A 55157-nucleotide genomic window follows, 5' to 3' on the forward strand; every position below is an offset into this window, starting at 1 on the left:
CACATGGCGTCCAGGCCCAACCACGCGAGCAGCACCACGGACAGCGCCGCCGCAGCCGCCTTCGTGCTCGGCTCGGGTAGCAGCCAGAGCGCCAGGTACAGCCCCGCGGCCCACACCAGCGACGAGAGGATGGCCTTCGGGCTCAACTCTCGCCCGAGGGCCGCCTGCGTCTCGTAGAGCACCGTGCCAAAGGCCAGCGCCAGAGCCAGGGTACGCCTGTCGTCCGTGCGCAGGTAGGGCCCATCCGTGAAGAGGCCCAGGCAGTCGCCACCACCCCGGTGCTCGCACCAGCGCAGGTACTTCTCCTTGAGCGCCGCCTCCGCCTCGGGCACGAGCGGGCCCTTGTCGTTGAGGGGCACCAGGGAGAGCACTCTGTCGCGGTAGACCTCGGCGAGCAGCTCTTCCTCCGGCATGACCTGGAGGAGCCCCTGGGCCGTCTCCTGGGCCGTGCCCTTCACCTGAAAGCGCTGGCCGAGCAGCTGCACCGCGCGCTGGTACTCGGCCGCCGTGAGGGCCACCACCTGGGTGTTGCCGTGCGCCGTGGGGCTGTCGGCAAAGACGACAACCACGGGCTCGAGCTTTCGCGGCGCTGAGCGGGCCTCCTTCGTCGGCGCCGGCCGCCAGCGACTTCCCCCGGCGAGCTGCCCACCCATGGGCGCCTGCGTCGCGCACGCCGAGAAGAGGAAGAGCACGATGAGCCCGAAGGCTCCAGCGGGTGCCCAGCGCGGCGGGCCCCCCGTCCTCCCTCTCCGAGTCTCGAGCTGCGTACCCCCGCCATCCCCCGCCCCAGGACTTCGGTACTCATTCGCCATGGCGCTGCCCTTTCCCCCAGGAGAAACAATCCTGAAGGAGAGAATACAGGCTGCGCTCGGCTCCACGGCCACCTGCGTGGCGGCCAGGGTCGGCGCGATTCCCAGGTGTGTCGTGGAACAGCCGCGGTGTCGACATCGCCGGCCCGGGCGGACAGAGTGACCTCATGAGTCAGCCGGATTTTACAGACGTGGATGTTGCCGCCCTGCGGCGCGCGGGGGAGGTGGTGGACTCGAAGGCCTGCCAGGATGCGCTCAGGAGGCTGCTGCTCCGCATGCCGGCCCCGCGTGCATGGGAGTTGGCCCGGCAGCAGGTCGCTTCCCGATGGACATTGTTCGAGCGCCATCAGCCAGGGGTGGAGTGGCCGCTCAGGTTCATCGAGGCCGCGAAGAACCCCGGCGTGCGGGAGCAACTGGAGTGGCCCGATGATGATGACTTCGCGGGCCCCGGTGCGAACAACTTCATCCGTGCCGTGGAATACCTCTGGGGCGCCAGTCGTATCCTGAATGACGACGAGAAGCGGGTCACGGCACTGGTGGACGCCATTGCGAATGCCATCATGTCGGAGCGGTTGGAGGATTGGGGCGCCCGGCACCCTTCGCAGTGGCGCCGTTGGTACCAGGACATGATGGAGGGGGGGTGGAGGGTGGAGAACCAGAGGATGCAGAGGGAGATGGTGCTCGGACCAGAGGGGATGAAGGTGGGACGCGCGGCGTGGCTGGCGCTGGCCGACGACATGGAGAGGGCCGTGCGCCACCGGGAGGGCACGGCTTCTTGAGGGAAGTCGAGTCCGAGCCCATGCCGATTTCAGCGGAGTCCCTGCTTGCTGTCGCCCGGAACTACTGGCGTTCGGACCATGCCTTCGATGGCAGACTGGAAAGGAGCCCGGAAACGGAGAGGTTCCAGGCCTTGTGGGAGGAGGCGCTCGAGAGGATGGGGGAATGGCACATGCTCATGGATGAGCTCCAGGCGGCGTTGCCTCGGTTCCTCATTGGGAATGCCACGGCCACCTGTGATGCGTGTTTCCGCTGCTCCGTGTACATGGAGCGGGAGCCCCTCCGTTCGAATCAGGGGAATGAACAGTTGACGCGCCGCCAGGTGGTGGTCGGCTGCGTCAGCATTCTGGCTCCTGTCTATACGGTCCACGGCGCGCAGTACGATTACAGAGGCGAAGAGCGCATCGCCGACAGGGCATTATTCGAGCCGCTTCCTCCTGAGATGCGCGCTCCCGCGGAGATCGTGGCCAGGAAGATCGAGGCGAGGTTCGGGGTCGAGGCCGTTCCTCGCGAGATCGCCGAGACCCGGATCCCGCTCATCGTGGGTCCACGTGAGCCGCCCGATACCACGCTCTTTCATGCGCTCTTCACGGGTTGGCCCGAGCGCGTACCTTGATGCGCTGGACGTACAAGGTGGAGCAGCCACTGCCGGACGGCGGACGTGCCGTGACCCGGGTAGTGGGGGCCGTCTCCATCCTCGCGCCGCTGTACCTCGTCTACGTGACCGCGCAGAGGATAGGTCCCGACGACACGGCGACACGGCCGCAGCTCGACTTCACGCCCGGCGGCGAGGCGAAGTCCGCCGCGGACGCGCTGGCCAGGATCATCGAGCAGGTGTTCGGCTAACGCCCCTTTCCAATGGAACTGGCGGACGTTCCCTGCCGGAGCTCCGTGTCGAGTCGCTGCACGAGTCCGCCACGCTCCTCGGCGCCTTCTTCGCGGACCGGGGCCCACGGCCAACCTGCCCTGAACACGGTTGGGGGCCGAGCGCGGGCGGGGCTTCGTCCCGGTCAGGCGCTGCTCTGGCCGAGCCGTCCCATCCGCTTCTTGATCCAGAAGATCGGAACCTGGCAGTACTCGCCGAGCCTGCCGGAGGCGTCCGGCCGCGTCAGCTCCTCGAGCTCGCGCGTCATGGCGGCTTCCGTCCAGGTGGTGCCGGGGTACTTCCGCTTCATCGCCTCCAGGAAGCCATCCAGGGTAGCTCGCCGGTTGTGCTTCAAGCGGGCATGGTTCAGGTTCAGCGTCTGGTTGAGGTCGCCGTCGATGGTGGAGTCCTGGGACGCGATGGTGCCATCCGCGAGGAAGCGCACGAGCCGCTCGCAACCCTCGTCGGTGGGGTTCACCTGGATGGGGGTGTCCCCCTTCCGGGTGTCACAGTGCTGCTGCCGCTGCGGGCTTCCCTCTCCTCCCTTGCACGCGCCGAGGAGGTTCTTCCAGTCGAGCTGGCGATGGCGGGTGGCGGGCGCGCTCTGCGAAGCCCAGTGCTCGATCTTCATCCCCTCCGGTTCGGGCTTGATGCGTTGCATGCAGTAGCAGCACAGGAAGCCCTGCTCCCGGGCGAGGCGTTCGCGCAGCGCGTCCTTCACTTCCTGCGGAAGGCCCTCGTAGGTGGCATGGGGCGTGAGCCGGTACCCCAGCAGGCTCTCGGGCTCCTGTCCCTTGCGGATGTAGCGCATCTCAGGCGTCCAGGAATCCGATGAGGGCGCGGAGACGGACCACCTCCGAGTCGTGCTCTCCGAGTTGCCGCGCCAGCTCGTCCAGGGCCCGGCGGGCCTCGGGCAGCTCCTCCCGGTCGATCATCCTGGCGATCTCCTGGATGCGCTCGGCCGTGGCTTCCGGCCGCTCGGGCACTCCCATGACCTCGGTGAGAATCGAGTTGCTGTCCCTGCCGAGCGTCCCGGTCGATGGCTCCGCACGCTGGAACCGGTCGAGCAGGATGACGGCTTCGGCGGGAACCTGGCTCAGCACCTGGGGGGAGTGCGTCGTCAGGATGAACTGGCAGTTGGGGAAGGTCTCCTGGAGGCGCTTCACGACCATTCGCTGCCAGCCGGGGTGGAGGTGCAGTTCGATCTCATCGATCATCACCACGGCCTCTCCCTGGAGAGGGTTCTCGAGTGAAGGATTGGCCATGGCCAGCCGGCGCCCGAGGTCCCCCGCCATGGCCAGCAGGGTCTTCTCTCCATCCGAGAGTTGGTTGACCTCGAGCCGGGCATTGGGGGCGTCGTCCTTGAGGATCACCATGCGTTGAGGGGCTCGCTCCACCTGGATGCCCCACATGCCTGGCACGAGTCCGGCGATGGCGCCGCGCACCGCTTCGAGCTGTCCATCCCGGTACCCGTAGTCCTGCAGTCTGCGACTCTGTTGGTTCTCCAGGTCCTCTCGTTCCCGGAACCATTCGAAGAAGAGACGGAAGTTCCTGCCCCCCCCCTCCAGTGCCTGATCGAACGCGGAGAGAGGCCCGAACTCATGCTGTTCCCGGATTCGTGAGGGAACATCCGGTGCGCGGTTGACCGGGTAGTAGATCGCCAGCGGGAGTTGATACTGCCCGCGGGCATTCTCCTCCTGCACCAGGGTGATGAGCTCCTTCAAGCCGGAGAGGTTGCTCGATACGATCCGAGGCATTCCCTTGCGCACGAGCGCGAGGGACCACTTGACGAGTTTCTCCCCGAACGCCGCCTCGACCGAGTTGAGGGTGTGGGGTTGCCCATACTGGATGTCCGATTCGTAGAACCGGCGGCCATGCCCCGTGCCGGACAGGATTCCCGAGGAGACCTGCGAGAGCAGCACCGCGAGGCAATCGAGGATCGATGTCTTGCCAGCCCCGTTGGTTCCGACGAGCACGGTCATCGGCCCGTTGAACTCCAGGGTGAGCTCGCGGAAGCCGCGGAAGGAGGTCATGTCGAGACGGCGGACCTTCATTCGGAGAATCGACTCCCAGTCAGGAGCGCACGACGCTACAGCCGTGTCGCCCCGAGTGCGAGAAAAGCATCGCCTGCCCCATCCGGACACGCGCTCCCCGATGGCGTAGCCTGCGCCCCATGCCTCCGCTCGCTCTCCGCAAGGGGCCCGGTGCCTTGCGCAAATGGCTCTTCGTGGGCCTCGGTGCCGCCACCTTCGGCCTCTATGGCATGGCCTTCGTCGTGGACCGCTTCGGCCAGCACGAGCGCGCCGTCCCCTCCGATGTCCTCGTGGTGCTCGGCGCTCGCGTCCTTCCCGGCGGCCAGCCCTCTCCCGCCCTCCGCGCCCGCATCGAGAAGGCCGTCGAGCTCTACCACCAGGGCCTCGCCCCCCGGCTCCTCTTCTCCGGCGGCGTGGGCGTCCACCCTCCCGCCGAGGCCCGCGTCATGCGCGACCTCGCCGTGAGCCTCGGCGTCCCCCCCGATGCCTGTCTCCTCGAGGACCAGAGCCACTCCACCGAGCAGAACGCGCGCTTCTCCTCGGACATGCTGCGCTCGCTCGGCGCCCGGCGCGTCCTCGTCGTCTCCGACCCCTACCACCTCCTGCGCGCCCGCCAGTACTTCCGCCTCCACGGCTTCGAGGTGGCCACCAGCCCCGCCTTCCTCACCGAGCGCAACCTGCGCTTCGTCGATCGCGTCTACTGGACCGTCCGCGAGGCCGCCGCCCTCCTCCTGCATCCCCACGTGCTCCTCGCTCGCAAGCCCTCCTGAAGCCCACTTCCGGACTGTCTTCCCCCCTCCGGGTCTACCGGGGGGGTGGGTTGTGTCCGCCCGGGCCGAACGGCTATACCGCGCCGCCATCTCCCCGCTGTCTCCGTGAAGAGAGGCCGAGCGATGCGAATCGCCTGGAGTTGGACTGTCGCCGCCGTGCTGGTCCCCCTGCTGGTGTGGGCCGCTCCTCCTCCCTCGCAGGACTCCGAGCCCCAGGAGGAGTCCGGGCCCGCGTTCCACTGGCTGCCCGGTCCCCGCACGGTGGAGCTCGGCCACGAGCTGACGTTGGACCTGCCCGAGGCGCACCTCTTCCTCGAGAAGGCCGAGGCCTCGACGCTGCTGGAGATGAACGGTTCGTTCCACAACGACAACCTGCTCGGCGTGGTCACCTCCAAGGACGAGGCCTCGTCCTGGGTCGTCATCGTCCGCTACGAGGACGAGGGCTACATCCAAGACGACGAGGAGATCGACGCGAAGGAGCTCCTCACCGCCATCCAGGAGGGCACCGAGGAGGCCAACAAGGAGCGCGTGGAGCGCGGCTTCAAGCCCCTGCACGTCAATGACTGGTCCGAGGCCCCCCACTACGACAAGGCCCGCCACCACCTCATCTGGGCGCTGGAGGCGCTCTCGGACAACGGCACCTCGGTGAACTACAGCACGCGCGTGCTCGGCCGCCGCGGCTATGTGTCCATGAACCTGGTGGTGGATCCGGTGGGGCTCGCCGGCAGCAAGCCGCACATGGCGAAGCTGCTCGAGAGCACCCGCTTCAACCCGGGCGCCCGCTACGAGGACTTCCAGGAGGGCACCGACAAGGTGGCCGAGTTCGGCCTCGCGGGCCTGGTGCTCGGGGGCGCGGGCGTGGGCGCCGCCAAGCTGGCCAAGGTGGGCTTCCTGGCCAAGTCCGGCAAGTTCTTCGTGGCCCTCCTGCTCGCCGGCAAGAAGGCCCTCCTCCCCCTGCTGGTGGTCATCGGGGCCCTGTTCTCCAGGCTGTTCGGTGGGAAGAAGACGGAAGCGGCCCCTCCCCCCGCCAATCCGGGCGAGTAGTCGCGTGGGCCGCTGGTAGACTCCGGCGGCCATGTCCCGGAAGCCTCCACATCCCCTCGTCAGGCTCGCCTTCCACGTCGAGCACAACGTCGAAGCCTGGGGCTGGCGCGTCCGGCGCAAGCTGGGGCTGGCGCGTCCGCCGCGCATCCTGCCGTACCGCGGCTACGGCTCCTCCCGTCAGTGCGTCATCAAGGCCCGCGTGCTGGAGAACCGGCACGTGCGCCCGCCCTGGAGGCGCCACACGCTGCTGGGCAGCGCGATTGCCTCGTGGAAGCGCTACAACACCGTGGAGATTCCCCGCGCCCGCGTGCTCGCGCGCTGGGGCGAGCACCGCTGGGAGGGCACCACCGACGAGGAGGGCTTCCTCGAGCTGTGGGTGGAGCCTCCCCCCGAGGCCAAGGCCGGGTGGAACGACGTGGAGCTGGAGCTGCTCTCGCCCTCGCCCGGCGGGGTGGAGCGGGTGCGCGCCCCCGTGCTGCTGGCCGGCCCCGAGGCCCGCTTCGGCGTCATCAGCGACATCGACGACACCGTCATCGTCACCAACGTCACCAACTTCCTCAAGCGCGCCTGGACGCTCTTCCTCACCGAGCACCGCACCCGGCTGCCCTTCGAGGGCGTGGATGCCTTCTACGAGGCCCTGCACCTGGGCAGCAGCGGCGCGGCCGTCAATCCCATCTTCTATGTCTCCTCCAGCCCGTGGAACCTCTACGAGCACCTGGACGAGTTCCTCCAGTTGCACCGGATTCCCGCCGGGCCGCTGCTGTTGCGCGACTGGGGCCTGAGCCGTACCGGTTTCGCGCCCGGCGGCGGGCACGGGCACAAGCTGGAGAAGATTCGCGGGCTGATGGGCACGCTCGAGTCGCTGCCCTTCATCCTCATTGGCGACAGCGGGCAGGAGGACGCCGAGCACTACCGCACCATCGTGCGCGAGTTCCCCGGCCGCATCCGCTGCGTCTACATCCGCAACGTGTGGCACCGCGCGGGGCGCGAGAAGGAGCTGGCCTTCATCGCCGCGGACATCCGCGCCGCCGGCAGCGAGATGCTCACCGTGGATGACACCGTGACGGCCGCCCGCCACGCCGCGAGCCAGGGATGGATTCGCTGGCAGGAGGTGGCCGAGGTCCAGGCCCACCAGGCCGAGGACGCCCAGGCGCGCACCCTGCTCGACAAGCTGGACCGCGAGCACGGGTGAGCCGCGCTCCCTCTCCCTCTGGGAAAGGGGACGACGCGTCAGCGGCTGGTTTCTCGGGACACGGACTCGGTGATGTGCAGCGTGTAGCGGATGGGCGAGGCCGTCTCCGTCCCGCTCATCCCATCCACCACCACCAGCACCCGCTGTCCCTTCTCCAGCGTCAGCTTCACCACCGGCGCGCCCGTCTTCCCCGCCGTCCGGCTCGCCGAGCACCCCAGCTCCAGGCCCCGGCACCCCGTCAGCACGTACAGCGCGTTGCCATACCCACCGCCCACCGTGTCGAAGACGAAGGTGCCCGCCTTCGGCGCCGTCCACAGGTGCGCCCGGTCCTGCTGCAGCAGCGCGCCGCACGTGCCCTGGTAGCCGTCTCCCGCCCGCGCCGTGTCCCCGGAGAACGTCACCGGCAGCGCGCTGCCCAGGTCCGTGTCCGCGCACCCGCGCCCGTCGCAGAAGGGCTCGCCCTGGCAGTCCGTGTCCGCGCAGTCCACCCACCGGTCCCCGTCGTTGTCCGCTCCGTCGAAGCAGTGCCCCGCCTCCGTGGCCGCCAGCTCCTGGATGTGCAGCTCGAAGTCCCCCTTGCCGAAGCTCCCCCCCGTGGCGCCGTCCACCACCACCAGCACCCGCTGGCCCGCCTCCAGCGCCGCCGACACCCGCGCCCCTCCGCCGTAGCTGATGCCGCCCGTGGCGCACGCGAGCTCCTCGCCCCCGCAGCCCTCCCGCTTCAGGCACAGGAGCGTGTCCATCGCCGAGCGCGCCGTGTCGAAGGTGAAGGTGCCGCTCCTCGGCGCCGTCCACAGCAGGCCCCGGTCCGGCGTGCCTCCGCCCCCGCACGAGGCCATGTGGTCATCGTTCGCCCACAGCGTGCTGCCCTTCAGCCGCACCGGCAGCGCGTTGCCCAGGTCCCGGTCCACGCACACCGGCGGGGCGCGGTAGCACACGTTGGCCACGCCTCCGCCGCCACACGTCTCCCCCGCCGCGCACGTGCCGCACTCCAGCACCCCGCCGCACCCGTCCGGCACCGGGCCGCAGTCCCTTCCCAGGAAGGCGCACGTGGCGGGCCGGCAGCCGGGCTCGGCGCAGACGTTGGGCACGCCCCCGCCGCCGCACACCTCGCCCGCCGCGCACATGCCGCAGTCCAGCACCCCGCCGCACCCGTCCGGCACTCCGCCGCACTTCGTGCCCAGCTCGGCGCACGTGGCCGGCAGACAGCGCGCGCTCCCGCACACGTTGGCCACCCCGCCTCCGCCACACGTCTGTCCCGAGAAGCACTCGCCGCAGTCGAGCAGCCCTCCACAGCCGTTGGAGAGGGTGCCGCAGTTCTTCCCCTGCGCCGCGCACGGGGTGGGAATGCACGAGGCCGGGCCGCACACGTTGGGGCCGCCGCCTCCGCCACACGTCTCGCCCTCGGGGCAGGTGCCACACTCCAGCACGCCGCCGCACCCGTCCGGAATGGGGCCGCAGTTCTTCCCCAGTCCCGAGCACGTCAGGGGCGTGCACGCGGGAATGCCGCAGACGTTGGACACGCCGTCGCCGCCGCACGACGTCCCGTCCGGGCAGGTGCCGCAGTCCAGCACGCCGCCGCACCCGTCCGACAGCGTGCCGCAGTTCTTCCCCAGCTCCGCGCACGTGGAGGGCCGGCAGGTGGCGCGGCCACACGCGTTGGGGGAGCCGCCCCCGCCACACGTCTCGCCCTCGGGGCAGGTGCCGCAGTCGAGCGTCCCTCCGCACCCGTCCTGCACGCCCCCGCAGTTCTTCCCCAGGCCCGCGCAGGTGGCCGGGGTGCACGAGGCCTGGCCGCACACGTTGGGCACGCCGCCGCCGCCACACGTCTCGCCGCCCGCGCAGGTGCCGCACGAGAGCGTGCCCCCGCACCCGTCCGGCATGGCGCCACAGTTCTTCCGCGCGGACGCGCAGGTGGCCGGGGTGCAGGGCGCCGGGCCGCAGACGTTGGGCACGCCACCGCCGCCGCACACCTCGCCCCCGGGGCAGGTGCCACAGCGCAGCACGCCGCCACAGCCGTCGATGGCCGTGCCGCACTCCAGGCCCTGTTGCTCACAGGTCCGGGGCTGGCACCCGTTGCGCGCGAGGGTGCCGGGTACCGGGTCCGCCGTCTCCGTCCCACCGCATGCCAGCCACCCGCACACCAGCCACCCGTACGCCAGCCACGAGGCCAGGGTCACCCACCCCGGCCCGCTCCCTCGCCCGCCCATGTTCCGTCCTCCACTCGGCCTCCGAGTGGCCCTGGGGGCACAACCTGGGGTGGCGCCCCTCGGGACGGAAGGGGCCCCGGCACGCGAGCCGCCCGGTGGTGAACGCAGGGGCCTGCCCCCGGGGACAGGGGAGGTGCCCGGTTTCCGGCGTCCCCCTGCCCGCGCGCCCCGATTCCTGCCCCCGCGCGCGTGCGCCACTTTGTAGGGCTGGCCACGCGCAGGTGGGTGGGGGGAGGAGCTTGAGGCGTCCCTGGACTTTCGCGAGGCGCATCGCCGTGGGGCTCGCCGCCTCGCTGGGGGTGGCCCTGGCCATCGCCGCCATCACCGCGCTCGCGTTGAGCTCGGTGCTCACCGGCAACGAGCACGTCTCCGCGGAGGGCCTCCAGCACCGGCTGGCGGTGGAGCAGCTGCGCCGGGCCTTCAGTGACAAGCTCGCCAGCCAGCATGCCCATGCGCTCACGGACGAGCCGTCCCTCCTGGAGGAGGCGCGGCAGGCCCGGCTCCAGTTCCAGGCGCTGCTGCGGCTGTTGCGCTCGCACGAGGAGGGCCAGGAGGCGCGGGGCCTGTTGGACGGGCTGGAGCTGGCCGAGCAGGCGCACGAGGACGCCACCCGGGCCCTGGAGGCGGCCCGGGGCCGGGGCGTCTCGCGGGAGGAGCTGGAGGTGCTGCGCGGCGGGGTGGAGTCGGCCCGCTACGGCACGTACGAGGCCCTGGACTGGCTGGCCTGGTACACCGAGGCCGCGTTCAGCGAGCTGGCGATGCGGGCGGACCAGGCGGAGCGGCGGGCCTTCTGGCTCATCATCCTGGTGGCCACGCTGGGGCTGCTGGTGGCCATGGGGTTGGCGTGGGTGCTCACCCGGGCGTTGTGGCCGCTGCACCACGAGGCCCGGGCGAGCGAGACGCGCTTGCGGCTGCTGGTGGAGGGGGTGAAGGACTATGCCCTCTACATGTTGGACCCGGAGGGCCGGGTGGTGAGCTGGAATCCCGGCGCCGAGCGCATCCAGGGCTGGCGGGCCGAGGAGATCATCGGCGGCAGGGCGGACGTCTTCTACACGCCGGAGGCGCGCGCGGAGGGGCAGCCGGGGAGGGACCTGGAGCGGGCGGCGCGCGAGGGGCGGCTGGAGTGGGAGGGCCCGGGGGTGCGCAAGGACGGCTCGCGCTTCTGGGCCGAGTCGCTCGTCACCGCGCTGCGGGGCGCGGACGGACGGCTCGAGGGCTTCGCGGTGCTCACGCGCGACAACTCCGAGCGCAAGCGGCTGGAGCGGGCCCGGCACCTCTTCGTCGAGGCCGAGCGGCTCTTCCTCACGGAGAAGGATCCGGATCGGGCGGTGGAGGCGCTGGCGCGGCTGCTGGTGCCGGAGCTGGCGGAGGGCTGCCTGCTCTTCCTGCTCTCGCCCGAGGGCGCGCTGGTGCCCCGCGCCGTCACCCACGTGTCGCCGGAGAAGGAGCGGCTCTTCTGGGAGCTCATCCGTCACAGCAACGGGCCGAGACGGGGCCGGCCGCACGGCGCGTGGCAGACGCTGCTCACGGGGAGGACGGAGCGCATCCCGGAGGTGACGCGGGAGTTCCTGGATGAAACGGCGGACGACGCGGTGTTCCTGGAGCGGCTGAGGGCGCTGGCGGCGGCCTCGCTGATGTTGGTGCCGCTGCGCGCGGCGGGGCAGTCGGTGGGGGTGTTGATGCTGGTGTCGCACCGGCCGGAGCGGCGCTTCACGGAGACGGACCAGGTGTTCGTCGAGGAGCTGACGGGCCGGGCGGCGCTGTCGCTGGAGAACGCGCGGCTGTTGCGCGAGGCGCAGGCGGCGTTGGACCTGATAGGCGTGGCGGCGCATGACCTGGGCAATCCGCTGCAGGCGCTGCAGTTGATGCTGGGCAAGCTGAGGAGGCAGCCGCCGCCGGAGCCGGAGAAGCTGCGCGAGGTGCTCACCGCGGCGGTGCGGCACACGCAGCGGCTGGGGCGGCTGTTGCACAACCTGTTGGACCTGTCGCGGCTGTCCTCGGGGAGGATGGAGCTGGAGGTGGGGGAGGTGGACCTGGGGGAGCTGGCGCACGAGGCGGTGGAGCGGCACGCCGAGCAGGCGGCGGAGGCGGGCAGCCAGGTGGTGCTGGAGGTGGAGCCGGGGGTGGTGGGGCGGTGGGACCGGCTGCGGCTGGAGCGGGTGCTGACGAACCTGCTGTCCAACGCCTTCAAGTACGGGAAGGGCAAGCCCATCGAGCTGCGCGTGGAGCGCACGGAGGGGCACGGGCGGCTGAGCGTGAGGGACCAGGGGCCGGGGATTCCCGAGGCGCAGCAGCGCGCCATCTTCGAGCGCTTCCAGAAGGCGCCGGCCAGGGGCGAGAAGAAGGAGGGCTTCGGGCTGGGCCTCTACATCGTCCGGCAGCTGGTGGAGGCGCACGGGGGCAGCATCCACGTGGAGAGCCGGGAGGGCGAGGGGGCGACGTTCACCGTCGAACTTCCATGGGCCGTGGCGGGCCGGGAAGTGGAAGCAAGCGCACAGCCTCCAGGGATGTTACATTAATCGGATTGAGCGGGATGACGGGCTGGTTCAACGTGGGGAAGTTCTCGAGGTGAGTCATGGTGAAGCTGGCCCTTCTGGGTGAGTCCTATCCGGCGCAGCTGCGGGAGAATCCGCAGGCGCTCCGGGACGTGGAAGTGGTGTGGTCGGGCAACTCGGTGGAGGCCTTCCGGGAGGAGGTGCCGAGGAGGCGGCCGGACGTGCTGGCGTTGGACTTCCTGGAGCTGAACGGGGTGCAGACGGGGGAGGTGCCGGCGCTGCTGGAGGACAGTGGGGCGAGGCACGCCATCGTCACGTACCGCTTCGCGCGGCGCGGGGTGCTGCAGCAGTACCCGGCGGGCAAGGTGCGGCTGCTGCAGGGCCCCATCTCGCTGTCGCTGCTGCGCGCGCACGTGCACCTGGCGGTGCTGGACGACATGCTGCAGCCCCCGCCGGTGAGGACGGCGGCGGCCCCCAAGGCCCCGGCTCCGGCGGCCCCCAAGGCCCCGGCTCCGGCGCTGCAGCTGGGGGCACCGGGCGCGGTGTCCACGGTGACGGTGCCGGCCACGCCGAAGGCGCCGCTCTACTCGCCGGAGCAGCTGGGCGTGCTGCTGGAGATCTCCAGCGCCGTGCAGTGCGAGTGCCCCAACCACCTGTCGCAGATTGTGAGCAGCCTGCAGGCCTTCGAGGAGTACTCGAAGCACTGCGAGAACCGGAACGAGGCGGACCGGCAGGTGCACGCGCTGCTCTACCGGTACACGGCGGCGGCGCGCGCGGTGATGGAGGAGGCGCTCACCGCGCTGGTGAAGCACGAGAACATCAAGCTGTAGGCCCCGCGGGACTCACACCGTGGGGATGTTCGGCAGCGGGGGCTCGGGGAGCTCCACCCGGGGCTCCTCCACCAGCACCTCGCCGCGCAGCGCGTGGGCGCGGGACTCTTCCTCGAGCCGCTCGAACTCCACCGCGTCGTGTGCGCAGAAGACGCGCACGTCCCGGCTGTGCAGGCGCACCAGCTCGCGCAGCCGCTCCTGGTTGAGCTTCCGCAGCCGGCCGTCCTTCTGCATCATCTCCTGGTAGGCCAGCAGGCCCGGCGTGCACCGGGGCTGGTGTGGATCCATCTCCTCGTGGAAGAAGTACGCGTCACCCGCGTGCAGCAGCCACTGGCCGGACTGGCGGATGGCCACGCCCGCGTGCCCCAGCGTGTGCCCCACCAGCGGGACCAGGAGGATTTCCGGCGGCAGGCCCGACAGCTCGCGCACGCACTCGAAGCCGAACCAGCGCTCGCCCCCGAAGGGCATGGGGTACGTCACCCAGTGCGGCTGCGTGCTCCACTGCCTCGGACGGAAGCGCCTGCGGTCCAGCCACGTCGCCTGCGCCACCGCCGCTTCCGCCTCGGCCGCCATCACGTGCACCCGTGCCGCCGGGAAGTCGTCCAGCCCTCCGGCATGATCGAAGTCCAGGTGCGTCAGCACGATGTGCCGCACATCTCCGGCGTTGAAGCCCAGGCGCTCGATTTGACGGATCGCCGTCATCTCCTCGTTGAAGCTCGGTCGGTTGAGCGTGAGGAAGAAGGGGCTGAGGCGAGGCCTCGGGTTGCGCACGTCCTCGAGTCCGAAGCCCGTGTCCACCAGCACGAGTCCCTGCTCCGTCTCCACCAGGAGGGTGTGGCACACCAGCGCCGCCGGGATGCCCTTGGGCCTCCGCCTCCCATCCATCAGCCGCCCGCCCGGTGGGCACATGGTGATGCAATTCAAATGGTGGACGCGCATTCCCCGATACCCCTTTGGCGTGGTTCGCCGCAAAGGTGGTGTGTGTTCCGGGAACGGACCAGCGGCCCCCGGGTGCATGGCCGCCTGCTCTCCGGACGGGCGTGTTCACTCGCATGGCGGGCCGCTCGCCCCGGCCTTATTGGCACACACCACCATGGACAATCCCCTGCTCGAACGGGCGTTGATGCTCATTCCCCTCGTGCTGTCGCTCACCGTGCACGAGTTCGCCCACGCCTGGAGCGCACGGCTCCTCGGAGACGACACCGCCGAGCGCATGGGCCGCTTCACCCTCAACCCGCTCGCGCACATCGACGTCTTCGGCACGCTGCTGCTGCCGCTGCTGGGCATCCCCTTCGGCTGGGCCCGGCCCGTTCCCGTGGATCCCTCGCGCTTCCGCCGTGATGTCTCCATGCGCACCGGCTGGATGCTCACCGCCGCCGCCGGGCCCCTGTCCAACCTCGTCCTGGCCGCCCTGAGCGCGCTCGCCTTTGGCCTCACGTGGCGCCTGGCTCCGGGCTTCCTGCCCTCCAACCCGGGGCTCGAGTTCTTCCTGAAGATCATGATGGTGGCCAACGTGGGCCTGGCCCTCTTCAACCTGCTGCCCGTGCCTCCGCTGGATGGCAGCCGCGTGGTCGAGGGACTGCTCCCCCAGAAGCTGCTCGGCCCCTGGCAGCGGGTGCACGCGCTCGGGCCGCTGTTGCTGATCGCCGTCGTCGTCTTCGGCGCCCGGCTCATCTCCGGGCCCACGCACTACGTCATCGGGTTGCTGGAGCGGCTCATCACCGGCGTGGCGCTCATCGGGGCGTAGCCTCCCCCGGGGCGAGCGGGGTAGGGTTCCCGCCCATGCGTGCCTGGTTGCGGATGTGTCACCCGGCTGTCCGCCGCCGGGCTCTCCTTCTGGGCCGAGGGTCCCCTGCCATGAGTCTCTCCACGCTTGTCCTCCTGTCCACCCTGGCCACCTCGCCCGCCGCACCCGAGGAGGCCGTGCCCCCGCGTCACCAGCTCTCGCTGTATGGGCGCTCGGGGGCGAGCATGTACCTGTCGTCGGCGCGCACCCATGGGGGCGTGGGCGGTGGCTTCGGTCTGCGGGACACGGTGGATGGACGGTGGTTGTTGCAGGTGGACGCGAATGCCCTGACGGGCCTGGGCACGGCGTTCGCGGTGCGGGTGGGGGCGGGCGTGCAGCGCCAGGGGTGGTGGGCTCCCGCCGCGCTGGTGAACCTCACGGGCCTCTTCGGAGACAGGTTGGACTTCCTGACGCCCGAGCACCCCGTGCCCGTGGTGGGGCCCTCGCTGGGGCTCGGACTGACGCTGGCGCCCGCGCGCTTCACGTTGGGGAAGGCGCAGGTGTCCGTCCTCGAGCTGGGCGTGGGCGTGGGCACGGACAGTCCCGGGCTCGGCCTGCTGTATGGGCTCACCCTGCTCGAGGTGGGCGTGGCGCTGTGACGCCTGGCTCCACCCCGTGGGCAGGCTCGTGTGAAGAGGGCGCTTCGTCTCAGTCGCGCTCCCACGTGAAGGTGATGCGCTTGCCCGCGGTGGTGGCCTGGTCCATGTCGATGGAGGTCACGAACTCACCACCTCCCTGGGCCGCTCCGAGGTCCTGCCCGCCGGGTACGCCTGGGCGTTGACGCCCATCAACAACGGCCCGGCCGCCACCTTCACGCTCCTGTCCCCGATGACTTCCTCCTCCCCGGTGCTGGGCGCCTGTGACTCCCCGCCCACCACCGCGCTCGAGGGCTTCGGCCTCCGCTGGAGCGTCGATCCCACCGCGAACGTGGGGCAGCTCGACTTCCTCCTCCAGAACTCCGCTGTCCCGGGCGTGGTCTTCTCCTGGCGCGTGATGGCTCCCTCCTCCCGCACCTCCTTCACGCCCTTCCCCCTCCCCAGCGAGGTGTCGCCCCTCTCCACGTTCCCGCCGGGGCTCTACAGCCTCTCGCTGCGGTCCTCCTTCCGGGGTGACGTCGCCAGCTATGCGAGCCTCTTCGCCCAGGTCGTCAGCAAGGCCCCCCCTCTCGTCGAGTCGCGGAGGACCGGGTTGACGGGGTGCTTCACGCTGCGGTGACCGCGGTTCTCGAGGGAGGCACGGCCTCGGGATTCAACCCGGGGCCTCGATACCCTCACCCCGTCCCTCTCCCGGGGGGAGAGGGGAAATTGGGGGGAAGTTGGGGGAGGTTGGGGACGGGGCTCAGTCCGGGAAGAACATCGGCTCGCGCGTGGCCACGAAGTCCGAGATGACCTCGCTCACCTCCGGCGGCAGGTAGCTGAACTTCACGCCCAGCCCCGGCATCAGCTCGGGCGTCTTGTCGTTCACCTCGCGCGTCCAGCGCACCACCCCCGTCACCGTCATCGACCGCGTCCCCGGCAACAGCACGTCCAGGTCCACCGTCGTCCCTCTCGGCACCGACTGCACCGTCGCCACGAAGATGCCGCCCTCGGTGATGTTCGTGGTGAAGCCCGTGAAGAAGTTCGAGTCGCTCCGCTGGTCGATCGCCGCCACCATCCGCGGCCGCGACCTCGCTCCCTGCGGATGGGGGTCCAGCTGCGTCGTGTTCCCCTGCGCCTTCGCCGGGCGCGCCGCCGCCCTCGCCGGGGGTGCCTCGCGCGCGCGTTGGGCCCGCTCCGCCGCCTCGCGCTCACGCTGCGCCCGCGCCGCCGCCTCCGCCGACCGCTTCAGCCCCGCTTCCGCCTCGGCCAGCTCCTGCTGCGCCCGCACGTTGAGCTGCTGCAGCGAGTTCAGCGTCCGCTGTGAGTCCTCCACCGCCCGGCGCCGGGCCTCCAGCGCCTCGCTCCGAGACGCCAGGGCCTGCTCCCGCGCCTCCTCCGTGATGCCCGTGTGCACCGACGCCGATTCGAGCCGCGTGCCCGCCCCGCGCACGTGCTCGTCTCCCGGGCGCTCGGCCATCAGCCGCTCCACCTGCTGTCTCAGCTCCATCAGCCGGCGCGAGAGCGTCTCGGCTTCCGTCGCGGCCCGCGTCAGTTGCTCCCCGAGCTTCGCCTCCTGACTGGCCAGCTCGGACTCGGCGCGCGCGAGCTCGGTCTCACGCGAGGGCGGATGGGTGGGGGCGGGGGACGGCGCGTTCATCTCGGCCGTCCATTCTAGCGCTCCTCCCGGGGACCGACGAGTCCGCCGCGCCCTCCTCCCACCCCGCGCGTATGGGCTTCCTCGTACCCCGGGTGTCTCCCCTGGCGCATGACCCGGCGCGTCGCGTGGCTCGTGACGCGGTCAGGTGACGCCATGCCGTGCCGCGCCAGAGCATGAGGCTGCAATTTTCGGCGAGACATTGAAAGGGAGACACGGAAAACGGGTGAGCCCTTTTTCCGGCTCTCACGACTGTATCTGTTTGATATGGGCAGACTTCCGTCTGTCCGAGAGGAAAACCTCACATTTCCGGCGTCTGGGATATGTCTTTTCCCGCGAGCCCCTTATCATGTGCTCGCAGGGTGATGGACGGCACCGGCCGCGCTGTCACGCCGCACCAGGGGGGCGCTCGAGGGACGCGCAAACGCAAGACGTGGGCAGTTCACTCCACCCAGGGAGGAAAAATGGACGCTCGGCAGATCGCGGCGGGGATGACGATGCTGGCCAACGAGGATGTGGCGGTCCAGGCGGGCCGTCTGCGTGGCGAGCGCCGCCGCAGGATTCGCCAGGCCCGGCACCACCTGGACGCCACCTACGAGAGCATCGCCGAGCGCAATGCCGCGCTCGCCGCCGCCTGTGGGGCGTGCACCTGTTTCGGAGCGCCGGACTGCCTCGACTGCGGCGGAGAGGGCAAGCCCGGCTGGCAGCGGCCGGATGAGAGCCTGTTCCGCCAGTACGTGGCCCCCGTCCTCGAGCAGCTCGGCGTCCATCTGGAGGACGAGGCGCCCCACCACGCCTCCCTGCGCGCCCTGTCCTGGGCCGACGCCTCCGCCCAGAGCGCCAGCTTGTAAGCGCGGGCTCAGTCCGCTCCCTTGATGCAGGCGATGGGCTTGAGGCGCTTGTCCACCTTCGCCAGGCCCGCCATCTCCACCGTGTCCAGCACGTCGTCCAGGTTCTTGTAGCAGGGCCCGGACTCGTCCAGCGGCGTCGTCCGCGTGTTCAGCAGGATGCCCGCTTCCGCCATGCGCCGGTCCGTCTCGGACTGGTTCAGCACCCGCCTCGCCTCGCCTCGCGACAGCCTCCGCCCCGAGCCGTGGTTCACCGAGTAGATGGACTGCTCGGCCCCCTCCTGCGCGAAGAGGATGGCGCTGCCCGTCTCCATCGAGCCCGGAATCAGGATGGGGTGCCCCGTCTTCTCCCACTGCGTCTTGCGCAGCGCCGGGTGCCCGCCCGGGAACGCCCGCGTCGCGCCCTTGCGCGCCACGAACTTCCCCGCCTCCTTCTGGATGAGGTTGTGGGAAATCTCGTAATAGATGTCCGCCGTCCCGCCGAACACCTCCTCGAGCGCCGCGCACACCGCCTCGCCGATGATGAGCCGGTTGGCCACCGCGAAGTTGGCCGCCATGTTGTGCAGGTTCCAGTACTCGCGCCCCAGCCGGCTCTCCGCGTCCAGCCAGATGAAGTCCTCGCTGCGCTTGCTCAGCCCCAGCGCCGCCGCGCCCTCCACGAAGTAGTGCTTCGCGATGTTCCACCCGAAGCCCCGGCTCCCCGTGTGCAACATCACCCACACGCGGCCGTCCTCGTCCAGCTGCATCTCCGTGAAGTGGTTGCCGCCTCCGAGGCTCCCCAGCTGGTCCCTCTTGCCGTAGGCCCGCTCGGGGATGTCCACCCGGTCATCCTCCACCGGGATGAAGTCGCGCTCCGTCGTGGACGCGTTGCGGCCCAGCGCCTTGGCCCCGTGGCGCACCACCTCGGCGAACGTGCGCGCGTTGATGCTCCGCTGCTTCTGCACCCGCGAGGCTCCCACGCCCACCGCGATCCGCTTCGTCACCTCGTCGATCCACTGGCGGCGCTTGGCCTTGTCGGCCACGTCCTCGGCCGTCAGCGTCGTCTTGAGCTGCACCATGCCGCAGCCGATGTCGTAGCCGGCGGCGGTGGGCAGCAGGATGCCGTCCGTCTCCACCACCGTGCCGATGGGCACGCCGTAGCCGAGGTGACAGTCCGGCGTCACCGCCACCCGCGTCACGCCCGGGAAGGACGCCGCGTTGACCACTTGATCGAAGACACCTTCCTCCAACCCCGGCAGCTCGGGGCCCTCGCCCCACAGCAGCTTGTCCGAGAGGAACAGGTGCGCATCCACGCGCATCGTCTTCGTCTTGGGCAGGACGAAGTGGCCCTCGGCGACCTTCTCCAACCTTTGTGTCCAGCTCATGGCCTTTTCCCCCTGGATGGGTTCAACCGCTGGGAGCGACGGACGCTTCCTCTGGAAGCTGACGAACAGAGGGGGCGGCCGGGCTTGCGACCGGTCAACGGCTGGCGGCTCGCGGGTGTCATCCACAGTGTGCCCGCAGTTGCCCCTTCACTGAAGAATTCCCATTCCTATTCCTGGAGCTTCAAGGGGGTAGGGAGATGGGGATTCTCGGTGCGTTGCTGGTGGCGGTGACGGTGAACGCGGGGCCGGTGGAGGTGAAGACGGCGCCGGTGTTCAACCCGTCGGTGTGCAGCAAGAAGCGCGTGGACGCGTGTGGATGCCACCACGTCTACGGCGTGCGTCACTGCCACCCCAAGCGCAGGAGCGAGCACTGTGAGGCCATGGTGCGGGCCTCCGAGCCCTCCAAGCCCACCTGGGAGGAGCTGCTCTCCCACGAGCCGGAGCCCGCCACCGGGCAGGAGCCGGTGGACTTCGCCGCCCTGTAACCCGGGGCCCCGCATTCAGTCTCGCGGGTGGGGCGGGTAGAGTCCCGCTCCATGCGCGGCCGGCCTGGGCGCGGGCACCACCGCCGCGTCCACCCGCGCCGGTGTCCCCCAGCTCGTCGTTCCCCACATGTTGGACCCGTTCATGAACGCGCACTCCGTGCGCACCGCTGGCATCGGCCTGTCGCTCTCCCGCAATCGGCTCGGGGTGGAGCGGGACGAGGGGCTCACTCCTCGGCCGTCACCGTCACTTCCAACGTGAACTCCCGAGACATCACCCGCTCGAGGTCATCCACCTCGTAGGCCGTCAGCGGCGTGCGCGAGGAGATGACCACCCAGCGCGTCCCCGGCGCCGCTCGCAGGGCGAGGGTGTTTCCCGACAGCCGGCGCACCTCGGCCGGAGAGGGCAGGGGCGCCGCGGGCACGGCCGGTGCCGGTGGCAGGGCGAGACGGCCCGGGACGTTCGCCTGCCGCGTGTGCAGCTCCACCATGTCCCGCTTGTGCTCGGGGATGCGCGAGGGCGGCGGCACCGCCGGAGGCACGTGCACCGCCTGGCGCGCCGCGTTCCCCGTCGACAGCCGCTCCAGCGCCCGCGCCACCTCGTTGTCCCTCGGGTCCAGCTCCAGCGCCACCTTCAACGCCGCCCGCGCCCTCGCCTCGCACCCCAGCTGCAGCAACAGCTGCGCCGCCGTCCGGTACGAGCTGATCGCCTTCTGCCTGTCTCCCGCACGCCTCCACGCCTCGGCGTGGCGCACGTACAGGTGCGGATCCCTCGGCTCCAGCTCCAGCAGCTTCCCGTAGGTGCGCGCGCACTCGGCGAACTTCCGCCGCGAGTACAACTCCAGCGCCTGCTCCTTCAGCTCCCGCACACCCATCACCACCCCCACCACCGCCCCGAGTCCCACTCCGCCAGAGATCAGTCCCTGGCCTCACAAGCATGGGCCGTGCCGGAGGGACACGGCGCTCCACACCGGGGGAATTCCAGCGCCCCCGGGTTCAAACCGCCTTCCCAGTCCCTGTAAGAAAGGAGGGGAGCGCCGTTCCACCCTGTAAATCCCGGCCCCCATGTCCCAGCCCTCGCCGCTCGCCCGGTTGCTCGCCTCCGCCCGCGCGGCGTGGCCCCGGGTGCGGCTCGAGGACGCCGTCTTCCTGCGCTACCTCGCCGAGCGCCTCGCCCCCGCCTCCGTCGCCCGCGTGCACCCCCGGTGGCTTCCCGTGGCGGCGCGCGCCTGCGACACTCCCGACGCGATGTCCCTGGAATCGAGGTTCCGCGCGCCGGACGGGTGCCCGGACGAGAATGTGCTCGCGGGTTTCGCCTCGGGCGCGCTGTCCCACGAGGACACGCCGCGCCTGGAGCAACACCTGGACGGGTGCGCCGCGTGCCGGGCCCTGGTGGCGGCCGAGGCCTCGCGGCCCGGGGACAGCCACGCCCGCGCCGGCCTGGACACGGGCACGCCCACGCCGCCCATGCACCCCGGAGCGCTCCCGCTGGAGCCGGGGGCGCACGTGGGCCGCTACGCGGGGCCCCGCTGGCTTCCGGTGGTGACGGGGGTGGCCGGGCTGGGGCTGGTGCTCGCGGGGGCGGACGTCGTGGTGTGGAAGTCGCGGACACCGGAGGAGGTGCCGGCGCGGGAGGCCATGCCCGTGGCGCTGATGCCGGGCACACCCGTGGAGCTCGAGATTCCCGGGATGGTGCGCGTGGCGGTGGGCGCCCCGGACGTGGTGGAGGTGAAGGTGCTGGACGGGGACAAGGTCCAGCTCCTGCCCCTCGAGACGGGCACCACCACGATGCGGGTGTGGACGCGGGACGGTACCCGCCGGACGTACAACGTGTCCGTGGGCCCCTACTGAGCGGGCCCCCCCTTTACGGGCGCGTGGGCGGGGGGACTATCGTGGGAGTCCACTCGTCGCGGAGGGCTGCGCGTTGCGCTCCATCAATCCCCTGGCGTCCTGGCGGTGGTGTCTCCTCGCGGTCCTCGCGGTGGGCTGCGCGCACTCGAGCACCGGCCCCGCGGCCGGGACTCCGGAGCCGGCGCCTCGCGCCGAGGCCACGCCCGTGGACACCAACACCGCGGAGGCCCGGGCGCTGGTGGACCAGATGTTCGGCCCCGAGGAGCAGGCCACGCGGCGCAAGCAGCGGAAGGTGCGCCGGCTGATGGCGCTCACCGGGGCCGAGGACACCGGCCAGCAGATGCTGGAGATGATGACGAGCCACTTCTCCCAGTCCGCGAGCCTCCCGCCGGGCTTCCTGGAGAAGTTCCGCGAGGTGGCCCGGGAGGAGTCCATCGTGGACCTGCTGGTGCCGGTGTACATGAAGCACTTCTCCGAGGAGGACCTGGACGCGGCCATCTCCTTCCACGAGTCCCCCGCCGGCAAGCGCTTCCTCGCGGCCCAGCCCCGGGTGCTGCAGGAGGCGAAGGAGGTGGGCGAGGAGTGGGGTGTACGGCTCGCGGAGAAGGCGCTGCGGGCGCTCGCGGAGGAGGAGGCCCGGCCCGCGAGCCACGCGGGTCAGGAGTTGTAGGCTGTTGGGCCCGATACCTGCTTCACTGATGTTTCTACCCGTAGACCTCGTCAGATGTTGCGGCTTCGCTCCACCGTGAGCGCAGGTCGAGTTGTCGCTCGCGTGGCAACGCGATGGGATGGACCTTCATGCTCCCCGCCTGCTCTCGTATCAAGTTGGAGAGCAGGTGCAATTCATGGCGGTCGAGCCGAACACGACCGTAGTGCGACCTCTGGACGGCCTCGAGCTCCTCGAACGGAATCCGGCTCGCATGGTGGAGGATGAACCGCACCAATCGGGGGCCTAGTGAAAAATGAAGCCGCTTGGCCGTCAGGAGCGCCCTGATGACGCAGAGGGCGGGAAAGGGATTGTCCTCCAGGTTGATCTCTACCTGCCGCTCTTGAATGCCACGGAAGAATCCCTGCGAGTACACCGTGCGGGGTCGGCCTGGTTGTGCCTGGAATTCAGCGGTGATGGCTTCGACGTTCAGGAACGTCGTCCGCGGGAGGTCCGCGAAGTCACACCCATGGACCAGCCCTTCGCGGAAGGCCCAGGTCGAGTCCAGCGTCCAGATATCGACTGGCAGCTTTTGGATGAGCAGGTGGAGACCACCGAATCGGTTGACCCGCACCACTTTCTGTCCGAAGGCGGACTTCAGCGCCTCTGTTGTCGTACCCGCGACGACGAGATCTAGATCTCGTGGGATGGTGGTGGGGGAGAGCGCGAGCAGATCCCTCAGCGTTCCGCCGAAGACGAAGACCGTCCAGTTCTGCCCTTGGGATGTTTCCAGCAAGGCACGAAGGGCTGGGCGCCACGGGGAGGCCCGATGGATGAATGAACTCAGCCTCCGGCGAAGGAGGGCCTCGAGCTGTCGGTTCTCCGCGCTATCCATTGGTGATCTCTGCGTGGAGCTTGCAGGCGAACGTGTCCGTCATGCCGCACACGTAGTCCGTTACCAACTGGAACTGGTGATACCGGATAGGGAGCTTCGAGGACTTGAGCACGTTTTCGAAAACGGCACGGTAGTTGTGCGAGAGAAGGTTGTAGATTTTTCCCTCGAACTTCCTGGCGAATTTTTGAGGATCGGGTGGGGGATGGCCGAAGCTCGAGGCCCCTTCCCAGAAAATGTCCATCAGGTCGTGTATGACCCGACGGCCCAGGACTTCCAACCGGAGGGTCTGGTCCGCGCGGTAGATGTGGCGGCGCCCGACCTCCTTGCATGCATCAATGAGCCCCTTCGCCGCGCTGTCCGAGATGAGTTCTCCAGGATAGCTGCCACTCATGATGGCATCGTAGTTCGCGTCGAAGGACTGAATCACGGCTTCCTTGGTCGTGGCGATGACGACCGTCCTGAACAGCTGGGCTCGCGCCTCGTCGAGCGCCTTCCCGCTGAGCTCCAGACCGGGTTCTCCTTGGATATAGTCGGATGCGTCTTTCAGGTGTTTCTCGATGAGGGCTCTTGTCTCCGAGGAGCTGGATTCTGCTTTCAATGCCTGCTCAAGCGCCTGCCAACTGATGACACCTTTCTTGATGCCGTCTTCGATGTCTACCGTGGCATAGATGGTATCGTCACAGGCTTCGACCAGATAGGCGATGGGATTGCGTGCGGTGCCCGTTCCTGTCTGCTCGCGAATGATATCGACGACGTCCTGCTCGGAAGCGAAATGGCCGGGCTTTTCCTTCTCGTGGGGCACCTTGCTCATTTCATGGGATGCAGCCGTGTACTTCATGGCCGCCGAGAGGGTGCCAACGGTCAGATTGAGCCCGTGTCGGTCCGCGAGCAGTTGGAGCTTGGAGACGATCCGCAAAGTTTGAGCATTGCCCTCGAACTCCAGGAAGTCACCGCGAAGCTGGGCCGCCTGGGGGTGCTCGTCGAGCGCTTTGAAGAAGGCCGGCTCCTGCTTGAGCTTCTTCTTGAACCAGCTGCTGATCGCTCGCTCTCCCGCGTGTCCGAATGGAGGGTTTCCGATGTCGTGGAGCAACCCACAGGTGGCGGCAATGGCTTCGATGCCGAAGGCCTGGTCCTGAGAGATGAGCTTTCTGTCGACAAGCCGTTGAACGACGGCTCGGACGACACCGCGGGTGAGTGTGGAGACCTCGAGGGAGTGGGTGAGCCGCGTCCGCACGGCGTCGTTGGGTTCCAACGGAAAGACCTGGGTCTTGTCCTGGAGACGCCGCAGCGGTGTGGAGAAGACGGTCCGGTCGTAGTCGCGGTCGAACTCGGTGCGGACATCCTGGGCTGCACGCGTCGATGCCCGGCCCCCTCGGAGTTCCCGGATGCGCTTCGTACACAGCAGCTTGTTCCAATCGAGAGCCATGCCCCGATACCTCGCTTCTTCGTTCTTGAGCAACAACTCGACGCCACCCTATGGCTTCGGGAAGGGGAGGCGCATCATAGAGTCCACCTCCGTCAGAAGCCCCTTCCTGGCGACGGGAGTCGTCATGCAGATGGCATGCCGCTGGAGATGTCGTCCATGATCGGGACTTCTGTGGCCCTCACGACAACAGGAACAGGGCATTGGCGCTGGCGATGGGGCGGGAGCGGTCCTCCTGCCAGGCCTGCACCTGCAGGTTGGCCACGCGCCGGCCGAGCCGGGTGAGGGTGGCCTTGGCCAGCGTGTCCTGGGGCCGGCCCGAGCGCAGGAAGTCCACGGTGATGCTGATGATTTTGGGCACGCGGTCCGTCTGGGTGCGGAGCAGCAGCTCGAAGATGGCGGCGGACTCGAGCAGGCCGCCGAGCGTGCCACCGTGCAGCGCGGGGATGGAGCTGTTGCCGATGAGCATGGGGGCGTAGCGCATGCGGCACAGCACCTCGCCGGTGGTGTTCTCCACGCCGATGCCGAGGAAGCGCGTGTAGGGGATGACCTCGGCGAGCAGGGGGTACTCACCCGTGAGGCGCACCTGGCGCAGGATGTTGGCGATGCGGGGCGAGGGGCCCGGGGGCGTGCTGTCCATGGCTCAGTCCTCCACGATGATGAAGGTGCCCTGCGCCGAGGCCACCGGGTTGGACGCGTCTCCATGGTGCGCGAGCGCTCGCACGAAGGCCACCGCGCGCGTGAGCTTGTAGCACTCGGCGCGGGCCAGCAGATCCTTGCCGGGCGTGGCCGGGTGCAGGTAGTCGATTCGCAGGTCCAACGTGGCGATGCGCGCCATGCGCGCCATCTTCATGAAGACGGAGAGGCCACACGTGGCGTCGATGAGCGTCGTCACCGCGCCGCCGTGCAGCACGCCCGTCTCGGGGTTGCCCACCAGCTTCTCCGCGTAGGGCAGCCGCATGGTGGCCTCCGACACCCCGAGGTCCACCACGCTCAGCCCCAGCTCGTGGTTGTGCGGGACGGAGTCGCGGAGGAAGCCGTTGATGAGCTCCATCATCTGCCGCCGGTCATCGGGGAACGTGTCGTCGCTCGCCATGCGGAAGGTGGATAGCAGGCTCAGAAGCGGGGATCCAACCGCACCGAGTCCAACTCCTGGCGCACCATGCGCTGGAAGAGGGCGGGGCCCACCCACGTGTACAGGGCGAGCCCCAGCCAGACGAGCTGGATGATGCCGGCCAGCCCGGGCTGGCCCAGGTCCTCCGCGGCCAGGGTGGCGAAGCGGTAGGCCACGTAGGCGCCGAGCAGCACGAGCGTGCTCTTGCCGTCGCCCAGCGAGCCCATGAACATCGCATAGCGCCACCACACGCCGAGCAGCCGGCTCTGGCGCGCCTTGATGCTGGCCAGCAGCCGCAGCGAGCCCTCGTCGGTGGCGTCCTGGCGCAGGGCCCACAGCGCGTGCTCGCGCGCGTCCTCGATGCGGCCCTGGCGCAGGTACACCTGCCCCATGAGCACCAGCCCGTCCTGGAGCTCGGGCTGGGCGGAGAGCGCGTCGCGGGCCCACTGCAGGGCGTGCTTCACGTCCCCGCGCTCCAGCGCGTCCCAGCCCAGGGCCACCAGCGTGGCCGGGTCGTTGGGATTCAGGGAGTGGGCCCGCTGCAGCACCTCGCGCTTGCGCTCCTTCTTGCCCGTCAGCTCGAGGAACCGCGCCTGGAGCAGGAGGTTCGGCGTGTCATCGGGCTCCAGCTCCAGCAGGTGGGTGAGGTGCTGCTCGGCGTCCTGGAAGCGGCGGCGTGCCATGGCCACCGAGGCCGCGGCGTAGTGGGCCAGGGGCAGCAAGGCCTCCAGCGAGAGGGCGAGGCCGGCCTCGTGCTCGGCGGCGTGCGGACGCTTGAGGGCCAGCAGCACCAGGGACAACAGGGCATGCGCCTCGGAGTCCTCGGGGTCCTCGGCGAGGGCGCGGCGCAGCGTCTCCAGCGCGCCCCGGTTCTCCCCGCGGCTGATTTGCACCCGCGCGTAGTGGAGCCATTGGGAGGAGGGAAGGTCACTCATGGCATCACCCGAGCAGTGTCAGCAGCAACCGGTTGCCACCGATGAGCGCCATGAGGACGCGCGGGCCGAGGAAGATGCTGGCCACCAGGACGAGCGCCCCGTTGCGCACCACGCCGCCGTAGTACTCGTGCAGCGCGAAGCCGCGCTGCTGGAGGTTGAAGAGCACGTAACCCACGGCGAGCTTCCACACGGTGATGCCCACCCCGGCGTAGGGCGCGGACGCCGCCGTCAGCACCTCGAGCCTCACCAGGGTGCCGAGCAGCAGGATCAGCAGCAGCGTCATGGGGACCAGCAGCACCGCGAGTGCCGTCTCCTTGCGGCGCGTGGTGCTGCCCATGGCGAAGCCGTTGAAGATGAACCACGGAACCCCGAGCCACGCGCCCCCCATCATGAGGGACAGCAGGGGGAACACGGGGTTGACGACCAGGTGCCCCAGGGTACCGGGGCGAGGCTCGTCCAGGATGCGGTAGGTGGCGCTCATGCTCAGGACTTCCCGTGGGCCTGGAGGAAGGCCAGCACCTCGTCGTACTGGCCGGCGTCATTGGCGTAGCGCGCGTAGTTGCGCGCGGTGGTGAGCCACTCCAGCGCGGTGGGCTTCACCTCCTTGAGGGCGCCCTTGAGGTCCGCCGAGGTGATGGGCGCCTCGTTGCCCTGCTCGAGCGAGCGCTCGATGGCGGCGTCGCTGGCCGTCTCCACCACGTTGGACAGGTCCGCGCCGGAGAAGGTGCTGGTGTTCTTCACCACGAAGCCGAGGTCGAGGTGGGAGTCCTGGGGACGGTCCTCGAGCAGGAGCTTGAGAATCTCCTCGCGCGCCACGGCGTCCGGCGGAGGGACGAAGAGGACGCGGTCGAAGCGGCCGGGACGGCGGAAGGCCGGGTCGATGGCCCAGGGCGTGTTGGTGGCACCGAGAATCAGCACCCCGGCGTTGTTCTGCGCGAAGCCATCCATCTCCGCGAGGAACTGGCTGACGAGCTTGGAGCTGGTGCCCTCACGGCTGAACTGGCGCTTGGCGGCGAGCGCCTCGAGCTCGTCGAAGAAGAGGACGGCGGGAGTCGTCTGACGGGCCTTCTCGAAGAGGGCGTGCAGTTTGCGCTCCGACTCGCCGATGTACATGTCGAGGATGTCGGAGATGGCGATGTTGTAGAAGGTGGCGCCGCACTCGCCGGCGGTGGCGCGGGCCAGGAGCGTCTTGCCGCAGCCGGGAGGACCATAGAGGAGGATGCCGCCGCCGGCCTTCTTCCGGAAGCGCTCGAAGAGGCCAGGCTTCTGGAAGGGGAGGATGATGCGCTTGCGGATCTGCTTCTTGATGTCCTCGAGGCCGCCCACGTCGGCGAAGGTGAGGGGAGGCTGGGGAGGGGCGAGGACACGGTCCACCTCGTTGGAGGTGGTGTCGTCGTTGGAGATGACGCGCAGACGCGGGCCGCCGGGCGAGGAGGGCTGCACATCGCGCACGGAGGCGGTGAGCTGGGAGAGGAGGTCGCGGTCCTCGAGGGTGGGGTTGAGGGCGATGGCGCGCTGGTAGGCGGAGCGGGCCTCGTCCTTGCGGCCGAGCGCGGCGAGGGCGCGGGCGGAGAGGAGGGAGGCCTCGGGGGCGGGGTGGTGGGCGCAGAAGAGGAGGGCGCGCTCGTGCTCGCCGGTCTGGACGAGGGTGCGGGCGGCGTGGAGGCGGTCGGGCTCGGAGAAGAGGTCCGGGGCGTGGTCGCCGAGGATGGCGCGGGCCTGGGGGACTTCGTTGCGATCGAGGTGGGCCTTGAGGACGAGTCCGCGCAGGGGCGCGTTGTCGGGGCTCGCGGCGAGCGCGGCCTTGAGGGAGGCGAGCGTGGTGTCATCCATGGCGGGAGGGAACGTCTCACAGCCCCGAGGTCCCCTTCAAATGCGAAGGCACGGGGGAGTACACGGAGCGTCCGGCCCCTCACCGCCGGTGTGGCCCGGCGTCCGGCTCAGCGGACCTCCAGCGCCTTGAAGACGACGCCGTCCAGCTCCAGGCGGCGCACCGCGTCCACCAGACGCTCGTTGGCGATGATGAGCGTGGAGGCGTCGGCCAACCGGAAGATGTCCACGTACTCCGGTAGCGAGGTGGCGTCGAGCAGATATGGGTCTGGGACGCTGTGGCCCATGGCGACACCACAGGTGGGGCATGGCGGATGCGGTGGTGGCAGGCAGGCCGGGTGGAAGCGCCCGTGGAGTTCGAGCTGGATGTCTCGCAGGTCGGGGGCGTGCTTGGTGCGGAACCGCACCTGGGTGGGGCAGCCGGTGAGGCCCCGGACACCCGCGCTCTGCAACTTCTCCAGGGCCTCACGGCGCATGCACAGGGACCAGGGATTCTGCATGACGAGCTGGCCGAAATAGCCCAGGCCACTTCCCTGCAGTGGGCCGAAGCGCGCTCCCGATGTCAGCACGGCGTAGGGCGGCGCCAGGGGGCGTACCAGCTCGCGCAGCCGGATGAACTCCTCACGCGGGAGGGGCCAGGAGTCCACCAGCGTTTCCTGGTCCTCGGGGGGCAGCGCTGACAGATCCACACAAGGGTATTGTCCCATCGTATACGGCTCTGGCTGCAAATCACAGACAGGACAGCGTTCCACACCGGGCAGCCCCCACTTGTGGGCTGCGTTCAGGTTGCCCGTGTAGCGTGGCGACGGGTCTCTTTCGAGTTGGTAGTATTTCATGTGTCCGAGTCTCAGGCCCCCAAGGTCAAGGGGCGAGGAGCTGGGGGCCGGGCGCAGGCACCGGAGCATGATATGGCCGAATGGGACCAGCGATGTCGAAGCGGAGGGCCAGCTCGAAGGCCTTGCGGATCAGGACCTCCCGAGACACGTCGCCTGGATTGGCCATCATGAATTGCTGCCAGGCTTGGTTCCATGGGCCGCCATTCGCACCGCGGTGGATGCGCAGGTGGACTTGTTCCGGGATGAGCATCGTCCACTCGTGGATGTTGATGCCGCGGTTCTTGAACCACGTTCTGAGTTCCTGCGCCTGGGGAAAAAGGTGGTGCTTGATCAGCGTGCCTTCGAGCCGCGGAAAGGCAGGGATGTAACCCTGGCGGTAGCGAAAGTGGAAGGTCATGCGGGGCCGGGCGTCCTCCCGAAGCCCCGCGCGTCTCCAGTTGCGGTGATTGCTTGGGGCACGAAAAGCCGGGCGAGGAAATCGCGCCAGCTCCGCACCATGCACCAGGGGTCCTTGTGTGAGCGCCTCCGGGTCCACGTCCTCGCAGTCGAAGAAGGCGCATTCGCCCTCTTCACAGGCGAGCACGACGCACTGGTCGGCATCCGCGTCGTCGCAGGAGGTGGTCTCCTCAGTCCCGGTGCCTTCCCGGGCACCCAAAGCGGGTGAGGTGGCGCACGAGGCCAACAGCAGAAGCGCGGAGAGCAACAGCGGCAGCACGGGTCGGGGCTGGATGAGTCGGGTCATGGGGCGCCGAGTCTACGGGGTACAACGGCGGGGTGGCATGACGATCAGGCGCTGGTAACCTCACCCTCCGGGGAGAGTGCATGGCCAGGGTCACGGAAAGCGACATTCTTCGGCAGATGGCCGTTCGCGAGGAGCCCGGAGTCTACGTCCTCGGGTGCTTCGAGCGGCGCATCACCCTCTACACGCAGCAGGTCCGCGCGCTCAACCTCATCCACTCGCTCTTCGTCGAGGAGCGGTTGAAGGAGGGCGCGAAGCTGGCGGTCATCGGCGGAGGCGCGGCCGGGCTCACGGCCGCGGCGGGGGCCGCCATCCGGGGAGCGAAGGTCACTGTGTTCGAACAGGCGAGCGACCTGCTGGCCATGTTCCGCAACAACCGCCAACGCTGGCTCCACCCCCACCTCTACGATTGGCCCGAGGAGGGCTCGGAGGAGCCGCAGGCGAATCTTCCCGTGCTCGATTGGACGGCGGACCTCGCGGGCAACGTGGCGGAGCGGCTCCTCGCGCAGTGGCAACCGCTGGTGCAGCGCCATGGCATCGAGGTCCACACGCGCGTTCGGCGGCTCCAGATCCACCCCGGGTCCAGCACTCCACGCCAGCTCGCGTGGAACACGGACTCCTTCGATGAGGGGGATTTCGACACCGTCATCCTGGCCGTGGGCTTCGGTACGGAGAGAACGTTGGAGGGGGCTCCATCCCGGTCCTACTGGGAGGACGACAACCTGGACCGCCTCCTTCACGCGTCGGGCACGTCCAAGCGCTACCTCATCTCGGGCACGGGAGATGGGGGATTGATCGATCTGCTCCGCGTCCGCCTCCGGGACTTCCGTCACGAGCGCATCATCCAGAGATACCTGGGGGAGACGTCGCTGGGAGCGGTGAGAACGGAGTTGCTGACGCTGGAGGAGGAGTTCCGCCAGGAGCGGCTCCAGGAGCGGGACTTCTTCAAGAAGTACAAGGAGCTTCCTGTTCCCAAGGAACTCGACGAGCGCCTGCGAGAGGACCTGCGGGGAGACACCACGGCAGTCCTCAACGGCAGGGATGTGTTTCCGCTCAGCGCGGGAGCCAGCATCCTCAACCGTTTCCTGACCTCACGGCTGATGAGGTTGGGCGGGGTGCGCTACGAGTCGGGAACGCTCTCCGTGAAGCGCGCCGAGAAGACGGAGTCCTACGCGGCTTCCTTCCTCGACGAGAACAAGCATCCGAAGCATGTCGAGGAGTTCGACGACATCATCGTGAGGCATGGCCCCGAGCCGGCGCTCGAGCGCTCCTTCGATTCCATCTGGAAGAAGGCGGGTGCGAGGATGCGTGAGCTCGCGGAACTGGACCAGACCCGGAGGCCGCTCTTCAGAGCGGAGGACTTCGCCAAGGCTCCGAGCGGTGCCCGCCCGCGCACTCCCGCCGCGCCCGTGAACAGGAGCACACCGACGGCGGCGCCCTCTCGAGGGGACTGTTTCGGCCGGGAGGAACTGACGCGTCAGCTCGTGGAGGAGGTCCTGGCGGAAGAGCCCCGGCCGACGATGGTGCTCGGTCCTCCGGGCATTGGAAAGAGCACCCTCACGCGCCAGGCGTACCACCACCCCGAGGTGGCCCGGCGGTACGGGAACCGGCGCTACTTCGTCCGGCTCGATGGCGCCACCTCGCGGGAGTGGGTGGTCAGCGCCGTGGCCGCCGTTCTCGGCATCGGTTCGGAGCCCCGGCTCTGGGACGCGGTGAAGCACTCGCTCCAAGCGGCTCCGGCGTTGCTGGTCCTCGATAATCTCGAGACCCCCTGGCACGAGGACCGCTCGGGGACGGAAGCGTTGCTGGCCGAGCTGGGCGCTGTTGCCGGGCTGGCGCTGGTCGGCTCGGTGCGAGGGGGGGAGCGTCCCTATGTGCCCCGCGGCCGTCCTCCCCTCGAGGTGACGCGGCTCGATGACACGTCCGCGCTCGACCTCTTCTGCTCCATCGCCTCGAAGGTCGACCGGAAGGAGCCTCTGCTCGAGTCTCTGCTCCGAGCGCAGGAGGGGCTTCCCCTCGCCATCAAGCTGCTCGCGTTCGCAGCGGAAGGGGCGTCACTCGAGAACACCTGGGCACTCTGGCGGACGGAGCGCGCGGCGCTCTACGAGAGGCCCGGGGGCTCCGACAGGGAGTCCAGCCTCTCGGTGTCGCTTGAGGTCTCCATCAAGGGGCCCCGCATGACGAACGAGGCCCGGCGGCTGTTGTCCTTGTTGGCGCTCCTGCCCGGAGGTGTGGCCCAGGGAGACCTGGAGCGATTGCTGCCGGGCGTGGCCCATGGCGCCGCGCAGGTGCTGGCCAAGGTGGGACTTGCCTTCTTCGAGCAGGGACGGATTCGCATGCTGGCGCCCATTCGGGAGTACGTGCGGCGCTTACGCCCTCCAGGGGCGGAGGAGCGCGAGCGTGTGCTCAACCATTACCTTGGAGTGTCACGGGAACATGGAGGGAGGCTGGGCCGCATGGGAGGCGGCGAGGCGTCGATGCTCCTCATGACCGAGTTCGCGAACATCGAAGGACTCATTGAGGAGGAACTGGATGGCAAGAAGGCCACGGATGCCATGGACGCGGCCATTGCCTTGTCGGAATTCATGCGTTTCTCGGGACATGGCACGTCGCGCGTATTGCAGCGTGCCAGCGCGGTAGCGCGGCTCAAAGGGGAGGCGGGACGTGAAGCCAACTGCATCCAGAGCCTGGGAGACATCGCGCTGGTGCGCTCGCAGCATGAGGAGGCGCGCAGGAGGTACGAGGAGGCGCTGCCGCTCTTCGAGCAGGAAGGAGACGTGCAAGGGCGGGCCAACTGCATCAGGAGTCTGGGAGACATCGCGCTAGCGCGCTCGCCGCATGAGGCTAGAGATCTTTTCGAGCAGGCTCTTTCCCTCTACATGCTCATTCCCGAGCCCTACTCCATCGGGCAGACACATCGGCGACTCGCCAGAATCGCTCCCAGTGCTGAGGCCCGTCGTCGCCACATCATCGCCGCACGACAGGCCTGGGAAAGCATTGATCGTCCAGATCTCGTCCAAGAACTGCACGACGAGTTGGGTGATGGATGAAGAGCCGTTTCATCACGGCCGGCGCGGTCCAGTGTCCCGCTCAGCGGACCTCCAGCGCCTTGAAGACGACGCCGTCCAGCTCCAGACGGCACACTGCGTCCACCATGCGCTCGTTGGCGATGATGAGCGTGGTGGCGTCGGCCAGCCGGAAGATGTCCACATGTTGTGGGAGTGACGAGGCGTCTAGCAGATACGGATCCGGGACACTGTGGCCCATGGCGACGCCACAGGTGGGGCATGGCGGATTCGGGGGAGGCAGGCAGTCCGGGTGGAAGCGCCCGTGGAGTTCGAGCTGGATGTCTCGCAGGTCGGGGGCGTGTCTGGTGCGGAACCTCACCTGGGTGGGGCAGCCGGTGAGGCCCCGGACACCCGCGCCCTGCAATTGCTCCAGGGCCTCGCGGCGCATGCAGAGGGACCAGGGGTTCTGCATGACGAGCTGGCCGAAGTAGCCCAGGCCACTTCCCCGCAGCGGGCCGAACGCCGCTCCTGATTCCAGTACGGCGTAGGGAGGCGCCAGGGGACGCACCAACTCGCGTCGCCGGATGAACTCCTCTCGCGGGACGGGCCAGGCATCCAACAGCTTCTCCTGGTCCTCGGGCGGCAGACCCGACAGGTCCACGCACGGGTACTGGGCCATTGTTCCCCCCTCTGGTTGTAAACCGCAGACAGGGCAGGGCTCCACACCGGGCAGCGCCCACTGATGTGAGGCGTTCAGGTTGCCCGTGTAGCGGGGAGACGGGTCTCTCCCCAGTTCGTAGAATTTCATGCAGTCGAGTCTCGAGAGCTTTGCCCCGCTGTGCGCGCCCCGGGCCGTGAGGTCAGCGCCAATCGGGTGGGGCCAGGGTGAGGCGTGGCATCGGGTGGCCCTTGGGGTATTGCAGCACCGTCTCGAAGCGCGGGTCGTTGAGCACTACGCTGCCGGGGCTCCGGTCCACCTTCGCCGGGTCCACCAGCGAGCCGTCAATGGGCTCCTTTGCCCATGTGGGCACCCCGTAGGACGTGAAGTCGTCCACCGCCACGCCGCAGATGGGCCACCACGTGCCGTCCGGCAACTGCATCCGGTCGAACTGGATGTAGAGGCGGTAGGGCGTCGTCATCGCCACACCCGTGATCTTCGTTTTCACCTCCGTCCCTTTCACCGCCGCGTACATGGTGGCCATGACGGGGCCGGGCTTGACGTTGAGGGAGCCGCCCTCCTCGATGGGATCCTTCGAGGCCGGAGTGCCTGTCTTCAGGAACGTGGGGTTCTCCTCGGAGTCGAAGCCCAGCTTGACCGGGGTGTCGGCGGCCTCGGGAGGACAACGCGCGAGGAAGCTGGCGGGGTCGGGCCGTACGGGCGTGGTGGCGCACCCGGCGAGTTGCGCGGCGGCCACTCCCCCCAGCAGTCGGGTGAGCACCGAGCACAGGCGCGAGGGCGTCGAGCCGGATGCAGTGGGAGGCATTTCGGAAGAGGAGGCGTGCACGGGCTGTATTCCTTTCTCGGGGAGCGCCGGAGGAACCGGCGCGGTGGCTTCCGCGCGAGGGACGTCCTCCCGATGAGGAGCTCGTGCCGCGCGGACCAGCGCCCACCCTAGCCCGAGCACCCCCAACCCGAGCGCCAGCACGGCGAGCCGCGAAGGCCACCCCCGCTGTTTCCCCGTGCGCTCGGCGGAGCGGAGCTCGGGCGAGGACTCCGGCTCGAGCGCTTCCTCCAACATGTCCACGTCCGGAAATCGTTCCCGCACCCACGCGCACTCCGAGGGCCGTTTCGACGGAGACTGCCATGCGGCGGTGTGTCCTTCCTGTTCGCGCAGCCGCTCCAACTCCTCACGTACGGCGCGGGCGCTCGGGGGGCGCTGCCCGGGGTCCTTCGCCAGCAGCCGCAGGGCCAGCGCTTGCAGGGAGGCGGGCATGCCGGGCGCGAGCTGCCCGGGCCCCACGGGAGGCAGGGTGGCGATGGCGGGCAACAGCTCGTCCAGAGGCAACCGGGTGCTGAAGGGGCGGCAGTTGGTGAGGGTCTCGTAGAGGAGCACGCCAAAGGCATACAGGTCCGCGGCGGGCCGGGCCTCCAGCCGTGAGCCCGGGGGCGGAGGGTTTTCGGACAGCAGGGACGCCAGGAAGAGGATGGCCTCGGGCGGCTGGCAGTAGAGCGTTCCCGGGGCGAGTCCTTCCGTCAGTACACGAGCCCAGGGCAGGTGCGCCGTGCCGAAGTCGATGAGGAACGGTGTGTCGTCCTCCTTGCGCACCAGCAGGTTGTCCGCCTTCACGTCTCGATGGACGATTCCTTCTTCGTGCAGGGCCTCCAGCGTCTTCAATTGCTCGCACAGCACGCCCACCGCCCGGTCCAGCGTGGCGCGTTCGCACCAGCGCCAGACATGGAAGGTGCTTCCGGGGATGTAGGGGGTGACGAAATAGCCATGGCCTGTCTTCAGCTCGGGCCATCGGCCCCACTCCAGCACGGGCAGCAGGTGGGGATGGTGCACGTACTCCAGCGAGCTCACCTCGCGGCGCATCCAGGCGTCCACCCGGTCCGGATCCTTCTCCGAAGCGGGCCGGATCGCCATCTTCAAGGTGTAGCGCTGGCCTCCGCGCTCCATCAGGAAGACGAAGGCGAAGCCACCCACCCCCAACCGGCGGATGACACGGAAGTCGCGCACGCGGTGGCCCGCGCGCAGCTGGTCCGGGCGACGCGGTTTCCTCATGGCTGTGGGTCCCCTTCCTCTGGAAGCGGGCGGAATCTGCCCGGTGCGTCCTCTCCGTCCAACGCCACCTCCAGGTGCGAGGCACCCTCGGGAAGCACGCTGGTGAAGATGTGACGCAGTGCCTTCCTGTCCTGCGCTCCAGAGGCGAGGCCGGCGGGCCACTCCAGGAGAGAGCCGTCCGCGAGGCTGGCCCGTAGCCGCACCTGCACCAACCGCCACGGTGCAGCGCCTTCCCGGCCATTCCTTACAGAAATGGTGGCGAAGAAGCGCCGGCCCGTCCACAACACGGAGTCCACCCGCGCCCGGGTGGGCCCCGGGTCGCGCGCTACCTGGCGAGGCCGGGCGAGTGCCACTCGGGACGGCGGTGTGGTGAGCAGTTGGCGCGCCAGGTCCTGGGCGGCGTCCTCCTCGGTGGAGGGCTCGGCGCGGACCACACGCACCCGCACGTCCGTTTCCTCGCGCCGGGTGACGAGCGTGAAGCGGAGGGGCTCGATGCCGGCTCCGGCCTCGAGGGTGAGTGGCACCTGTTCGCCCTCGGCCAGGGAGGTGGAGGGGAGAAGCAGCCACGAGCCGGGACTCAACGGGACGAGCCGGATGCGGGCCTCGCCCACCGGGAGGCGTGGGGTGGAGGGCGGCAGCGGCGCTTCGAGCTGGAGGAGCGTGGGCACGCCGGCCGCCACGTGCAGCGCCAGGGGCGGTACCTCGCCAGGTCGCGCAGGGGCCACGAGCGTACGCGCGCGGAGCGAGGGCCCACCGGCCGGTTGCCGGGCGGCGACTGGGGCGGACACCAGGAGGAGCAGGAGGAGGAGCCAGGAACCGGAGCGCACGCGAGCCTCGACGAGCAGGCGTGCACGCTAGGAGCGGCCCGTTGCCGGGAGCAAGCACGAAACCACCTCCGCCGTCACCCCGAGGGAGGTGACTCGCGAGGACGTCCGGGGCGGGCACGCGGCCGGAGTGCTCGACCGCTGGAACCATCGGAAAAACCGAATGAATCCTCCCAGATTATCTCAACATCCTCATGGTCCCGCCTTCCGATGATTCCAGAGCACGAAAAGGCTCGGGAGGTGCGCATGAGGGTCAGCACGCAGGTGGGCCGCATGAACGTCCAGGACCCGTCCCAGGGCACGGGAGCCCGGGGGGTTGGCTCGACCTCGTTCCAGGCGCGTCTGGCGCCCGTGGCGGGCGGGCGCTCGTCCGTCCCGGAAGCAGGACCGACCGGGGCGGAGATCATCCAGCAGACCGCGCAGGAGATGCGCTCGCTGCTGCGCCTCCAGTACGAGCTCTCCCGGAGCACGACGTCCCTGGTCTCCAACATCCTGAAGACGCGGCACGAGACGGCGAAGAACTCGATCCAGAACATCCGCTGAGGAGCGGCCCCGGGGAGTGCTCCAGGAAGGGGACTATGCGTCGTTTCCTTGTGGCTTCGCCGCCAGGTCCTGGACCTCCGCTCGTTCGGTGGCCCTCTTCTTCTCTTCCCACTCCGCCAGCGAGGAGGCCACGGGATGGAGCGTGTGACGCTTCAGCCTCTTGTGGTGCACCGCGAAGTAGTACTCCCCGGCGATGGAGACGAACTCGAAGGGAGTGGCGGGGTGATTGTTCAGCCAGCCTTCTGCTTCCGCGCGGGTTGCGAAGGATGGCGCCGTGGGCGGTATTCCCCGCGCCACGAGCTCTTCGATGTAAGGCTCGATGACGGAGTCGCGTTCCAGGCCGCGAGCGTTGTCTTCGCGAGAGTACCAGGCCAGATGGTACTCATCCCCGATGAGGATGTCCGCCGGACTGGGGGGCTGCGCGAGTCCATTCAGCCAGGCCTCCGCCTCGGCGTGCGTCGGGAAATGGGCGATGGCGAGCGGAGCGTATTCGAGGCGGTGGAGTATGTAGTCCTCGCAAGCCTCGAGTTGTCCGGTGGCGGCGATGAAGTTGACCAGGTGGATGAGGACACTCGCGTACTGCTTCTCGGACGTCTCATCAAACGTCTTCAGCAGAAGCGTCATGACCTGTCGCGAGGTCGAATCCGGGCGCGCCTCGATGGCGGTACTCACCTGGGGACGTAGCGTGGGAGCGACTCCCTCGAGGTAGTCCTCGAACAGGTAGACCTGACCTGTGGAAGCAAGGAAGTCCCTGTACGCCTTCACCTGAATCCAGAGCCGTTGTTCTTCTTCCCTGCCGGCGAGCTCCGCTGCCTGGCGCTGGGATGAGGCAAGGCGCGCTGCTCTTGCCAGTGTTTCATGGATTCTCACCGGGTCATCTCCGAGATGGGAGGGGCCTCGCGCAACCCAGGGGAACTCTCCGCGACATACACGAGTGGCATCAGGAGCAGTAAGCCCCCGCCTGATGCGACAACGAAGGCGACTCCCGCGATGACGATGAGGGTGCCGGCGAGAAGTTCATCCCGGTGGGTCTTGATCCAATCCACCGCGGGCTCTATCGCATTGAACTCCGCCGCATGTTCTTCGGCCCAGTTGCCTCGCTTCCTCTTGCACAGGTCCGCCTGTTTCATGCAGTGCTCTGGACACCACCGCCATTTGGCATCACGCCAGGGCCGTTCCTTGGTGTTTTCATATCTCCAGTGGCCGACCTGGACCGGCCTGTTGCTCGCGAGGCAGTCCTGCTCGCACTGCTCTCTCCGGCCTTCGCAATACGCTTCCAGCCCTTCCGAGGAGACACGCACGAGGCCTCGATAGGCGCTCCTCGCGCTGGCGGTGGATGGGAACTTCGTCAGATCGAAGTTCTCGAGTGGTCTCCACTCATGCGTCACCTGTCCATCCGGCATTTCCTGGATGACGAGCACGTACTTGCCCAGATCAAGTGGGCTGGTGGGTTCCTGGGTGATGGGCCGTGTGGCACTACAGGAAACGAGCAGAAGACTGAGGAGCGACGCCACGAGTCGCTGGGCGAGCGTTCTGGTGGGAATGGCGAGCTCTCCGAGGGATGCTCCAGGCATCTCTCGATACCCGGCGAGGGGATGCGCATGTAGCGTGTGGTTTCGCCGGGAAGCAAGCGGATAGAGCGGCTCGCACTTCGAGTCTTGGAGAGCGCGACTCAGCGTCAGCCCATCTCCTGGCGCCTGTGCCGCAGGTCCTCCGCGAGCCCGGGTGGATCTCCCTCGCGCAGCGCCGCCAGCCCCGCCTCGAAGTCCGCGCGGGCCCCGGCCGTATCCCCCAATCTCATACGCAGCACGCCCCGGTCACGCAGCAGCTCCGCGTCCACCGGCTCGCCCTTCTGGGCGGCGAGCGCGTCCGTGATGTCCTTCACCGCCGCCTCCAGCCGGCCCAGCCTCGTGCGCGCCGAGGCCCGCTGGTGCAGCAGCCACGGATTGTCCGGGTCCTCCGCGAGCGCCAGCGTCCAATCCCTCTCCGCCTCCGCGTGCCGGCCAAGCACCTCCAGCGACTCGGCGCGCTTCATGTGGAGCACGAGCGCCTTGCGGAAGCCCACGGCCTCCAGTGCATCGAAGTCGGCCACGGCCTCCGCATGCCGGCCCAGCGCCGCCAGCGCCAGCGCACGGTGCAGGTGCGCCGAGGCATGGCCGGGTGCCATCTCCAGCACGCGCTCGTACCAGGGCAGTGCCTCCGCGGGCGCACTCCCCCAGATGCCGAGCGTCATCCCCATCTCCAGCAGCACGCGCGCCTGCCGCGGGTACGTCTCCGTGAGCTGGCGCATGCGCGAGAGCGCCTCCGTGTAGCGCCCGCTGCGCCGCAGCTTGTCCACCTTGCGCAGCAGCTCGGTGAGCTCCGGCGGCCACGCCTCGCGCCCGTTGCGCTCCGTCATCGTCTCCACTCCCGGGGGGCGAGGCGCCGCCGTTGTCGCCCCCACCCGATTCGCTATAGTCCCACGCTCAGGTCGAGGCCAGGGCCGTGCGCTCTTCCTCTCTCCGCGCCCCCCATGCCGTCGCCCGCTCGCGTCACCCGAAAAGCCTCGGAAGGTGAGGCACCCGCTCCCCGTCCGGGCCCCTCTCGTACCGTGGTCTGGTTGCGCCGGCTGCGCCCGGTGCACCGCTGGGTGGGCGTTCCGCTCACGCTCCTCATCCTCCTCAGCAGCCTGACAGGCCTCCTCCTGGGCTGGAAGAAGTACGTCGCCGTGCTCCAACCGCCCGTGCGGCACGGCGTCTCGCTCGAGGCCCGCGACTGGCAACCGCTCCACCTCCTCTCCTCGGCCGCGGAGGCGGGACTGCGCAACCACCTGGGCGCGGCTCCCGGTCCCATCGACCGGCTCGACGTGCGCCCCTCCAAGGGCGTGGCCAAGGTCCTCTTCCGCGAGGGCTTCTGGGAGGTGCAGGTGGACCTCACCACCGCCCGCGTCCTCTCGGTGGATCGCCGCGCCTCGGACTTCATCGAGACCCTCCATGACGGCTCCCTCCTCGGCGAGGCCTTCCGCGCCACGATGAGTACCCTGCTGGGACTCGGACTGTTGGTACTCTCCGTCTCGGGACTCTGGCTCTGGTGGGGCCCGAAGCGGGTCCGCCGCTCCACTCCTTCTCGTGACACCTGACACCATGCCTCAACCTCCTCGCGTCCGGCGCGCGCTCCTCTGGTCGTGCTCCCTCTCCCTGCTGTGCCACGCCCTCCCCGCGGGGGCGCAGGAGCAGCCCTCCTCCGCTCCTCCTCCCGCCGAGGCCTCGCCCCCTCCGGAAGCCCAGGCCGTGTCCCCGGACGTCTCCGAGGACACCGCCGGTGAGACGCTGGTGACGTCCACCCGCCTCCCCAAGCCGCTCATGCCCGCCTCGCGCGTGGGCTCGGAGGTGACGTCCGAGGAGCTCTCCCGCCGTCCCGCGCGCTCCACCCCCGAGGCGCTCCTCGAGGAGGAGGGCGTCTTCCTCCAGCGCACCAACCACGCCGGTGGCCACCCCATCATCCGCGGTCTGCTCGGCCACCAGGTGCTCGTCCTCGTGGACGGTGTGCGCCTCAACAACGCCGTCACGCGCGCGGGTCCCAACCAGTACCTCAACACGGTGGACCCCTTCCTCGTGGACCGGCTGGAGATCGTCCGCGGCCCGTCCTCGGTGCTCTACGGCTCGGACGCCATCGGCGGCGTCGTCAACGTGCTCACCCTCACGCCGCGCTTCTCCTCCGAGGGCCAGACGCGCTTGCCCGCCAGCTTCCGGGCCCAGGCGGGCAGCGCGGACATGAGCCTCCAGGGCAGCCTGCGCCTGGGCGTGGAATTGCCGAACACGGCGGCGCTCGGCGTGGTGACGGGGCGGGACTTCAATGACTTGCGTGGCGGCGCGGACATCAGCGTGCAGCGCTACACGGGCTACACCGAGTACGACGCGGCGGTGAAGGCGCGCCAGCGGTTGTCTCCCGGTGCCATCCTCCAGGTGCAGTACCAGGCCGCGCGCCAGAGCGACGCGCCGCGCACGGACCGCTCGCTGCCCGGCGACTTCCGCGTCTTCTCCCTCCAGGAGCGCGACTTCCTGCACGGCCAGCTCACCCTGAGTGGCGCGGGGCCCTTCCACCGGGTGCGCGTGGACGCGAGCGCGCTGCGCCAGGGCGAGCGCACGGACCGCTTCCGCATCGCCCGCGACCGCATCGAGCGCGAGGACGCGAACGTGTGGACGCTCGGCCTGCGCGCCGAGGGCGAGCGGGGGCTCTCGTGGAACAACGCGAGCCTGCGCGTGGGGGCGGATGTCTTCCATGACAAGGTGACGGGGGCGGCCACGCGGGGCGCCATCCTCGTGCCGGGGGCCTTCGAGCCGCGGCCGGAGCTGGCGCGCTACCCGGGCTCGCCCACCGCGCTGGCCACGGGCCTCTTCGGCCTGTTGCAGATGGACCTGGGGGCGAGCGCGACGGGCCACGTGGGCGCGCGGGCGCAGCTCAATCGCACGCACCTGCCCGCGGATGACCGTCTGGCCTTGCAGTTCCCGGGCAGCCCGGTGCTGCCGGCCACGGATGCGCTGGCGCTGGGCGCGGCGGGCGAGCTGGGCTTCCAGCAGCGCGTCAGCGGCGACACGACGCTCTTCGCCAACCTGGCCACGGGGTTCCGCGCGCCCAACGTGGATGACTACCTGCGTCTGGGCGCCGAGGGCCCGGGCTTCGTGCTGCCCGCGCGCGACCTGGTCCCCGAGTTCTCCTACACGGGCGAGGTGGGCGGGCGCTTCCAGCGCGGCAACCTGGCGCGGGTGCAGGCCGTGTATGCCTATACGTTCATCGACAACCTGGTGACGGCGGTGCCCACCGTGTTCAATGGCGAGACGCACACGCCGGACGGGCTGGCGTACCTGGCGCGGACGAACGCGGACAACGCGCAGGTGCACGCGGTGGAGCTCTCCGGGCAGGTGCGGCCGGTGGCCTCGCTGACGTTGCTGGCGCAGGCCGCGTGGGTGTTCTCCTCGCAGAAGCGGTTGGATCCGCTCGAGCCCGCGGCGCCGGCCCGGACGGAGCCCTTCAACAAGTCCCCGCCGCTCAACGGGCTGGTGCGCGCCACGTGGGAGCCGGTGCACTTCGCCTTCGTGGAGGGCGTGTTCCAGTGGGCGGCCAACCAGGAGCGGCTGAGCGCGGCGGACCGCGAGGACATCCGCATCTGCCCCGAGTCGCCCGGCTGCCAGGGGACGCCCGGGTGGGCGGCGGTGCACCTGAGGGCCGGGGCCCGCTGGCGCTGGTTCACCACGACACTGGAGCTGCGCAACCTCACGGACGCCTCGTACCGCTTCCACGCCTCGGGTGTGGACGCGCCGGGCCGCTCGGTGACGCTCGCGCTGGAGGCAAGCCTGTGAAGTCCGTGAGACATTGGCTGGTGTGGGCCGTGATGCTGGGCGCCGTGGGGTGCAACGAGGGCGTGGGGGACCGCTGTGATGCGTCCACCGCGTGCCCCGAGGGCCTGGTGTGTTCCTTCCCGCCGCCGCCCCGGAGCGGGCCGGTGGAGAACCCCCAGGGCATCTGTGACTACCCGTTGAAGGCCGAGGGCGAGCCGTGCTCCCAGGCCGCCGAGTGCCAGACGGAGCTGACGTGCTCCAACCACTTCGAGCCGAACACGCGCTATGGCCGGTGCGTGCGCAAGCACGGCCTGGGTGAGGCGTGTTTCCAGAACCGCGACTGCGCCGCTGGCACGTGCAAGGGCGCGGACGAGGACGGGCTCGGCGGCACCTGCACGCCCTGAGGCTGCCGGGCGCGGTCTTCCAGAAGTCGTCCAGCTGTTGGACAAGTCTGGGAGAAAGCAGAAGGGGCCCGGGCTGTGTGGCCCGGACCCCTCTGTCACTTCAGCTGCGCGTGAGGCTTCAACTTACGGCGTGAGCTCCCACACGGAGCGGCCGAAGGTGGCGGCGCGCACCAGGCTCGAGTCCGGGAGGATCTCGACGTCCGTCACGTTCACCAGCGGCATGCCCGTGCCGAAGCGCGTCCAGGAAGCGCCCGCGTCGGTGGAGCGGTACACGCCCAGGTGCGTGGCGGCGTACAGCGTGGTGTTGCTGCCCGGGTCCACGGAGATCTGGTTCACCGGCACGCCCGCGGGCAGGCCGTTCTCGATGGCCGTGAAGGTGGCGCCGAAGTCCGTGGACTTCCAGGTGTGGGCCTTGGTCGCGTCCGGCGCCACCGACGTCACGTACAGCGTGTTGGGGTTGGTCGGGTCGAACGCGATGCTGCTGGTGCTCAGCCCGTTGTTGGGCAGCACGCCGGCCTGCGTCCAGCTGGTGCCGCCGTTGTTGGTGAGGAACACGCGGCCGCCGCTGGCGACGATGCCGATGATGCTCCCGTTGCTCTTGGCCGCGCCCACGCCGCGGATGAAGATGCCGGCGGGCAGACCGGTGGTGCCCAGCGCGCTCCACGAGCCCGCGAAGTTGGTGGACTTGTACACCTTGGTGTTCGAGTAGGTGAAGACGGTGTTGCCCGTCGGGTCTCCATCCCACTTGGCCAGCACGGTGTTGAAGGGCGCCGAGGAGCTGTTGTTGCTCTCGGTGATGCCGGTGCTCGCCGAGGCCCAGTTCAGGCCGCCGTCGGTGCTCTTGTAGATGCGGGCGTAGTACAGCGTGCCCAGCATCAGCTTGCCGTTGGTGGCGTGGATCTCACAGTCGAAGCCGTCGCCGCCGAGCTCCTGGTTGTACACGCTGGTGGAGCCCACGCGCACGCGGGTGCCGTTGTCCTGCAGGCCCGCGATGACGGCGTTGCGGTCCCCCCCCGAGCTGCCGATGTCGTAGATGAGGTGCGAGGCGATGCCCACGTTGAGCGCGTCGCTGAAGGTGGTGCCGCCATCCGCCGTGACGAACAGTCCGCCGTCGTTGCCCACGTACAGCTTGCCCGAGGAGTCGAAGGCCGCCGCGTGGAAGTCCGCGTGCACGTACGGCAGGCTGAACTGGCCCAGCCAGTTGCTCACCTGCGAGTAGGTGGAGCCGCCGTCCGTCGTCTTCGCCAGGTGCAGCGCGCCGCCGAAGTACACCAGGTTCGGGTTGGTCGGGTGCACGACGATCATCTGATCGTACCAGCCCTGGGTGTTGAAGAGGGCGCTGACGGTGCGCGCCTCGGTGTTGCCGTTGCTGTAGCGCTTGGCCGCCGCGCCGAGCGCCGTGAAGCTGGTGCCGCCGTTGGTGGACTTGAAGATGTCCGCCAGGTCGCCGCCCGGGTTGGAGGCGAGCACGTACACGGTGGTGGGGCTGGAGGGCGCGGTGGCCACCGTCATGCGCTCCAGGCCGGCCGTGGAGGTGACGCCCGTGGCGCGCGTCCAGGTGGCGCCGGCATCCGCCGTCACCCACACCTGGCCCTGCGAGTTGCCGCTGGTGGCCGAGGGCTCCGCCTCGAGCGTGACGACGAACTTCGTGCCGCCCGCGTGGGCGATGGACCAGCCGGACGGCGTCTCCGCGTAGCCGGTGGCCAGGCTCACCTGGCTCCAGGTGGCGCCCGCGTCCACCGAGCGGAAGATGCCCGCGTTGGTGGTGGCCAGCACGAGGTTGCTGTTGCCCGGCACCACCTGGATGTCGGTGATGGAGGTGGCGTTGCCCAGGTACACCGGGGCCATCCACGTGGCGCCGCCATCCGTGGACTTCACCAGGCCGATGCCCGTGCCGTCGAACGGATCACCCAGGCCGAGGTACAGGGTGTTGCTGTTGTTGGGGTCCATCTCCAGGGAGCCCACGGAGAGGCTGCCCAGCGTCTCGGTGATGGGCGCCCAGGTGGTGCCGCCGTTGGTGGACTTCCACACGCCGCCGCCCGAGAAGGCCGCGTAGAGCGTGGTGGTGCCCGGCACGGGGATGATGTTGCGCACGCGGCCCGCGTCCGTCCTGGTCAGCTTGTAGCTGCCGTTCTCCAGGTAGTCCGCCTTGGTGGGGCCGATGTTCACCCACGTGCTGCCCGTGGCGGCGACGGTGGCGTTCGGGTCCGTCACCGCGGTGATGGTGGAGGAGGTGCCCGGGAGCTGCGAGGCATAGCGCTCGCGCTCGATGCGCGCCGCCTCGTTCATGAACTTGCGGAACTGGAGGGACCAGGGGCCGTCCTTCTTCGCCTTCTTCTTCGCCGCCTTGCCGTAGGCCTCGTTGTACCACTGCTCCCGGAACTCCCGCCGGGCGTTGGCGTCGTCCCGATCATGATCCTCGGCCAGCGACGTCACGGGGGCGAGCGTCACGGCGATCGCCGCGGCCAACAACCGGCGCCAGTTCTTCTGAGAACGCATTCCACTGCTCCTTGGCTGGCCTGGAATTCCACCAAGCCGGGGGTTGCGGTTCTCTCATGGCCGCTAACTTCTTGGCAAGTGAGAGAACCGTGTCGCTGGAGAAGAGGGAAGATATTGGAAAATCCCTCTGGAACCAGGACCCCGGGTTTGACGGCTCGCTCACAGTGGGCTGCGGGGGGAGGCGGCTAACCGCGGGGCGTCCGGGTGTCGAGCCACGCCTGGATGCGGGAGCGCAGGGACTCGGTGCCGGGCTGCTGCAGGGAGCTGGCGGCCTTCTGGGCGAGCACCCGGGCCCGCGCGGGGTCCTTGTGGGCGTCCGCCAGCGCGCGGGCGAGGGCGAAGCGCGTCTCGGCGAGCTCCACGGGGGCCACGGTGTGCGTCTCGCGCAGCGTCAGGGCGCGCTCCAGCGGGACGAGCGCCTCGTTGGGGCGGCCCAGCTTCAAGAGGGCCTCGCCGCGGCCGGTGAGGGGCCCGGCCAGGTCGGGGTGCTGCGCGCCCAGGGCGTGCTCGCGCAGGCGCACCGCCCGGTCGAAGTGGCCCAGCGCCTCGGCGAGGTGCCCGGCGTCCACCAGCACCAGGCCCAGCGAGGTGCTCGGCCCGGCCACGTCCGGGTGCTCCGGCCCGCGCGCCAGCTCCGCGGCCTCCACCGCGCGCTGGAGCACCTGGCGCGCCTCGTCCGTCTTCCCGTCCCGCCACAGCGCGCCGCCCAGCGCGTCCAGCGCCATGGCGCGGAAGGCATGGCGCGGGGACAGCGCGCGGTCGACGATGGCGAAGCCCTGGCGCAGCGGCTCCAGCGCCTCGGCGTGCCGGCCCAGGGCGCTGAGCGTGGTGCCCAGGCTCACCAGCGAGCTGCCCACGCGCGGGTGCTCGGCGCCCAGCGCCGTGCGGAACGTCTCGTAGGCGCGCTGGTACACCGCGAGCGCCTCGGTGTGGCGCCCCTGGGTGGTGAGCGTGTTGCCCAGCCGGCGCAGCACCATGGCCACCTCCGGGCTGTCCGGCGAGGACACCTTCTCCAGCGCGGCGAGCGCGTGGCGGTGCGACGTCTCCGCCGCGCCCGAATCCCCCTGGGAGGCGTACACCAGTCCGTGCGCGCTCTCGAGTCCGGCCAGCAGGCGGCCCTCGCGTTTGGTGCGCACCAGCAGGGCGCGCGCCTGGCGGTACCAGTCATGGCCGTCCCGCACGCGCGTGACGTCATAGGCCACCAGCTGGGTGAGGGCCACCAGCGCCTCGGCGCGCACCTCGTCCAGCCGCACCTCGTCGGCCATCCACAGGGCCTCCTTGAGGGTGCGCTCGGCCTCGGAGTGGCCGAAGCCCGCCTGCAGCTGGCCCAGCTCCAGCATGGCCTCGGCCTCCAGCGGGTGGTAGCCCAGGGTGTGCGCCTCCCGGGCCACCGGGCCGGCCACCTCCAGGCCCGCGGGGAACTGGCCGGAGATGCGCAGCGCCCGGGCGCGCGCCAGCGCCGTGTGCAGCTCCTCCACCCGCGCGGCCACCTGGGGATTGCTGGGCGGCTCGCTGGAGGCGAGGGGATCCGCCGTGTCGCACGGGGAGAGCTCGGACAGGCCGCGCACGGCCTCCACGGCGCGCTCCACCACGCGGCCATCCGCCTCGGCGAGCACGTCCGTGAGGGCCTTGAGCTCCGAGCGGCGGCGCTCCAGGCAGGTGGTGCGCGCGGCGAGCACCTCCTCGGAGGCGTCGCCGCGCAGCTTCGTCGCCTCGCACGCGACGCGCTGGCCCTTCACCCACTGGGAGGCGTAGGCGTCGAGCGCGTCCTTCACGCCCTTCCAGGTGTCGGCCGCGTAGGGGGCGCCGGTGGCGAGGAAGGCGCGCTGCATGGCCTCCTGGCGGGGCGCGTCCCACACGCCGTCCATGCGCGCGGCCACTCCCTGGCAGAGGCCCTGGCGCTGGTGCCACTCGCCCACGGCGCCGGCCACCATGGCCACGAGGAAGGCGCCGGCCACGGCGACGAAGGCCTGGCGGCGGCGGCGGGCGCGCGGGTCGTCATGGAGCGCGTCCAGCAGCGCCTGCATGGAGACGTAGCGCTCCTGGGGGTGGACCTGGAGGCCCTTGAGGACGACGCGCCGCACCCAGTTGGGCACGCCCGGGTCGCGGGGCGGCGGACGCAGGCGGCCCTCGAGGGTGGCGCGGGCGAGCGCGGCGGCCCCGCTGCCGGCGAAGGCGTGCTCGCGGTAGAGGGCGTAGTAGAGCGTGGCGCAGAAGGCGAACTGGTCCGCGCGGGCGGTGACGGCCTCCTGGCGGTACTGCTCCGGGGCCATGTAGCCCGGGGTGCCCATGATGTGGCCGTGGCGCGTCACCGGGGTCTCGGGCGGCTCGCGTGTGTTCAGGCCGGCGAGCGAGTGGGGCTCGCCAGTGGTGGGCAGCTCGGCGCGGAGGATGTCCGCCAGGTCCACCGGGGCGTGCGCGCCGGGATGGCCGGTGCCCTGCTCACAGGCGAGGCCGAAGTCGAAGACGAGCACGCGCCCGTCGCGCCCCACCAGCACGTTGTCCGGCTTGAAGTCCCGGTGGACGAGCCCGGCGGCGTGCGCGGCCGCCAGTCCCCGGCCCGCCAGCGTGAGGGCCTCCACCACCTCGCGCCAGCCGCGCGGCTGCTCCTTGAGCCACTGCCGCAGCGTGTGGCCCTCCACCAGCTCCAGCGCGATGAAGACCTGGTCCCCGTACTCGCCGATGTCGTAGACGGGCAGCACGTTGGGGTGCGACAGGCGCGCCATGGCCTGCGCCTCGCGCATCAGCCGCATCCGCGCCTCGCCCCCGTCCAGCCCCTCGCCTCCGGGCAGCAGCAGCTTGATGGCCACCCGCCGGTTGAGCTGGGGATCGAACGCCGCGTACACCTCGCCCATGCCGCCGGAGCCCAGGCGCTCCAGCACGAGGTAGCGGCCCACGGAGGTGCCCCGGGGCAGGGGCTGCGCCTCGGGGGCGGAGGTGGGCAGGGGCGGAGGTGGGCCGACGACGCACGTGGGCTCGGTCTCGCCCTCGCACATGCGGGCGCGGGCGCGCACCAGCTCCTCTTCCAGCACCTCCGCGAAGTCGTGGGGGTCTCCCGGGCGGTCGTCCGGCTGCCGCTCACCCGCCGTTTCCGGTAGGGCGGCCTGTTGCTCCGGTTGGGACCGCTTCAGGCTCTCCACTGCTTCCCCCTGACGACGTCAGGCCCTCGTTGCGATACAGGGCCAGAATATTACAAACGTGAAAAAACAGAAAGAAAGTTGAACCACTTTTCCGAGGGACTTCGCTTCTACACCGCGATGCATCATGGCCCAAGGAGCGCACGGTGTCTTGCAGCCGGACAGGCGGGCCCCTGGAGGCTGGCGAGGGCCTGGAAGGCGGGGCGGAGGCCCCGGTGGACCCTACTTTTAACGAGAGGTTGCGCCGTTCGCTCGGGGCCGGGAAGAAGCGGGGCGGAGCCGGACAGCGGGTGAGGAGAATCGGGAATGGCGGTGCGAGGAGCGGAAGGGCAGCGGGAGAGCGGGTGGAGGTTCCTGCTGAGGGCGCTGGCGCATCGCAACTACCGGCTCTTCTTCATGGGGCAGAGCGTGTCGCTGGTGGGGACGTGGCTGACGCGGGTGGCGACGAGCTGGCTGGTGTACCGGCTGAGCGGCTCGGCGTGGCTGCTGGGGCTGGTGATGTTCCGCGGGCAGATACCGTCGTTGGTGCTGGCGCCGCTGGCGGGGGTGCTGGTGGACCGGTGGAACCGGCACCGGCTGCTGGTGGTGACGCAGGTGCTGGCGATGCTGCAGTCCTTCGCGCTGGCGGTGCTGGCGCTGACGGGAGTCATCGCGGTGTGGCACGTGGGGGTGCTGTGCCTGGTGCAGGGGTTGATCAACGCCTTCGACGTGCCGGGGCGGCAGGCCTTCGTGGTGGAGATGGTGGACGACCGGGCGGATCTGCCGAACGCCATTGCCCTCAACTCCTCCATGTTCAACGCGGCGCGGCTGCTGGGCCCGTCGGTGGCGGGAGGGCTGATTGCGTGGGTGGGGGAGGGGGGGTGCTTCCTGATTGATGGCTTCAGCTACCTGGCGGTGATCGCCTCGCTGCTGGCGATGCGGCTGACGCGGAAGCCGCGGGAGGAGCCACACGGGCAGGTGTGGAAGGAGCTGAAGGAGGGGTTCCGGTACGCGTACCAGTTCACGCCGATCCGAGCGCTGCTGGGGATGCTGGCGGTGATGAGCGTGATGGGGATGTCGTACACGGTGCTGATGCCGCTGATGGCGACGCGGGTGCTGGTGGGAGGCCCGTCGACGCTGGGGTTCCTGATGGCGGCCTCGGGATTGGGGGCGTTGGGAGGTGCGGGGTACCTGGCGTCGAGGAGGACGGTGAGGGGGTTCGGGAAGACGATTGTGCGGGCGGGGGCGCTGTTCGGAGCGGGGCTGGTGGCGTTCGCGGTGTCGAGGTGGATGGCGGTGTCGCTGGTGCTGCTGGTGGTGGTGGGGTTCGGGATGATGGTGATGATGGCGGCGAGCAACACGCTGCTGCAGACGATCGTCGAGGAGCGGATGAGGGGGAGGGTGATGAGCTTCTACGCGATGGCGCTGATAGGAACGGCGCCGTTCGGGAGCCTGCTGGCGGGGGCGCTGGCGGCGAGGATCGGAGCGCCAGCGACGATCGGAGTGGGAGGGGTGGTGTGCCTGGGAGTGGCGGGATGGTTCGGGGTGAAGCTACCGGCGCTGAGGGAGCGGGTGCGGCCCATCTACGAGCGGTTGGGCATCATCCCCGAGGTGGCGAACGGGATGCGCGAGGGCGCGAGCCGGATGGGACCGGCGAAGGACTGAGCCGCTGTGCCCATTTCCCACGCCTGGTCCCCAGACGCAGCGCGCGAGTGATTCTACCGCCAAGTAGACGAGGGCACATCGCATGGCCTGAGCCTCCCCGGGAACTGGCCCAGCCGCTCCTGGCAGAGGCTTTTTCGCATCGTGCGGACCGGGCCAAGCGCCGCAACGGCTCGATAGAGATAGATCTATTCACGCCGTGCGGGTTGAACTGACTCGATAACGGTGGAGCTTTCAGGACTCGCTGGCGAACTCCCGCAGGTGTTTTTCGCGTGCTATCGCGGACGAGACATCTGCACTGCGAAGACAGAAGGGTTGGCCGTTGGCGACCCACACGCTCGGTCCCCATCTTCGCGGGCTGGTGGTGCTACCCGGCCGCGTGAGTTGGGGGCGAGGAGAAAATAGCCCAGCCGCCCTTCACTGCTGGAACGGGCCTTGTGGGGTCCGCGATCCTGTCCGTGGGGGTCCTCCTCAACACCGTCTAAGACGCAGGATGTGTGCCTGGGTCACCAGCAGCACGGTTCACTGTTCTCGGCGCCCCGGATGTGGGTAAGGTCCCGCCCACTTAGGGGAGGGAGCCGTGTCTTCGATTCCGGACCATTCGTGGGATGGCCTGCTGCCGCCATGGGAAGGGCGGGACCCCACGACGAACGTCAACCGCTCGCCGTACCGCTGCAGCTGGCAGGACATCATCAACCGCTTCGCCACCTCCCCGAAGCGCATCGACATCCTTCTCGGCCTGCTTGGCTACCGCGCGCTTCTGCGCGAGCACGGGGTCACCGTCGGCTTCCAGTGGCTCACTGGGAGCTTCGTCGAGCGTATCAACCGCGAGCCCAACGACGTCGACGTCGTTACCTTCTTCCAGGTCCCAGCGGGATTCAGCGAGGAGGACGCCAATGCGCTCTTCAATCACGGACACAACAAGAAGACGTACTTCTGCGACCACTACCCCGTTCCGTTGAGCTATCCTGCGTCGCCCGACACGGACCCGACGGAGCACGGGGCGGTGCTCGTCGACAACACCACCTACTGGTACGGCTTGTTCTCCCACCGTCGCGACACGTACGCCTGGAAGGGGTTTCTCCGCCTGGAGCTCCTCCCCGCAGACTACGATGACCCGGCACGTGAGTTGCTAGAGACCATCAAGGCGCACTTGGTGAAGCAGCAGGAATTGGCATCGAAGTTGGCGAAGACTGAGGGCCCTGGGCCGTGAACAGCGCGACACGTAGACAGTTTCTGCAAGCAGAGCGCGCCGCGGCAGCGTCGTTGCTCGCGCGTCTTTCGCCTGCGCATTTCATTGAGCGCATCTCCCTTCAGTCGCGCCTCGAGAGCATCGATCAAGAACTCCAGGAGCTCGGCGCGTCGCAAGCGGACTCCCTTGAGCCTGCAAGCACCACGGTCTACTTCGATGGCGGCCCGGTTGTGAGTCAGCGTGCGATCGATGCCTCGTTCGCTGCGTCTGCCATCGCTCAGTTCCAGGGGCTGGTGGAGCTCGTTGGTGCCTCGCGCCGCCACGGCCCACTCGGGCGAGGAGGCGCGGTTCCCGGAGGCCGGGACTTCCGGTTACACATTACGGACATCGCGCGCGGCTCCTTCGGTTTCCACTTCGAGCAGCTTGAGGGGCGCGAGTCCGCCGAGGAGATGCGGGCTGCAGTCGATGAGACAACGGAGCTCATTGATGGGCTCCGAGCCGAAGAAGAGGAGTTCTACGAGCGGATCGCCGAGCTGGAGCCGCGCGTCCGGACCGCGCTGAATGATTTCGTCCAGGTGCTGTCCAGGAGTGAGGCGACGCTTCGGATGGAGAGCCGGACCCGCAAGCTCAAGCTCACCCAGGATGAATTGCACATAGCGAGCACGCGCCTTTCCGAAGGCGCGCCGAGCGTGGATGACGTGCCGCTAAGAGTGAAGTACCTGGGTGTCCTGGGCGAGTCGCGGCGCTTCGAGCTCCAGGACCTGGAGACCGGGTTCGTCTACAAGGGAAAGCTCGCCCCCGGGCTCGATGCGAAGATGTTGGCAGAGGTTGCTCCCGTCCTTATGGAGACGTGTACTGCCATGCTTCGCATCACGACAGTGGAGCGTCCCGGACGAGAATCGAAGGTCACGTACCAGCTTCTGTGGCTGCGTCCCGAACGCCTCGGCGAACCGGCCCCGTAACGGCGCTGACGCCCCCTCATCTTCGCTTCTTCCCATGGGCGAAGCGCCGTTTTCTTGGCGGATAGCGCGCTGGGTCTGCGGCGTCTTGTTCGGTGCGTTAGCTCTCACCCAACTCATGGAGTGGGGAACTTGAAAAGGCGTGTCCGGCGGCGCACTTGGGGGGTTGAGTAATGCTCTCGCCGTGAATGTTTGTCGTTCTCACCAACGGCCCGAGTCTGCGCCCTGGGGCCTCATGGAAAATGGGTAAGGTCGAACGGTTCCTGGGTTGAACCCCGTGGTTGGTCGGCGTGCGCCTCAGGGCAAGGACTCAGGCTCACTCGTGCTCCCATAAGTCGGTGAGCCTTCTGTGCTCGGGGCTGCCATCGTAGGCCTTGTCGGCCCGCCAGTATCTCCGCGCAATGGCCACGAGCTCTTCGGTCGAGGGGAGCATGCGGTCAAAGACAGAGCCGTTACCCATCCGTGTGCCGGGGCTCGGAGATCCGCGACTCCAGGCGCCACGGCTGTGACGCCGTGAGCTCCTCGTCATCGAGCAGGGCGAGCAGGTTTCCCTGGATGGTGTCGCAGATGGGATCCAGCGGCAGGTGGCTGAGGTTCTTGGGCGAGAAGGGATTCTCCAGCTCGACGGCGATCTGATCGATGGCGAGGAGCGGGTAGGCGACGAGCGCCGTCACCAGCCCCGGGAACCACCACGTCCCCACGACGGCGATGGGCAGGGCGAGCAGGTACAGGACGATGAAGCGCCGCAGCTTGGACGTATGAACCTGGGGCAGGGGCGTCTTGAGGATGCGCTCGCAGCCGCCCACGTGGTCGATGAGCTGGGCGCGCTCGCGGTCGACGGCGAGCAGGGAGACAGGGTCCATCTCTCCGTGGTCGACGGCCTCACGAATCAGGCCGGCGATGCCCATGGCGACGAACGTGGGCATGTGTTGCGCGCGGGCGATGCGCTCCACCGCGCGGTCATCCTCGAGCAGGGGGCGCAGCTCGGGCAGCTCGCGCTCGCCGCGCAGGCTGCGCCGGGACACGTGGCAGAAGGCGGCCGTCCAGCGCACGAAGCGCTCGCGCCACTCCGGGTCTTTCGAGCCATACGTGAGCCCCGCGATGGCCAGGTTGCGCGACTGGTTGACGATGCCGCCCCACAGCTTGCGCGCCTCCCACCAGCGCTCGTAACCGCTGTTGGTGCGCAGCACGAGCAGCAGCGCGAGGAAGGCGGCGGTGAACTGCACCGGACCGCTGCCCAGGGGTTGCCAGTCGAGCACCTCGTGCACGAGCCCGACGAGCAGCCCGTAGAGCCCGAAGCTGAGCACCCGCGGCATCACGAGCGGCGTCACCGTGCCATGCCAGGCGAGCGCGTCCCGCCAGAAGCGCCGGGCCCAGTGGGCCTGCTGGGCGGCCACCGGCGAAGGAGGCGGAGGCGAGGCCATGTTCGAACTCGAGGGCATCCGCACAGAGGTAGGTCCCCGTGGGAGCCGTGACAAGGACGGGGACGGACGAGCAACCGCCGGGTGCGGATTCCCGTGGACGGCCCCACCCATGGAGGAGAGGCTCGCGGCCATGACCAGCACAGGCATTCCCCCGGCTCCCTTGCCCGCCGACCAGGCGCTCCAGCGCCTGCGGGAGGGCAACCGCCGTTTCGTCCAGCACATCCGCATCCCGGACGCGGCGGGCGAGCGGGCCGCGCTGGCGGCCGGGCAGAGTCCGTTCGCCACCATCCTCTCGTGCTCGGACTCGCGGGTGCCGTCGGAGATCGTCTTCGATCAAGGCCTGGGAGACCTCTTCGTCATCCGCGTGGCGGGCAACGTGGTGGCGCCCTCGCTGGTGGGGAGCGTGGAGTTCGCGGCGGCGACGTTCGGCACGCGCCTGGTGGTGGTGATGGGGCACTCGCGCTGCGGCGCCATCCAGGCGACGCTGGACTTCATCCAGCACCGCGTGGAATCGCCCTCGGAGAACATCCACGACATCGTGGACCGGTGCCGGCCGGCGGTGGCGAGCGTGGTGCACGCGGCGGGTCCGAACGTGGACCGGGCGCGGCTGGTGCACGAGGCCGTGCGCGCCAACGTCCGGCAGTCCTGCTCCCACCTGCGCCACGGCAGCCGACTGCTCGAGCGGCTCATCCAGGAAGAGGGCCTGCTGGTCGTCGGCGCCGACTACTCGCTGGACACCGGCGATGTCGACTTCTTCGACGGCCTCGGGCGCTAGCCCTTGGTGGCTTCAATCACCGCCTGCGCCATCTTGAATTGTCTCAGGACGTTCAGCGCCCGGCTGGAGACCTCCAATCGAGAGTCCGGAGTGAGGCAGAAATCGGCATCGCGGTCCTTCCCCGTGATCTTGAGCCACCGGAACTCCGGTAGCGCGCGCCCAGGGTATAGCTCCTGGAACTCTGGCGACGTGCTCACTTCGACATCGTCCAGGCTGAAACCCACCAGACCTGCCTCTTCAATGGCCTTCGCGAGAGCGGAGGAGACGAGAAAGCAGGGGAAGACCTCCAGCAGTTCATCCCCCAGCCACCCCTCGAAGCGATGATGGAAGTGAGACACCTCTGGGGGATGAACCGACGTATTCATGAGGGTGTTCTCCCCCAGTTCCCCAGCGACTTCAGGAGACACCACCCACCGATCCCTGCTCATGGCGGCCTCCGTTCAATCTAAAGAGGGGGCTCGAACAGCCCACCAAATTGCTTGTCCAGTTGCGCTGCGAAGTCAGTCACTTGCTGCCTCGTTGGATTGAGGTGGGTGCGATAGAAATCGTTCCAGGCGCGTCGAAGCTTGCTGAGGTGAAGGTCTGGATTGATGGACTTCGGGACTCCACGGAGGTTCTTCAACGAGTGAATCTCCGCCTCCGTGAACAGCCCTGGGTACTTCTTGAGCACTTGTTGCTCAATGGAATGATGTACGAGGACCTTG

The 55157-nt window shown here is 69.3% G+C and carries 53 protein-coding genes and 1 pseudogene (1 of these 54 running past the window's edge); 25 read left to right on the forward strand and 29 right to left on the reverse strand.

Annotated features, from left to right (window positions below; all coding sequences use genetic code 11):
• Positions 1 to 692, reverse strand: a pseudogene (locus VFZ09_RS31795) (hypothetical protein); the annotation flags it as partial.
• Positions 693 to 976: 284 nt separating this feature from the next.
• Between VFZ09_RS31795 and VFZ09_RS31800 the strand changes: the two are divergent.
• From VFZ09_RS31800 to VFZ09_RS31810, 3 genes are read left to right on the forward strand one after another with little or no spacing between them, the layout of a single operon-like run.
• Complete coding sequence (locus VFZ09_RS31800; protein ID WP_329731471.1) at positions 977 to 1588, forward strand: hypothetical protein; 612 nt, start codon at positions 977 to 979, stop codon at positions 1586 to 1588.
• Positions 1585 to 2202, forward strand: coding sequence for a hypothetical protein (locus VFZ09_RS31805; protein ID WP_329731472.1), 618 nt, complete (start codon positions 1585 to 1587; stop codon positions 2200 to 2202). The genes VFZ09_RS31800 and VFZ09_RS31805 overlap by 4 nt, the downstream gene beginning before the upstream one ends.
• Positions 2199 to 2432 (forward strand): hypothetical protein, encoded by a 234-nt coding sequence (locus VFZ09_RS31810; RefSeq protein ID WP_329731473.1) that lies wholly within the window; start codon positions 2199 to 2201, stop codon positions 2430 to 2432. Before VFZ09_RS31805 ends, VFZ09_RS31810 begins: the two co-directional genes overlap by 4 nt.
• A 164-nt stretch (positions 2433 to 2596) precedes the next feature.
• Here the strand turns inward: VFZ09_RS31810 and VFZ09_RS31815 are convergent, their stop codons facing one another.
• Together VFZ09_RS31815 and VFZ09_RS31820 are read right to left on the reverse strand one after the other, a co-directional pair.
• The gene (locus VFZ09_RS31815; RefSeq protein WP_329731474.1) at positions 2597 to 3262 is read right to left on the reverse strand and encodes a retron system putative HNH endonuclease; all 666 of its coding nucleotides are present in this window, start codon (positions 3260 to 3262) and stop codon (positions 2597 to 2599) included.
• Between the two features lies 1 nt (position 3263).
• Positions 3264 to 4505 (reverse strand): AAA family ATPase, encoded by a 1242-nt coding sequence (locus VFZ09_RS31820; protein WP_329731475.1) that lies wholly within the window; start codon positions 4503 to 4505, stop codon positions 3264 to 3266.
• Positions 4506 to 4624: 119 nt separating this feature from the next.
• Here VFZ09_RS31820 and VFZ09_RS31825 point away from each other — a divergent pair, with 119 nt between their 5' ends.
• From VFZ09_RS31825 to VFZ09_RS31835, 3 genes are all read left to right on the forward strand, one after another.
• Positions 4625 to 5254 (forward strand): YdcF family protein, encoded by a 630-nt coding sequence (locus tag VFZ09_RS31825; protein ID WP_329731476.1) that lies wholly within the window; start codon positions 4625 to 4627, stop codon positions 5252 to 5254.
• 123 nt (positions 5255 to 5377) lie between these two features.
• A complete protein-coding gene (locus tag VFZ09_RS31830; protein ID WP_329731477.1) occupies positions 5378 to 6298 on the forward strand; it encodes a DUF2167 domain-containing protein in 921 nt (306 codons plus the stop codon).
• Positions 6299 to 6329: 31 nt separating this feature from the next.
• Positions 6330 to 7490 (forward strand): App1 family protein, encoded by a 1161-nt coding sequence (locus VFZ09_RS31835; protein WP_329731478.1) that lies wholly within the window; start codon positions 6330 to 6332, stop codon positions 7488 to 7490.
• A gap of 38 nt (positions 7491 to 7528) precedes the next feature.
• Here VFZ09_RS31835 and VFZ09_RS31840 read toward each other — a convergent pair whose 3' ends face one another.
• Positions 7529 to 9700 carry a tryptophan synthase alpha chain gene (locus VFZ09_RS31840; RefSeq protein ID WP_329731479.1) on the reverse strand — a complete coding sequence of 724 codons (2172 nt, stop codon included), beginning with the start codon at positions 9698 to 9700 and terminating at the stop codon, positions 7529 to 7531.
• Positions 9701 to 9939: 239 nt separating this feature from the next.
• On the opposite strand from VFZ09_RS31840, the gene VFZ09_RS31845 reads away from it, so the two are divergent.
• Together VFZ09_RS31845 and VFZ09_RS31850 are read left to right on the forward strand one after the other, a co-directional pair.
• The gene (locus tag VFZ09_RS31845; protein ID WP_329731480.1) at positions 9940 to 12219 is read left to right on the forward strand and encodes an ATP-binding protein; all 2280 of its coding nucleotides are present in this window, start codon (positions 9940 to 9942) and stop codon (positions 12217 to 12219) included.
• A gap of 56 nt (positions 12220 to 12275) precedes the next feature.
• Positions 12276 to 13025 (forward strand): hypothetical protein, encoded by a 750-nt coding sequence (locus VFZ09_RS31850; protein WP_329731481.1) that lies wholly within the window; start codon positions 12276 to 12278, stop codon positions 13023 to 13025.
• Positions 13026 to 13037: 12 nt separating this feature from the next.
• Here the strand turns inward: VFZ09_RS31850 and VFZ09_RS31855 are convergent, their stop codons facing one another.
• Entirely contained in the window at positions 13038 to 13964 is a 927-nt protein-coding gene (locus VFZ09_RS31855) for an MBL fold metallo-hydrolase (protein ID WP_329731482.1), read from the reverse strand.
• 154 nt (positions 13965 to 14118) lie between these two features.
• Here VFZ09_RS31855 and VFZ09_RS31860 point away from each other — a divergent pair, with 154 nt between their 5' ends.
• The 3 genes from VFZ09_RS31860 to VFZ09_RS31870 all read left to right on the forward strand — a co-directional run bounded on the left by VFZ09_RS31860 (position 14119) and on the right by VFZ09_RS31870 (position 16026).
• A complete protein-coding gene (locus VFZ09_RS31860) occupies positions 14119 to 14772 on the forward strand; it encodes a site-2 protease family protein (RefSeq protein WP_329731483.1) in 654 nt (217 codons plus the stop codon).
• Between the two features lie 110 nt (positions 14773 to 14882).
• Positions 14883 to 15410 carry a hypothetical protein gene (locus VFZ09_RS31865; protein ID WP_329731484.1) on the forward strand — a complete coding sequence of 176 codons (528 nt, stop codon included), beginning with the start codon at positions 14883 to 14885 and terminating at the stop codon, positions 15408 to 15410.
• Positions 15411 to 15588: 178 nt separating this feature from the next.
• Entirely contained in the window at positions 15589 to 16026 is a 438-nt protein-coding gene (locus tag VFZ09_RS31870; RefSeq protein WP_329731485.1) for a hypothetical protein, read from the forward strand.
• A 123-nt stretch (positions 16027 to 16149) separates the two neighbouring features.
• Here VFZ09_RS31870 and VFZ09_RS31875 read toward each other — a convergent pair whose 3' ends face one another.
• A complete protein-coding gene (locus VFZ09_RS31875) occupies positions 16150 to 17046 on the reverse strand; it encodes a TIGR02266 family protein (RefSeq protein ID WP_329731486.1) in 897 nt (298 codons plus the stop codon).
• 461 nt (positions 17047 to 17507) lie between these two features.
• Between VFZ09_RS31875 and VFZ09_RS31880 the strand changes: the two genes are divergently transcribed.
• Positions 17508 to 17894, forward strand: coding sequence for a hypothetical protein (locus VFZ09_RS31880; RefSeq protein ID WP_329731487.1), 387 nt, complete (start codon positions 17508 to 17510; stop codon positions 17892 to 17894).
• Positions 17895 to 17902: 8 nt separating this feature from the next.
• Here VFZ09_RS31880 and VFZ09_RS31885 read toward each other — a convergent pair whose 3' ends face one another.
• On the reverse strand, positions 17903 to 19255 hold the full coding sequence (locus VFZ09_RS31885; protein ID WP_329731488.1) for an RtcB family protein: 1353 nt from the start codon (positions 19253 to 19255) through the stop codon (positions 17903 to 17905).
• A gap of 197 nt (positions 19256 to 19452) precedes the next feature.
• Between VFZ09_RS31885 and VFZ09_RS31890 the strand changes: the two genes are divergently transcribed.
• Positions 19453 to 19740, forward strand: a complete 288-nt coding sequence (locus VFZ09_RS31890; protein WP_329731489.1) for a hypothetical protein — start codon at positions 19453 to 19455, stop codon at positions 19738 to 19740.
• 15 nt (positions 19741 to 19755) lie between these two features.
• Here the strand turns inward: VFZ09_RS31890 and VFZ09_RS31895 are convergent, their stop codons facing one another.
• Entirely contained in the window at positions 19756 to 19884 is a 129-nt protein-coding gene (locus VFZ09_RS31895; RefSeq protein ID WP_329731490.1) for a hypothetical protein, read from the reverse strand.
• Between VFZ09_RS31895 and VFZ09_RS51755 the strand changes: the two genes are divergently transcribed.
• Positions 19868 to 19999, forward strand: a complete 132-nt coding sequence (locus tag VFZ09_RS51755; RefSeq protein ID WP_414640769.1) for a hypothetical protein — start codon at positions 19868 to 19870, stop codon at positions 19997 to 19999. The two genes, VFZ09_RS31895 and VFZ09_RS51755, sit on opposite strands and share 17 nt — an antisense overlap.
• Here VFZ09_RS51755 and VFZ09_RS31900 read toward each other — a convergent pair.
• Positions 19965 to 20612, reverse strand: a complete 648-nt coding sequence (locus VFZ09_RS31900) for a hypothetical protein (protein WP_329731574.1) — start codon at positions 20610 to 20612, stop codon at positions 19965 to 19967. The genes VFZ09_RS51755 and VFZ09_RS31900 overlap by 35 nt on opposite strands.
• A 190-nt stretch (positions 20613 to 20802) precedes the next feature.
• On the opposite strand from VFZ09_RS31900, the gene VFZ09_RS31905 reads away from it, so the two are divergent.
• Complete coding sequence (locus tag VFZ09_RS31905; RefSeq protein WP_329731491.1) at positions 20803 to 21588, forward strand: pilus assembly protein N-terminal domain-containing protein; 786 nt, start codon at positions 20803 to 20805, stop codon at positions 21586 to 21588.
• Positions 21589 to 21661: 73 nt separating this feature from the next.
• Positions 21662 to 22258: a DUF2059 domain-containing protein gene (locus tag VFZ09_RS31910; protein ID WP_329731492.1), complete on the forward strand. Its 597-nt coding sequence runs from the start codon at positions 21662 to 21664 to the stop codon at positions 22256 to 22258.
• A 34-nt stretch (positions 22259 to 22292) separates the two neighbouring features.
• On the opposite strand, the gene VFZ09_RS31915 is transcribed toward VFZ09_RS31910, so the two are convergent.
• The 9 genes from VFZ09_RS31915 to VFZ09_RS31955 all read right to left on the reverse strand — a co-directional run bounded on the left by VFZ09_RS31915 (position 22293) and on the right by VFZ09_RS31955 (position 30009).
• The gene (locus VFZ09_RS31915) at positions 22293 to 23129 is read right to left on the reverse strand and encodes a hypothetical protein (protein ID WP_329731493.1); all 837 of its coding nucleotides are present in this window, start codon (positions 23127 to 23129) and stop codon (positions 22293 to 22295) included.
• Positions 23122 to 24555, reverse strand: a complete 1434-nt coding sequence (gene dgt, locus VFZ09_RS31920) for a dGTP triphosphohydrolase (protein ID WP_329731494.1) — start codon at positions 24553 to 24555, stop codon at positions 23122 to 23124. The genes VFZ09_RS31915 and dgt overlap by 8 nt, the downstream gene beginning before the upstream one ends.
• A gap of 178 nt (positions 24556 to 24733) precedes the next feature.
• Positions 24734 to 25192, reverse strand: coding sequence for a PaaI family thioesterase (locus VFZ09_RS31925; RefSeq protein WP_329731495.1), 459 nt, complete (start codon positions 25190 to 25192; stop codon positions 24734 to 24736).
• A 3-nt stretch (positions 25193 to 25195) separates the two neighbouring features.
• Entirely contained in the window at positions 25196 to 25648 is a 453-nt protein-coding gene (locus VFZ09_RS31930) for a PaaI family thioesterase (protein WP_329731496.1), read from the reverse strand.
• Between the two features lie 20 nt (positions 25649 to 25668).
• Entirely contained in the window at positions 25669 to 26601 is a 933-nt protein-coding gene (locus VFZ09_RS31935; RefSeq protein ID WP_329731497.1) for a tetratricopeptide repeat protein, read from the reverse strand.
• A gap of 4 nt (positions 26602 to 26605) precedes the next feature.
• Positions 26606 to 27082, reverse strand: coding sequence for a hypothetical protein (locus VFZ09_RS31940; RefSeq protein ID WP_329731498.1), 477 nt, complete (start codon positions 27080 to 27082; stop codon positions 26606 to 26608).
• Between the two features lie 2 nt (positions 27083 to 27084).
• Positions 27085 to 28434: an ATP-binding protein gene (locus tag VFZ09_RS31945; RefSeq protein ID WP_329731499.1), complete on the reverse strand. Its 1350-nt coding sequence runs from the start codon at positions 28432 to 28434 to the stop codon at positions 27085 to 27087.
• 107 nt (positions 28435 to 28541) lie between these two features.
• Positions 28542 to 29336, reverse strand: coding sequence for a double-CXXCG motif protein (locus tag VFZ09_RS31950; RefSeq protein WP_329731500.1), 795 nt, complete (start codon positions 29334 to 29336; stop codon positions 28542 to 28544).
• The gene (locus tag VFZ09_RS31955; protein ID WP_329731501.1) at positions 29293 to 30009 is read right to left on the reverse strand and encodes a TIGR02269 family lipoprotein; all 717 of its coding nucleotides are present in this window, start codon (positions 30007 to 30009) and stop codon (positions 29293 to 29295) included. The genes VFZ09_RS31950 and VFZ09_RS31955 overlap by 44 nt, the downstream gene beginning before the upstream one ends.
• Before the next feature lie 80 nt (positions 30010 to 30089).
• Here VFZ09_RS31955 and VFZ09_RS31960 point away from each other — a divergent pair, with 80 nt between their 5' ends.
• Entirely contained in the window at positions 30090 to 33056 is a 2967-nt protein-coding gene (locus tag VFZ09_RS31960) for a tetratricopeptide repeat protein (protein WP_329731502.1), read from the forward strand.
• Between the two features lie 40 nt (positions 33057 to 33096).
• Here VFZ09_RS31960 and VFZ09_RS31965 read toward each other — a convergent pair whose 3' ends face one another.
• From VFZ09_RS31965 to VFZ09_RS31975, 3 genes are read right to left on the reverse strand one after another with little or no spacing between them, the layout of a single operon-like run.
• Positions 33097 to 33822: a double-CXXCG motif protein gene (locus VFZ09_RS31965; RefSeq protein WP_329731503.1), complete on the reverse strand. Its 726-nt coding sequence runs from the start codon at positions 33820 to 33822 to the stop codon at positions 33097 to 33099.
• A gap of 52 nt (positions 33823 to 33874) precedes the next feature.
• A complete protein-coding gene (locus VFZ09_RS31970; protein ID WP_329731504.1) occupies positions 33875 to 35737 on the reverse strand; it encodes a protein kinase domain-containing protein in 1863 nt (620 codons plus the stop codon).
• Positions 35734 to 36564, reverse strand: a complete 831-nt coding sequence (locus tag VFZ09_RS31975) for a DUF2381 family protein (protein ID WP_329731505.1) — start codon at positions 36562 to 36564, stop codon at positions 35734 to 35736. The genes VFZ09_RS31970 and VFZ09_RS31975 overlap by 4 nt, the downstream gene beginning before the upstream one ends.
• A 243-nt stretch (positions 36565 to 36807) precedes the next feature.
• On the opposite strand from VFZ09_RS31975, the gene VFZ09_RS31980 reads away from it, so the two are divergent.
• Positions 36808 to 37104 (forward strand): hypothetical protein, encoded by a 297-nt coding sequence (locus VFZ09_RS31980; RefSeq protein WP_329731506.1) that lies wholly within the window; start codon positions 36808 to 36810, stop codon positions 37102 to 37104.
• A gap of 33 nt (positions 37105 to 37137) precedes the next feature.
• Here VFZ09_RS31980 and VFZ09_RS31985 read toward each other — a convergent pair whose 3' ends face one another.
• From VFZ09_RS31985 to VFZ09_RS31995, 3 genes are all read right to left on the reverse strand, one after another.
• Entirely contained in the window at positions 37138 to 37974 is an 837-nt protein-coding gene (locus tag VFZ09_RS31985; RefSeq protein ID WP_329731507.1) for a hypothetical protein, read from the reverse strand.
• Positions 37971 to 38678: a hypothetical protein gene (locus VFZ09_RS31990; protein WP_329731508.1), complete on the reverse strand. Its 708-nt coding sequence runs from the start codon at positions 38676 to 38678 to the stop codon at positions 37971 to 37973. Before VFZ09_RS31990 ends, VFZ09_RS31985 begins: the two co-directional genes overlap by 4 nt.
• Before the next feature lie 104 nt (positions 38679 to 38782).
• Complete coding sequence (locus VFZ09_RS31995) at positions 38783 to 39502, reverse strand: tetratricopeptide repeat protein (protein ID WP_329731509.1); 720 nt, start codon at positions 39500 to 39502, stop codon at positions 38783 to 38785.
• Between the two features lie 201 nt (positions 39503 to 39703).
• Between VFZ09_RS31995 and VFZ09_RS32000 the strand changes: the two genes are divergently transcribed.
• The 3 genes from VFZ09_RS32000 to VFZ09_RS32010 are packed head-to-tail and all read left to right on the forward strand — an operon-like array spanning position 39704 to position 42826.
• Positions 39704 to 40222 (forward strand): PepSY domain-containing protein, encoded by a 519-nt coding sequence (locus VFZ09_RS32000; protein WP_329731510.1) that lies wholly within the window; start codon positions 39704 to 39706, stop codon positions 40220 to 40222.
• Positions 40223 to 40226: 4 nt separating this feature from the next.
• Complete coding sequence (locus VFZ09_RS32005; RefSeq protein ID WP_329731511.1) at positions 40227 to 42443, forward strand: TonB-dependent receptor; 2217 nt, start codon at positions 40227 to 40229, stop codon at positions 42441 to 42443.
• A complete protein-coding gene (locus tag VFZ09_RS32010; protein ID WP_329731512.1) occupies positions 42440 to 42826 on the forward strand; it encodes a hypothetical protein in 387 nt (128 codons plus the stop codon). The genes VFZ09_RS32005 and VFZ09_RS32010 overlap by 4 nt, the downstream gene beginning before the upstream one ends.
• 123 nt (positions 42827 to 42949) lie before the next feature.
• Here VFZ09_RS32010 and VFZ09_RS32015 read toward each other — a convergent pair whose 3' ends face one another.
• Both VFZ09_RS32015 and VFZ09_RS32020 read right to left on the reverse strand, forming a co-directional pair.
• A complete protein-coding gene (locus tag VFZ09_RS32015; protein WP_329731513.1) occupies positions 42950 to 45325 on the reverse strand; it encodes a hypothetical protein in 2376 nt (791 codons plus the stop codon).
• A gap of 185 nt (positions 45326 to 45510) precedes the next feature.
• A complete protein-coding gene (locus VFZ09_RS32020) occupies positions 45511 to 48465 on the reverse strand; it encodes a serine/threonine-protein kinase (RefSeq protein WP_329731514.1) in 2955 nt (984 codons plus the stop codon).
• 303 nt (positions 48466 to 48768) lie between these two features.
• Here VFZ09_RS32020 and VFZ09_RS32025 point away from each other — a divergent pair, with 303 nt between their 5' ends.
• The 3 genes from VFZ09_RS32025 (at position 48769) to VFZ09_RS32035 (ending at position 52257) form a co-directional block, all read left to right on the forward strand.
• Entirely contained in the window at positions 48769 to 50106 is a 1338-nt protein-coding gene (locus VFZ09_RS32025; protein ID WP_329731515.1) for an MFS transporter, read from the forward strand.
• 577 nt (positions 50107 to 50683) lie between these two features.
• Positions 50684 to 51316, forward strand: a complete 633-nt coding sequence (locus tag VFZ09_RS32030) for a DUF6932 family protein (protein ID WP_329731516.1) — start codon at positions 50684 to 50686, stop codon at positions 51314 to 51316.
• Positions 51313 to 52257, forward strand: coding sequence for a hypothetical protein (locus tag VFZ09_RS32035; protein WP_329731517.1), 945 nt, complete (start codon positions 51313 to 51315; stop codon positions 52255 to 52257). The genes VFZ09_RS32030 and VFZ09_RS32035 overlap by 4 nt, the downstream gene beginning before the upstream one ends.
• A gap of 449 nt (positions 52258 to 52706) precedes the next feature.
• Here VFZ09_RS32035 and VFZ09_RS32040 read toward each other — a convergent pair whose 3' ends face one another.
• Positions 52707 to 53678: a bestrophin family protein gene (locus VFZ09_RS32040; protein WP_329731518.1), complete on the reverse strand. Its 972-nt coding sequence runs from the start codon at positions 53676 to 53678 to the stop codon at positions 52707 to 52709.
• A gap of 130 nt (positions 53679 to 53808) precedes the next feature.
• On the opposite strand from VFZ09_RS32040, the gene VFZ09_RS32045 reads away from it, so the two are divergent.
• Positions 53809 to 54453: a carbonic anhydrase gene (locus tag VFZ09_RS32045; RefSeq protein ID WP_329731519.1), complete on the forward strand. Its 645-nt coding sequence runs from the start codon at positions 53809 to 53811 to the stop codon at positions 54451 to 54453.
• Here VFZ09_RS32045 and VFZ09_RS32050 read toward each other — a convergent pair.
• Positions 54450 to 54818 (reverse strand): hypothetical protein, encoded by a 369-nt coding sequence (locus VFZ09_RS32050; protein WP_329731520.1) that lies wholly within the window; start codon positions 54816 to 54818, stop codon positions 54450 to 54452. The genes VFZ09_RS32045 and VFZ09_RS32050 overlap by 4 nt on opposite strands.
• A gap of 80 nt (positions 54819 to 54898) precedes the next feature.
• On the reverse strand, positions 54899 to 55157 hold the 3' end of the coding sequence (locus VFZ09_RS32055; protein ID WP_329731521.1) for a hypothetical protein. It continues 1034 nt past the right edge of the window; 259 of the gene's 1293 nt are visible here — the last part of the coding sequence; its start codon lies beyond the right edge, outside the window; the stop codon is at positions 54899 to 54901.

The sequence above is a fragment of the Archangium sp. genome, assembly GCF_036277355.1.
Lineage (GTDB): Bacteria > Myxococcota > Myxococcia > Myxococcales > Myxococcaceae > Archangium.

Bases quoted from the DNA above. Each gene is read 5' to 3' on its own strand.
- VFZ09_RS31800 (WP_329731471.1), top strand. From the start codon at position 977: ATGAGTCAGCCGGATTTTACAGACGTGGATGTTGCCGCCCTGCGGCGC.
- VFZ09_RS31815 (WP_329731474.1), bottom strand. From the start codon at position 3,262: ATGCGCTACATCCGCAAGGGACAGGAGCCCGAGAGCCTGCTGGGGTAC.
- VFZ09_RS31820 (WP_329731475.1), bottom strand. From the start codon at position 4,505: ATGAAGGTCCGCCGTCTCGACATGACCTCCTTCCGCGGCTTCCGCGAG.
- VFZ09_RS31825 (WP_329731476.1), top strand. From the start codon at position 4,625: ATGCCTCCGCTCGCTCTCCGCAAGGGGCCCGGTGCCTTGCGCAAATGG.
- VFZ09_RS31830 (WP_329731477.1), top strand. From the start codon at position 5,378: ATGCGAATCGCCTGGAGTTGGACTGTCGCCGCCGTGCTGGTCCCCCTG.
- VFZ09_RS31835 (WP_329731478.1), top strand. From the start codon at position 6,330: ATGTCCCGGAAGCCTCCACATCCCCTCGTCAGGCTCGCCTTCCACGTC.
- VFZ09_RS31840 (WP_329731479.1), bottom strand. From the start codon at position 9,700: ATGGGCGGGCGAGGGAGCGGGCCGGGGTGGGTGACCCTGGCCTCGTGG.
- VFZ09_RS31850 (WP_329731481.1), top strand. From the start codon at position 12,276: ATGGTGAAGCTGGCCCTTCTGGGTGAGTCCTATCCGGCGCAGCTGCGG.
- VFZ09_RS31855 (WP_329731482.1), bottom strand. From the start codon at position 13,964: ATGCGCGTCCACCATTTGAATTGCATCACCATGTGCCCACCGGGCGGG.
- VFZ09_RS31860 (WP_329731483.1), top strand. From the start codon at position 14,119: ATGGACAATCCCCTGCTCGAACGGGCGTTGATGCTCATTCCCCTCGTG.
- VFZ09_RS31865 (WP_329731484.1), top strand. From the start codon at position 14,883: ATGAGTCTCTCCACGCTTGTCCTCCTGTCCACCCTGGCCACCTCGCCC.
- VFZ09_RS31875 (WP_329731486.1), bottom strand. From the start codon at position 17,046: ATGAACGCGCCGTCCCCCGCCCCCACCCATCCGCCCTCGCGTGAGACC.
- VFZ09_RS31880 (WP_329731487.1), top strand. From the start codon at position 17,508: ATGGACGCTCGGCAGATCGCGGCGGGGATGACGATGCTGGCCAACGAG.
- VFZ09_RS31885 (WP_329731488.1), bottom strand. From the start codon at position 19,255: ATGAGCTGGACACAAAGGTTGGAGAAGGTCGCCGAGGGCCACTTCGTC.
- VFZ09_RS31890 (WP_329731489.1), top strand. From the start codon at position 19,453: ATGGGGATTCTCGGTGCGTTGCTGGTGGCGGTGACGGTGAACGCGGGG.
- VFZ09_RS51755 (WP_414640769.1), top strand. From the start codon at position 19,868: ATGTTGGACCCGTTCATGAACGCGCACTCCGTGCGCACCGCTGGCATC.
- VFZ09_RS31895 (WP_329731490.1), bottom strand. From the start codon at position 19,884: ATGAACGGGTCCAACATGTGGGGAACGACGAGCTGGGGGACACCGGCG.
- VFZ09_RS31900 (WP_329731574.1), bottom strand. From the start codon at position 20,612: ATGGGTGTGCGGGAGCTGAAGGAGCAGGCGCTGGAGTTGTACTCGCGG.
- VFZ09_RS31905 (WP_329731491.1), top strand. From the start codon at position 20,803: ATGTCCCAGCCCTCGCCGCTCGCCCGGTTGCTCGCCTCCGCCCGCGCG.
- VFZ09_RS31915 (WP_329731493.1), bottom strand. From the start codon at position 23,129: ATGGATAGCGCGGAGAACCGACAGCTCGAGGCCCTCCTTCGCCGGAGG.
- dgt (WP_329731494.1), bottom strand. From the start codon at position 24,555: ATGGCTCTCGATTGGAACAAGCTGCTGTGTACGAAGCGCATCCGGGAA.
- VFZ09_RS31925 (WP_329731495.1), bottom strand. From the start codon at position 25,192: ATGGACAGCACGCCCCCGGGCCCCTCGCCCCGCATCGCCAACATCCTG.
- VFZ09_RS31930 (WP_329731496.1), bottom strand. From the start codon at position 25,648: ATGGCGAGCGACGACACGTTCCCCGATGACCGGCGGCAGATGATGGAG.
- VFZ09_RS31935 (WP_329731497.1), bottom strand. From the start codon at position 26,601: ATGAGTGACCTTCCCTCCTCCCAATGGCTCCACTACGCGCGGGTGCAA.
- VFZ09_RS31940 (WP_329731498.1), bottom strand. From the start codon at position 27,082: ATGAGCGCCACCTACCGCATCCTGGACGAGCCTCGCCCCGGTACCCTG.
- VFZ09_RS31945 (WP_329731499.1), bottom strand. From the start codon at position 28,434: ATGGATGACACCACGCTCGCCTCCCTCAAGGCCGCGCTCGCCGCGAGC.
- VFZ09_RS31950 (WP_329731500.1), bottom strand. From the start codon at position 29,336: ATGCTCCGGTGCCTGCGCCCGGCCCCCAGCTCCTCGCCCCTTGACCTT.
- VFZ09_RS31955 (WP_329731501.1), bottom strand. From the start codon at position 30,009: ATGACCCGACTCATCCAGCCCCGACCCGTGCTGCCGCTGTTGCTCTCC.
- VFZ09_RS31960 (WP_329731502.1), top strand. From the start codon at position 30,090: ATGGCCAGGGTCACGGAAAGCGACATTCTTCGGCAGATGGCCGTTCGC.
- VFZ09_RS31965 (WP_329731503.1), bottom strand. From the start codon at position 33,822: ATGAAATTCTACGAACTGGGGAGAGACCCGTCTCCCCGCTACACGGGC.
- VFZ09_RS31970 (WP_329731504.1), bottom strand. From the start codon at position 35,737: ATGAGGAAACCGCGTCGCCCGGACCAGCTGCGCGCGGGCCACCGCGTG.
- VFZ09_RS31980 (WP_329731506.1), top strand. From the start codon at position 36,808: ATGAGGGTCAGCACGCAGGTGGGCCGCATGAACGTCCAGGACCCGTCC.
- VFZ09_RS31990 (WP_329731508.1), bottom strand. From the start codon at position 38,678: ATGCCTGGAGCATCCCTCGGAGAGCTCGCCATTCCCACCAGAACGCTC.
- VFZ09_RS31995 (WP_329731509.1), bottom strand. From the start codon at position 39,502: ATGACGGAGCGCAACGGGCGCGAGGCGTGGCCGCCGGAGCTCACCGAG.
- VFZ09_RS32005 (WP_329731511.1), top strand. From the start codon at position 40,227: ATGCCTCAACCTCCTCGCGTCCGGCGCGCGCTCCTCTGGTCGTGCTCC.
- VFZ09_RS32015 (WP_329731513.1), bottom strand. From the start codon at position 45,325: ATGCGTTCTCAGAAGAACTGGCGCCGGTTGTTGGCCGCGGCGATCGCC.
- VFZ09_RS32025 (WP_329731515.1), top strand. From the start codon at position 48,769: ATGGCGGTGCGAGGAGCGGAAGGGCAGCGGGAGAGCGGGTGGAGGTTC.
- VFZ09_RS32040 (WP_329731518.1), bottom strand. From the start codon at position 53,678: ATGGCCTCGCCTCCGCCTCCTTCGCCGGTGGCCGCCCAGCAGGCCCAC.
- VFZ09_RS32045 (WP_329731519.1), top strand. From the start codon at position 53,809: ATGACCAGCACAGGCATTCCCCCGGCTCCCTTGCCCGCCGACCAGGCG.
- VFZ09_RS32050 (WP_329731520.1), bottom strand. From the start codon at position 54,818: ATGAATACGTCGGTTCATCCCCCAGAGGTGTCTCACTTCCATCATCGC.